The 56,396-nt window shown below is 68.1% G+C and carries 49 protein-coding genes (1 of these 49 running past the window's edge); 17 read left to right on the top strand and 32 right to left on the bottom strand.

All coding sequences use genetic code 11. The features are described from left to right. From gshA to AC3WLF_RS07500, 4 genes are all read right to left on the bottom strand, one after another. Window positions 1–518, bottom strand: the 5' end (the start) of a protein-coding gene (gene gshA / locus AC3WLF_RS07515) for a glutamate--cysteine ligase (protein ID WP_492318922.1). The gene continues 778 nt to the left of window position 1, outside the view; only the first 518 of its 1,296 coding nucleotides appear in the window; the start codon lies at window positions 516–518; the stop codon falls past the left edge of the window. 549 nt (window positions 519–1,067) lie between these two features. Further along, window positions 1,068–2,627, bottom strand: a complete 1,560-nt coding sequence (amt, locus tag AC3WLF_RS07510) for an ammonium transporter (RefSeq protein WP_492318921.1) — start codon at window positions 2,625–2,627, stop codon at window positions 1,068–1,070. A gap of 32 nt (window positions 2,628–2,659) precedes the next feature. Further along, window positions 2,660–2,998, bottom strand: a complete 339-nt coding sequence (locus AC3WLF_RS07505; RefSeq protein ID WP_010814843.1) for a P-II family nitrogen regulator — start codon at window positions 2,996–2,998, stop codon at window positions 2,660–2,662. A gap of 52 nt (window positions 2,999–3,050) precedes the next feature. Then, window positions 3,051–3,848: a TorF family putative porin gene (locus AC3WLF_RS07500; RefSeq protein WP_492318920.1), complete on the bottom strand. Its 798-nt coding sequence runs from the start codon at window positions 3,846–3,848 to the stop codon at window positions 3,051–3,053. 385 nt (window positions 3,849–4,233) lie between these two features. Between AC3WLF_RS07500 and AC3WLF_RS07495 the strand changes: the two genes are divergently transcribed. After that, window positions 4,234–4,512: an accessory factor UbiK family protein gene (locus AC3WLF_RS07495; protein WP_010814845.1), complete on the top strand. Its 279-nt coding sequence runs from the start codon at window positions 4,234–4,236 to the stop codon at window positions 4,510–4,512. An 80-nt stretch (window positions 4,513–4,592) separates the two neighbouring features. Further along, entirely contained in the window at window positions 4,593–6,137 is a 1,545-nt protein-coding gene (locus tag AC3WLF_RS07490) for a YifB family Mg chelatase-like AAA ATPase (RefSeq protein WP_492358010.1), read from the top strand. 4 nt (window positions 6,138–6,141) lie between these two features. Here AC3WLF_RS07490 and AC3WLF_RS07485 read toward each other — a convergent pair whose 3' ends face one another. The 8 genes from AC3WLF_RS07485 to ptsP all read right to left on the bottom strand — a co-directional run bounded on the left by AC3WLF_RS07485 (window position 6,142) and on the right by ptsP (window position 15,916). Continuing rightward, window positions 6,142–6,384 (bottom strand): phosphoglucose isomerase-related protein, encoded by a 243-nt coding sequence (locus tag AC3WLF_RS07485; RefSeq protein WP_492356922.1) that lies wholly within the window; start codon window positions 6,382–6,384, stop codon window positions 6,142–6,144. Continuing rightward, entirely contained in the window at window positions 6,327–6,698 is a 372-nt protein-coding gene (locus AC3WLF_RS07480) for a hypothetical protein (protein WP_492318917.1), read from the bottom strand. Before AC3WLF_RS07480 ends, AC3WLF_RS07485 begins: the two co-directional genes overlap by 58 nt. Beyond that, window positions 6,698–8,185 carry a glucose-6-phosphate dehydrogenase gene (gene zwf / locus AC3WLF_RS07475; RefSeq protein WP_492340227.1) on the bottom strand — a complete coding sequence of 496 codons (1,488 nt, stop codon included), beginning with the start codon at window positions 8,183–8,185 and terminating at the stop codon, window positions 6,698–6,700. Before zwf ends, AC3WLF_RS07480 begins: the two co-directional genes overlap by 1 nt. Window positions 8,186–8,243: 58 nt before the next feature. Next, window positions 8,244–9,275: an SIS domain-containing protein gene (locus tag AC3WLF_RS07470; RefSeq protein WP_492319067.1), complete on the bottom strand. Its 1,032-nt coding sequence runs from the start codon at window positions 9,273–9,275 to the stop codon at window positions 8,244–8,246. After that, the gene (gene nagA / locus AC3WLF_RS07465; RefSeq protein ID WP_492352686.1) at window positions 9,268–10,371 is read right to left on the bottom strand and encodes an N-acetylglucosamine-6-phosphate deacetylase; all 1,104 of its coding nucleotides are present in this window, start codon (window positions 10,369–10,371) and stop codon (window positions 9,268–9,270) included. Before nagA ends, AC3WLF_RS07470 begins: the two co-directional genes overlap by 8 nt. A 42-nt stretch (window positions 10,372–10,413) precedes the next feature. Next, a complete protein-coding gene (locus AC3WLF_RS07460) occupies window positions 10,414–11,478 on the bottom strand; it encodes a porin (RefSeq protein WP_492358009.1) in 1,065 nt (354 codons plus the stop codon). Window positions 11,479–11,596: 118 nt separating this feature from the next. After that, complete coding sequence (gene nagE / locus AC3WLF_RS07455; protein WP_492358095.1) at window positions 11,597–13,300, bottom strand: N-acetylglucosamine-specific PTS transporter subunit IIBC; 1,704 nt, start codon at window positions 13,298–13,300, stop codon at window positions 11,597–11,599. Between the two features lie 63 nt (window positions 13,301–13,363). Beyond that, window positions 13,364–15,916, bottom strand: a complete 2,553-nt coding sequence (gene ptsP, locus AC3WLF_RS07450; RefSeq protein ID WP_492356925.1) for a phosphoenolpyruvate--protein phosphotransferase — start codon at window positions 15,914–15,916, stop codon at window positions 13,364–13,366. A gap of 396 nt (window positions 15,917–16,312) precedes the next feature. Here ptsP and AC3WLF_RS07445 point away from each other — a divergent pair, with 396 nt between their 5' ends. Beyond that, window positions 16,313–17,035, top strand: coding sequence for a GntR family transcriptional regulator (locus AC3WLF_RS07445; RefSeq protein ID WP_492318912.1), 723 nt, complete (start codon window positions 16,313–16,315; stop codon window positions 17,033–17,035). A 239-nt stretch (window positions 17,036–17,274) separates the two neighbouring features. Here AC3WLF_RS07445 and AC3WLF_RS07440 read toward each other — a convergent pair whose 3' ends face one another. Together AC3WLF_RS07440 and AC3WLF_RS07435 are read right to left on the bottom strand one after the other, a co-directional pair. Then, entirely contained in the window at window positions 17,275–17,922 is a 648-nt protein-coding gene (locus tag AC3WLF_RS07440) for a LysE family transporter (protein ID WP_492318911.1), read from the bottom strand. 83 nt (window positions 17,923–18,005) lie between these two features. Then, window positions 18,006–18,608, bottom strand: a complete 603-nt coding sequence (locus AC3WLF_RS07435; protein ID WP_010814855.1) for a hypothetical protein — start codon at window positions 18,606–18,608, stop codon at window positions 18,006–18,008. A 147-nt stretch (window positions 18,609–18,755) separates the two neighbouring features. On the opposite strand from AC3WLF_RS07435, the gene AC3WLF_RS07430 reads away from it, so the two are divergent. The 3 genes from AC3WLF_RS07430 (at window position 18,756) to AC3WLF_RS07420 (ending at window position 22,160) form a co-directional block, all read left to right on the top strand. Next, window positions 18,756–19,262, top strand: a complete 507-nt coding sequence (locus tag AC3WLF_RS07430; RefSeq protein WP_492318910.1) for a SoxW family protein — start codon at window positions 18,756–18,758, stop codon at window positions 19,260–19,262. Between the two features lie 111 nt (window positions 19,263–19,373). Then, window positions 19,374–19,910: a TlpA disulfide reductase family protein gene (locus AC3WLF_RS07425; RefSeq protein ID WP_492358008.1), complete on the top strand. Its 537-nt coding sequence runs from the start codon at window positions 19,374–19,376 to the stop codon at window positions 19,908–19,910. Window positions 19,911–20,060: 150 nt separating this feature from the next. Next, window positions 20,061–22,160, top strand: coding sequence for an ATP-dependent helicase (locus tag AC3WLF_RS07420; RefSeq protein WP_492358007.1), 2,100 nt, complete (start codon window positions 20,061–20,063; stop codon window positions 22,158–22,160). Between the two features lie 97 nt (window positions 22,161–22,257). Here AC3WLF_RS07420 and AC3WLF_RS07415 read toward each other — a convergent pair whose 3' ends face one another. The 5 genes from AC3WLF_RS07415 to AC3WLF_RS07395 all read right to left on the bottom strand — a co-directional run bounded on the left by AC3WLF_RS07415 (window position 22,258) and on the right by AC3WLF_RS07395 (window position 26,398). Next, window positions 22,258–23,454 carry a class I SAM-dependent rRNA methyltransferase gene (locus tag AC3WLF_RS07415; protein WP_492318907.1) on the bottom strand — a complete coding sequence of 399 codons (1,197 nt, stop codon included), beginning with the start codon at window positions 23,452–23,454 and terminating at the stop codon, window positions 22,258–22,260. 204 nt (window positions 23,455–23,658) lie between these two features. Then, window positions 23,659–23,964: an HP0495 family protein gene (locus tag AC3WLF_RS07410; protein ID WP_492358006.1), complete on the bottom strand. Its 306-nt coding sequence runs from the start codon at window positions 23,962–23,964 to the stop codon at window positions 23,659–23,661. A gap of 61 nt (window positions 23,965–24,025) precedes the next feature. Continuing rightward, a complete protein-coding gene (locus AC3WLF_RS07405; RefSeq protein ID WP_010814861.1) occupies window positions 24,026–25,225 on the bottom strand; it encodes a D-alanyl-D-alanine carboxypeptidase family protein in 1,200 nt (399 codons plus the stop codon). A 62-nt stretch (window positions 25,226–25,287) separates the two neighbouring features. Next, on the bottom strand, window positions 25,288–25,929 hold the full coding sequence (locus AC3WLF_RS07400; protein WP_492318904.1) for an alpha/beta hydrolase: 642 nt from the start codon (window positions 25,927–25,929) through the stop codon (window positions 25,288–25,290). A gap of 148 nt (window positions 25,930–26,077) precedes the next feature. Beyond that, window positions 26,078–26,398, bottom strand: coding sequence for a (2Fe-2S) ferredoxin domain-containing protein (locus tag AC3WLF_RS07395; RefSeq protein WP_010814863.1), 321 nt, complete (start codon window positions 26,396–26,398; stop codon window positions 26,078–26,080). A 393-nt stretch (window positions 26,399–26,791) separates the two neighbouring features. Between AC3WLF_RS07395 and AC3WLF_RS07390 the strand changes: the two genes are divergently transcribed. The 8 genes from AC3WLF_RS07390 to AC3WLF_RS07355 all read left to right on the top strand — a co-directional run bounded on the left by AC3WLF_RS07390 (window position 26,792) and on the right by AC3WLF_RS07355 (window position 36,779). Continuing rightward, window positions 26,792–28,090: a dicarboxylate/amino acid:cation symporter gene (locus tag AC3WLF_RS07390; protein WP_492358005.1), complete on the top strand. Its 1,299-nt coding sequence runs from the start codon at window positions 26,792–26,794 to the stop codon at window positions 28,088–28,090. Window positions 28,091–28,172: 82 nt separating this feature from the next. Further along, window positions 28,173–30,170 (top strand): sensor histidine kinase, encoded by a 1,998-nt coding sequence (locus AC3WLF_RS07385; RefSeq protein ID WP_492356928.1) that lies wholly within the window; start codon window positions 28,173–28,175, stop codon window positions 30,168–30,170. 8 nt (window positions 30,171–30,178) lie between these two features. Beyond that, complete coding sequence (locus AC3WLF_RS07380) at window positions 30,179–31,504, top strand: sigma-54-dependent transcriptional regulator (protein ID WP_492318901.1); 1,326 nt, start codon at window positions 30,179–30,181, stop codon at window positions 31,502–31,504. A gap of 239 nt (window positions 31,505–31,743) precedes the next feature. Then, window positions 31,744–32,871: an NAD(P)/FAD-dependent oxidoreductase gene (locus AC3WLF_RS07375; RefSeq protein ID WP_492352502.1), complete on the top strand. Its 1,128-nt coding sequence runs from the start codon at window positions 31,744–31,746 to the stop codon at window positions 32,869–32,871. Between the two features lie 171 nt (window positions 32,872–33,042). Continuing rightward, on the top strand, window positions 33,043–33,741 hold the full coding sequence (gene creB, locus AC3WLF_RS07370) for a two-component system response regulator CreB (RefSeq protein WP_492318899.1): 699 nt from the start codon (window positions 33,043–33,045) through the stop codon (window positions 33,739–33,741). Between the two features lie 9 nt (window positions 33,742–33,750). Further along, complete coding sequence (gene creC / locus AC3WLF_RS07365) at window positions 33,751–35,187, top strand: two-component system sensor histidine kinase CreC (RefSeq protein ID WP_492358004.1); 1,437 nt, start codon at window positions 33,751–33,753, stop codon at window positions 35,185–35,187. Window positions 35,188–35,313: 126 nt separating this feature from the next. After that, window positions 35,314–36,291, top strand: a complete 978-nt coding sequence (locus AC3WLF_RS07360; protein ID WP_010814870.1) for an NAD(P)H-dependent flavin oxidoreductase — start codon at window positions 35,314–35,316, stop codon at window positions 36,289–36,291. A 119-nt stretch (window positions 36,292–36,410) separates the two neighbouring features. Continuing rightward, window positions 36,411–36,779 carry a YbaN family protein gene (locus AC3WLF_RS07355; protein WP_492319065.1) on the top strand — a complete coding sequence of 123 codons (369 nt, stop codon included), beginning with the start codon at window positions 36,411–36,413 and terminating at the stop codon, window positions 36,777–36,779. A gap of 140 nt (window positions 36,780–36,919) precedes the next feature. On the opposite strand, the gene AC3WLF_RS07350 is transcribed toward AC3WLF_RS07355, so the two are convergent. The 7 genes from AC3WLF_RS07350 to AC3WLF_RS07320 form a co-directional block, all read right to left on the bottom strand. Next, window positions 36,920–38,170 (bottom strand): phenylacetate--CoA ligase family protein, encoded by a 1,251-nt coding sequence (locus AC3WLF_RS07350; RefSeq protein ID WP_010814872.1) that lies wholly within the window; start codon window positions 38,168–38,170, stop codon window positions 36,920–36,922. 86 nt (window positions 38,171–38,256) lie between these two features. Then, entirely contained in the window at window positions 38,257–39,075 is an 819-nt protein-coding gene (locus AC3WLF_RS07345) for an ABC transporter ATP-binding protein (protein ID WP_010814873.1), read from the bottom strand. A gap of 100 nt (window positions 39,076–39,175) precedes the next feature. Next, entirely contained in the window at window positions 39,176–40,513 is a 1,338-nt protein-coding gene (locus AC3WLF_RS07340; RefSeq protein WP_492318897.1) for an ABC transporter substrate-binding protein, read from the bottom strand. Between the two features lie 91 nt (window positions 40,514–40,604). Further along, window positions 40,605–41,681: a branched-chain amino acid ABC transporter permease gene (locus AC3WLF_RS07335; protein WP_492318896.1), complete on the bottom strand. Its 1,077-nt coding sequence runs from the start codon at window positions 41,679–41,681 to the stop codon at window positions 40,605–40,607. Between the two features lie 24 nt (window positions 41,682–41,705). Further along, window positions 41,706–42,620 carry a branched-chain amino acid ABC transporter permease gene (locus AC3WLF_RS07330; RefSeq protein WP_010814876.1) on the bottom strand — a complete coding sequence of 305 codons (915 nt, stop codon included), beginning with the start codon at window positions 42,618–42,620 and terminating at the stop codon, window positions 41,706–41,708. Between the two features lie 11 nt (window positions 42,621–42,631). Next, a complete protein-coding gene (locus AC3WLF_RS07325; protein WP_492318895.1) occupies window positions 42,632–43,594 on the bottom strand; it encodes an ABC transporter ATP-binding protein in 963 nt (320 codons plus the stop codon). A gap of 14 nt (window positions 43,595–43,608) precedes the next feature. Next, complete coding sequence (locus tag AC3WLF_RS07320) at window positions 43,609–45,567, bottom strand: AMP-dependent synthetase/ligase (protein ID WP_492358003.1); 1,959 nt, start codon at window positions 45,565–45,567, stop codon at window positions 43,609–43,611. Between the two features lie 278 nt (window positions 45,568–45,845). Here AC3WLF_RS07320 and AC3WLF_RS07315 point away from each other — a divergent pair, with 278 nt between their 5' ends. Next, a complete protein-coding gene (locus tag AC3WLF_RS07315) occupies window positions 45,846–46,514 on the top strand; it encodes a Crp/Fnr family transcriptional regulator (protein WP_010814879.1) in 669 nt (222 codons plus the stop codon). A gap of 1 nt (window position 46,515) precedes the next feature. Continuing rightward, window positions 46,516–46,938: a DUF3293 domain-containing protein gene (locus AC3WLF_RS07310; protein ID WP_492358002.1), complete on the top strand. Its 423-nt coding sequence runs from the start codon at window positions 46,516–46,518 to the stop codon at window positions 46,936–46,938. A 48-nt stretch (window positions 46,939–46,986) separates the two neighbouring features. On the opposite strand, the gene AC3WLF_RS07305 is transcribed toward AC3WLF_RS07310, so the two are convergent. The 5 genes from AC3WLF_RS07305 to AC3WLF_RS07285 all read right to left on the bottom strand — a co-directional run bounded on the left by AC3WLF_RS07305 (window position 46,987) and on the right by AC3WLF_RS07285 (window position 52,909). Beyond that, window positions 46,987–47,328 (bottom strand): hypothetical protein, encoded by a 342-nt coding sequence (locus AC3WLF_RS07305; protein ID WP_010814881.1) that lies wholly within the window; start codon window positions 47,326–47,328, stop codon window positions 46,987–46,989. A 184-nt stretch (window positions 47,329–47,512) separates the two neighbouring features. Next, window positions 47,513–48,367 carry a 3-hydroxybutyryl-CoA dehydrogenase gene (locus AC3WLF_RS07300; protein ID WP_492318892.1) on the bottom strand — a complete coding sequence of 285 codons (855 nt, stop codon included), beginning with the start codon at window positions 48,365–48,367 and terminating at the stop codon, window positions 47,513–47,515. 51 nt (window positions 48,368–48,418) lie between these two features. Further along, window positions 48,419–48,856 (bottom strand): HIT family protein, encoded by a 438-nt coding sequence (locus AC3WLF_RS07295; protein ID WP_013955378.1) that lies wholly within the window; start codon window positions 48,854–48,856, stop codon window positions 48,419–48,421. A 142-nt stretch (window positions 48,857–48,998) separates the two neighbouring features. Beyond that, window positions 48,999–52,289, bottom strand: a complete 3,291-nt coding sequence (gene icmF, locus AC3WLF_RS07290; protein WP_492356933.1) for a fused isobutyryl-CoA mutase/GTPase IcmF — start codon at window positions 52,287–52,289, stop codon at window positions 48,999–49,001. A 281-nt stretch (window positions 52,290–52,570) separates the two neighbouring features. Further along, complete coding sequence (locus AC3WLF_RS07285) at window positions 52,571–52,909, bottom strand: DUF2917 domain-containing protein (RefSeq protein ID WP_492352506.1); 339 nt, start codon at window positions 52,907–52,909, stop codon at window positions 52,571–52,573. 209 nt (window positions 52,910–53,118) lie between these two features. On the opposite strand from AC3WLF_RS07285, the gene AC3WLF_RS07280 reads away from it, so the two are divergent. After that, complete coding sequence (locus tag AC3WLF_RS07280; protein ID WP_492318890.1) at window positions 53,119–54,525, top strand: aminotransferase-like domain-containing protein; 1,407 nt, start codon at window positions 53,119–53,121, stop codon at window positions 54,523–54,525. Between the two features lie 6 nt (window positions 54,526–54,531). Here AC3WLF_RS07280 and bcaP read toward each other — a convergent pair whose 3' ends face one another. Beyond that, the gene (gene bcaP / locus AC3WLF_RS07275) at window positions 54,532–55,929 is read right to left on the bottom strand and encodes a branched-chain amino acid transporter BcaP (RefSeq protein WP_492318889.1); all 1,398 of its coding nucleotides are present in this window, start codon (window positions 55,927–55,929) and stop codon (window positions 54,532–54,534) included. Window positions 55,930–56,396: the final 467 nt, after the last annotated feature.

Below are 56,396 nucleotides of genomic sequence, written 5' to 3'. Positions count from 1 at the left end.
CAGGGGTCGAAGTCCTTCAGCCCGAGCCGGCGGCCCTTGGTGCCCAGGCGCGCGAGCGGCTCGACCACCAGGGTCTGGCCGTCGGGCAGCTCGATCGGGGTCGGTTCGGTGATTTCCTCGGAGAGCGAGCCCAGGCGCACGTTCAAGCCCGCCTGGCGCATGATCAGCGACAGCCGCGCCACGTTCTGCAGGTAGAACATGTTGCGGGTATGCCGCTCGGGGATCAGCAGCAGGTTCTTGGCGTCCGGGCAGATCTTCTCGATCGCCGCCATCGCCGCCTGCACCGCCAGCGGCAGCATTTCCGGGGCCAGGTTGTTGAAGCCGCCTGGGAACAGGTTGGTGTCGACCGGCGCCAGCTTGAAGCCGGCGTTGCGCAGGTCCACCGAGCAATAGAACGGAGGGGTATGCTCCTGCCATTCCAGCCTGAACCAGCGCTCGATGGACGGCGTGGCGTCCAGGATCTTCTTTTCCAGTTCGAGCAGCGGACCGTTCAGCGCGGTGATGAGATGCGGGACCATATCCATCCTATAAATCGTCGTCTTAATCGTTCGCCCCGATTGTAGAGGAACGGCCAACCAGGCGCTGGCACCCCTTTATAAGGATATGCATGGCCGGGCCTAAGGGATAACGATATGGGGATGGGCGGCGCGAAATAAAGAGCCGGCCGCACAGGCAAAAAAAAGCGCGGCGATGCCGCGCTCTTAAATGGCCTGACAGATACGGGGAGCGTTCTGCAGGTGGAGGAAACTGCCTCACTGGCAATGTATGTGCCCCGCACATTAAAGACAATTGAAGCTTTTTAAGATCGGAGTTAAGCACTTTGCGAAAAACCCGCGCGGGGCGCGGGGGGATCGCCTGCCAGCCCTTGCCGGCACTCGGCTGGCGGGTTTTGCGAGGAACCACGGAAGTCCTCCAGGAGCATTCGCGACACGCGTGGTTCGGCGCGGCTGAGCGGCAAATGTCTGCAATCTCAGGCAATGCCGGAAAGAAAAAAGCCCGGCACGCGGCCGGGCGAAAACTCCTGAGAGAAGATTCCCAATCAGCTCTCCAGCACAACACTTTTGCGGTCAGACTTCATACGCGGTCTCGCCGTGCGAGGTGATATCCAGGCCCTCGCGTTCTTCGTCTTCCGGCACCCGCAGGCCGATCAGCATGTCCACCAGCTTGTAGGCCACGAAGGCGACCACGCCGGACCACACCACGGTGGTCAGCACGCCTTCGAACTGGATCCAGAGCTGGCCGGCGATCGAGTAGTCGTCCGCCACCTTGTTGGCCACGTAGTCGTAGATGCCCGTGCCGCCGAGGCTGGGCGCGGCAAACACGCCGGTCAGCAGCGCACCCACGATGCCGCCCACGCCGTGCACGCCGAACACATCCAGCGAGTCGTCCATGCCCAGCATGCGCTTCAGGCCGGTCACGCCCCACAGGCACAGCAGGCCGGCGATCAGGCCCATCACGATCGAGCCCATCGGGCCGACAAAGCCGGCCGCCGGGGTGATCGCCACCAGGCCGGCCACCGCACCCGAGGCACCGCCCAGCATCGACGGCTTGCCCTTGCCGATCCACTCGCCGAAGGTCCACGCCAGTACGGCGGCGCAGGTGGCCAGCAGCGTGTTGACGAAGGCCAGCGCGGCCGAGCCGTTGGCTTCCAGCGCCGAGCCGGCGTTGAAGCCGAACCAGCCGAACCACAGCAGCGAGGCACCCACCATGGTGAAGGTCAGGCTGTGCGGACGGATCGCCTCACGGCCGAAGCCGATGCGCTTGCCGAACATATAGGCGCCGACCAGGCCGGCCACGGCCGCGTTGATGTGCACCACGGTGCCACCAGCGAAGTCGAGCGCGCCCTTCTGGAACAGCCAGCCCGACTTGGCGGTCGCGGCGGCGCCGGCAGCAGCGTCGGTGTAGGCGTCAGGACCCGGCCAGAACCAGACCATGTGGGCCATCGGGATGTAGGAGAAGGTGAACCACAGCACCACGAACACCAGCACGGCCGAGAACTTGGCGCGTTCGGCGAAGGCGCCGATGATCAGGCCGCAGGTGATGCAGGCGAAGGCGCACTGGAAGGCGAAGTAGCCCAGTTCCGGCACCACCACGCCCTTGCTGAAGGTGGCAGCCACGGCCTCGACCGTCAGCCCCTTCATGAAGAGCCGGTCGGTGCCGCCGAAGAAGGCGTTGCCCTCGGTGAAGGCAAAGCTGTAGCCGTAGATCGCCCACAGCAGCGCCACCAGCGAGAAGATCACCAGGCACTGCATCAGCACCGACAGCATGTTCTTGGAGCGCACCAGGCCGCCGTAGAACAGCGCCAGGCCAGGCAGCGTCATCAGGATCACGAAGGCGGTCGAGACCAGCAGCCAGGCGGTGTCGCCCTTGTTGGGCACCGGTGCGGCCGGCGCGGCGGCAGCTTCCGCGGGGGCGGCGGCCGGTGCTGCCGCGGCAGGCGCAGCGGCAGCAGCCGGCGCCGACGCTTCGGCAGCGGCTGCGGCGGGGGCGGCGGAGGCGGCCGGGGCAGATGCCTCGGCGGCCGGCTTGTCCTGTGCGGCGGCCGGCGTGGAGATGCCCACGCCCGCCGTGCCGATGGCCAGCGCCATCGCGCCGGCCGTCAGGAATCGCTTGAACCAGGTTTTCATGTGCTTAACCTCTTGTGATGTGCTGTCTCGGGTCACAGGGCATCGCCGCCGGTCTCGCCGGTGCGGATGCGGATGACCTGCTCGATCGGTGCCACGAAGATCTTGCCGTCGCCGATCTTGCCGGTGCGGGCCGATTTCTCGACCGCCTCGATGGCGCGCTCGACCACGTCGTCGGGCACCGCCACCTCGATCTTCACCTTGGGCAGGAAGTCGACGATGTATTCGGCGCCGCGGTACAGCTCGGTGTGGCCCTTCTGGCGGCCGAAGCCTTTCACTTCGGTCACGGTAATGCCGGACACGCCCACGTCCGACAGCGCTTCGCGCACTTCGTCGAGCTTGAACGGCTTGATGACTGCGATGATGAGTTTCATCCGATTTCTCCTCGGGGCAGGCCGGCGCTGCCCGCCCGGCCTGCGGCAATGATTAGAAAGTCTTGGTGATCGAGGCCCAGGCCGTGGCCTTGCCCAGGTAGCGGCCGCGGTTGGCGCTGGTGTAGGCCACTTCCTTGGCGTTGGTATCGACATAGGCAACCGCCAGCGCGAAGCCCTTGCCCAGGTCCTTGGTCAGGCCGATCTTCCAGTCGGTGTACGAGGCGTCGCTGTTGTGCTTGACGCCCTGGTAGCCGACGTGCGCGTTCAGCGTCAGGTCCCAGAAATTCAGCGGGACATTGGCGCTCAGATCGACGTAGTAGCTGTTCTTGCTGTCGGCCCAGCCAAACAGGTTGGTGACCGAGTGCGAGTACTTGAGCATGACCGGGCCCCAGCCGATGCCGGCGTACAGTTCCGTGGTGTAGGGGCGCGGGTTGTTGTAGCCGCCCGGGTAGTAGTACTCGAGCACGCCCAGGTCATAGTTGAACTCGGTGCCGGCGACCTTGAAGGTGTTCTTGAAGCCGCCGTAGAAATCCATTTCGACCGGGGCCGAGACCGCCGGGTTGGCATCCTCGAGCCAGCTGATGCTGGAGTTCCAGTTGCCCACATAGAAGCCGCTTTCGTGGGCGTAGTCAAAGCCACCCTGGATGGCCGGGCGCAGGTTGGTCTGGCTGATGCCGCGATAGCGGTAGTCCGAGACCAGCGACACGTTGGCCGTGAACGTATGCGGCGATGCCGGCTCGGCAGCGGCGGCGGCCGGTGCCGGGGCCGCCGCTTCCGTGCTTTGCGCGTAGGCGGTGGCGGCGGCACTGGTCAGGACAACCGCGCTGACTGCAAGGGCCAACTTCTTCATGGGTTTCTTCTCCTTATTCCTGAGGCTCGGATTTCGTTTATTGGATTTCGGTGATTCAATGAGGCAGGCGCACCTACTACTGCAACTGCCATGCCAGCTCCCCGGAAATCTGCGGTCCATGGCGGCCGTGATGGCGTGCCGTGACCAAAGCCAGACTTGAATCTGCCCTGCAGCGAAGCCAGATCGGGTTAAAAGGTGTGAACGCCGATGCGCGGGAGCTTTCGCCCACGTGCCTCACGGGCGATAATTGAGTCCTGACGGTGGCTGCGTGCGCGACACCCAGGCTGCGCGCCCGCAATCGGGGCGCCCAATTCCTGTGCGAAAGCGCGCTAAACGCCAGATGCCCACCCGGATTGGCACCAGTTAGGTGCGCAAAGGAGAAACCATGAAACCGACCGATCTCTTCAACGACCTGCAGAACAAGGTCAGCGAGGCGCTGCGCAACTCGCCGGCAAGGGACATCGAAAAGAACGTGCGCAGCATGATGACCCAGGGCTTTGCCAAGCTGGACCTGGTCACGCGCGAGGAATTCGACGTCCAGTCGCAGGTGCTGGCCCGCACCCGCGCCCGCCTGGAGGAACTGGAGGGCCGCGTGGCGGAGCTTGAGCGCCGCGCCGGCATCACGCCCGGCGCTGGCTCGGTGGACTCGACCGGGGGCGCGTGAGCACGCCGGTCCTGCCCGATCCAACCCGCCGCTTGAAGGCCGCCACTCCTGGCGGCCTTTTTCGTTAACAGTTCGATGACATGAGCCTTGCCGTCCTACGCAGCCGGGCACTGACCGGCATCGCCGCGCCGCCGGTGCGGGTCGAGACCCACCTCGCCAACGGCCTGCCGGCATTCACCATCGTCGGCCTGGCCGACACCGGCGTGCGCGAAAGCCGCGAGCGCGTGCGCGCCGCCATCCTCAACAGCGGTTACGAGTTCCCCAACCGCCGCATCACCGTCAACCTGGCCCCGGCCGACCTGCCCAAGGAATCCGGCCGCTTCGACCTGGCCATCGCGCTGGGCATCCTGGCCGCCAGCGGCCAGATTCCGTCCGAGGCACTGGATGCGCATGAGTTCGCCGCCGAGCTGTCCCTGTCCGGCGAACTGCGCCCCGTGCGCGGCGCGCTGGCCATGGCCATGGGCCTGGCGCGCGACAACGCCGCCCGCGCCGCCGCCGGCGAGTCGCCGCGCGCCTTCCTGGTGGCCGCAGGCAATGGCGCCGAAGCCGCGCTGATCGAGGACCTGGCGGTGCATGCCGCGGCCACGCTGCGCCAGGCCTGCGACCACCTCTGCCCCGTGCCGGAGGCACGGCTGCCCCGCGCCATGCCGGCGTTGCTGCCCGCCACCACGGACCGCGGCCCCGACATGCGCGACGTGCGCGGCCAGGCCCAGGCGCGCCGGGCCATGGAAGTGGCCGCCGCCGGCCAGCACTCCGCCCTGCTGGTGGGGCCGCCGGGCACCGGCAAGTCGATGCTGGCGCAGCGCCTGCCCAGGCTGCTGCCGCCGATGACGCTGCACGAAGCACTGGAGTCCGCCGCGGTCATGAGCCTGACGCCGGGCGGCTTCCGCACCGCGCTATGGGGCCAGCGCCCGTTCCGGTCGCCGCACCACACGGCATCCGGGCCGGCCATGGTCGGCGGCGGCGGCAACCCGCGCCCGGGCGAGATCTCGCTGGCGCACCACGGCGTGCTGTTCCTGGACGAGCTGCCCGAATTCGACCGCAGGGTGCTGGAAGTCCTGCGCGAGCCGCTGGAATCCGGCCGCATCACCATCGCCCGCGCCGCCGGCCACGCCGACTTCCCCGCCTGCTTCCAGTTCGTCGCGGCGATGAACCCCTGCCCGTGCGGCTACCTCGGCCATCCCGACCGCCCCTGCCGCTGCACGCCCGACCAGGTGCGGCGCTACCAGTCCCGCATCTCCGGCCCGATGCTCGACCGCATCGACCTGCAGGTGGAAGTCCCCGCGCAGGACCATGGCGAGATGCTCGACGGCCCGCCCGGCGAACCCAGCGCCATGGTGCGCACCCGCGTGCTGGCCGCGCGCGAGCGCCAGCTGGCCCGGCAGGGCAAGCCCAACAATGAACTCGGCGGACGCGAGATCGAACAGCACTGCACGATGGAACCGCAGGCGCAGGCGCTGCTGCGCGGCGCGATGACGCGGCTGGCGTGGTCGGCGCGTTCGTACTACCGCGTGCTGAAGGTGGCCCGCACCATCGCGGACCTGGAAGGTGCCGAGGTGCTGACCGCCGCGCATGTGGGCGAGGCGATCCAGTACCGGCGGGCGTTGCGGATGGCGGGCGGTTGAATGCTTAACCTAAAAGCGATGCCAGCGTCGCAGCCCCCACCGGATCCATCTCCTTGGGCACCTCGCGCCGCGCCAGGCACCCCTGCATGCCCGACGCGATCGCCTTGCCCAGTTCCACACCCCACTGGTCATAGGCATGGATGCCCCAGATCGCGGCCTGCACGAAGACCTTGTGCTCGTACAGCGCGATCAGCGCGCCCAGCGATGCGGCGTCGAGCGTGTCGAGCCAGAGCAGGCTGACCGGCACGTTGCCGGGGAAGGTGCGATGCGGCGCGAGCCGCTCGGCTTCCTGCGGCGGCAGGCCGAATGCCGCCAGCGCGGCCAGCGTTTCATCGTGGGCGCGTCCTCGATGCCCGCGTCTTGCGCCAGGGCCAGGGCCAGCAGCGCTTCATGGACAGCGCGGTTGATGCGTTGCCGTGTGAAGTCCAGTTCGATGCCGGCAGCCGACAAGCGCGCGTAGTCGCCACGGCCCGGCTCGTGCACCAGTTCACGCAGATGCGGCAGCGGCTGCGCGGCCAGCGCGCCAAGAGCCCGCCATGCAGGGCATTCGGTCAGCCGCATCACGCCTCCTCCGACCACTGCACGCCTTCGCGCGCCATGAACGCCGACGATGCCGCCGGGCCCCAGGTGCCGGCGGTATAGGGGCGCGGACCTTGGTCCTGCTGGCGCCACGCTTCCAGGATCGGGTCGACCCAGGTCCAGGCGGCCTGCAGTTCGTCGCGCCGCACGAACAGCGCCAGCCGGCCGCGGATCACGTCGAGCAGCAGGCGCTCGTAGGCTTCGGCGCGCCGGGTGGTGAAGGCCGAGTCCAGGTTCAGCGCCAGGCTCAGCGGTTTCAGCTTCATGCCCTCGCCCGGCTGCTTGACCATCAGCGTCAGCCGCACCGATTCCTCCGGCTGCAGCCGGATCACCATGCGGTTGGGCTGCAGCGTGCTGCCGGCATCGAAGATCGAATGCGGCACCTCGGCGAAGTTGATCACCACCTCGGTCACGCGCTCCTGCATGCGCTTGCCGGTGCGCAGGTAGAACGGCACCTTGTTCCAGCGCCACGTGCCCAGCTCGGCGCGCATCGCGACGAAGGTCTCGGTGCGGCTGTCGGGCGGAATGCCTTGTTCCTGCAGGTAGCCGCGCACCAGCTCGCCGGCGATGGCGCCCGCGGTGTACTGGCCGCGCACGGTATTGCGGCGCACGTCCTCGGGCGACATCGGCCGCAGCGAGCGCAGCACCTTGAGCTTTTCATCGCGCACCGCATCGGAGGTGAGCGATGCCGGCGGCTCCATCGCCAGGATGCTGACCAGCTGCAGCAGGTGGTTCTGCACCATGTCGCGCATGGCGCCGGCCTCGTCGTAGAAGCCGCCGCGCGTGCCCACGCCCACGGTCTCGGCCACGGTGATCTGCACGCTGCGCACGAACGGCGTGCGCCACAGCGGCTCGAAGATCGAATTGCCGAAGCGCAGCGCCATCAGGTTCTGCACCGTTTCCTTGCCCAGGTAGTGGTCGATCCGGTAGGTGCGGTCCTCGCTGAAGTAGCGGCTGACCACCTCGCCGATGCCGATGGCCGAGGCCAGGTCCACGCCCAGCGGTTTTTCCAGCACCAGCCGCGTGTCGTTGGCGATCAGGCCATGGCTGGCAAGGTTGTCGCACGTGGCCGCGAACAAGCCGGGCGGCATCGCCATGTAGTAGATGCGCAGCGCGTCCTGGCGCAGCTGCGCGGCCAGCGCCGGATAGTCCCCGGACTGCGAGGCGTCAACGTGCACGAAATCCAGCCGCTGCAGGAAGGTCTGCCATTTGGCCGGCTCGAGATAGCGCGCTTCGACAAAGGGTTGCGCGCTTTCGTCGGCAAAATTGACAAAGGCCTCGCGGTCCCAGCGGTGCCGGCCCACGCCGATGATGCGGGTGCCGTCGGGCAGGTTGCCGTCGCGGTGGCACATGTATAGCGATGGCAGCAGCTTGCGCGCCGACAGGTCGCCGGCGCCGCCGAAGATGACGAGGTCCAGCGGCCGCGCGTCGGCAGTGCCGGAAGAAGAGGCGGTTCGGGTGGTTTGCATGACGGACTCCTTGCTTGCCGGGGCGGCGTGGGGCGGTATTGGGGCGGTATTGGCCAGCTCAGCGCGTCTCGGTCACCTTGCGCAGGTACTGCGGCTGGTCGGGATTGCGGCCGCGCGCCAGCGCCAGCGCCTGCGCCGCGACATAGAAGCTCTGGATGGCGCAGACCGGATCGAGCAGCGGATGGCCGGCCGGCACCAGCGGCAACTCCAGGGGCAGCTCCGCATCAACCGTGCCAGGAGGCGCCGCCAGCAGCACGCGCGCACCGCGCTTGCGCATCTCGGCGGCCAGCGCCAGCAGCCCGGCCTGTTCCGGTCCGCGCGGCGCGAACACCAGCAGCGGGTAGCCGTCGCCGATGATTTCCATCGGGCCGTGCCGCACTTCGGCGCCGGAGAAAGCCTCGGCCTGGATGCCGGAGGTCTCCTTGAGCTTGAGCGCCGCTTCCTGTGCGATCGCCAGGCCCGCGCCGCGGCCCAGCACGATCATGCGCTCGACGTCGCGCAGCGCGGGCACCAGCGCCGACCAGTCCTGCGCGGCCGCTTGCGCCAGCGCGGCCGGCAAGCCTGCGCAGGCATCGACCAGCTCGCGCTCGCCGCTGCGCGCGGCCTCGAGATGCCCCACCAGCAGCGCCGACATCGACAGCATGGCGATATAGCTCTTGGTCGCGGCCACGCTCTGCTCGGGGCCGGCAAGCAGCGGCAGTTCATGCGCGCACGCCTGCGCCAGCGGCGAATCCGGGGCGTTGACCAGCGCCACGGTGGCGGCGCCGCCGTCGCGCAGCGCCTGCATGGTCTCGACCAGGTCGGGGCTGCGGCCCGACTGCGAGAACGCCACCGCCAGCTGCCCGGCCACGCGCAGCGCGCTGTCGTGCAGCGTCACCGTCGACATCGGCAGCGAAGCCACCGGCACGCCCAGGCGGCGCGTGACCAGCGTGGCGAAGTAGCTGGCGGCATGGTCCGAGCTGCCGCGCGCCACGGTCAGCGCCGCGGGCCAGGCCTGCGCGGCGAGTTGCGCAGCGAGCGCGGCCACGCGCGGCGCCTGCGCCAGCTGCGCAGCCACCACGGCCGGCGCACTCAGCGCCTCTTCAAGCATTCTCGACACAGCATTCTCCTTCGACATAAACGGTGCGCACCGAGAGCGCGCGGTCCAGCACGACCACGTCGGCCCAGCAGCCCTGTGCCAGCAGGCCGCGGTCGGACATGCCCAGGTACTGGGCCGGATACAGCGACACGCGCCGCGACGCATCGGCCAGGTCCAGCCCGATCGAAACGAAGTTGCGCAGCGCCTGGTCCATGGTCAGCACGCTGCCGGCCAGGGTGCCGTCGGCCAGGCGCACGCTGCCGTGGACCTTGTAGACGGTCTGGCTGCCCAGGTGGTACACGCCGTCCGGCATGCCCGCGGCGGCGGTGGCATCAGTCACCGCATACAGCCGCGGGATCGCGCGCAGCGCGGCGCGGATGGCGCCGGGGTGTACGTGCAGCAGGTCGGGGATCAGCTCGGCAAATTCGGCATGGGCCAGCGCTGCCGCCACCATGCCGGGCGCGCGATGCTGCAGCGGGGTCATCGCGTTGAACAGGTGGGTGAAGCCGCTGGCGCCGGCGTCCAGCGCGGCCACCGCGTCTTCATAGGTGCCCAGCGTGTGGCCCAGCTGCACGCGCACGCCGCGCGCGGCCAGCAGGCGGATGATGTCCAGATGTCCCGGCAGTTCGGGCGCCAGCGTCACCACCTTCAGCGGCGCGGCGCCCAGGTACTGCTCCAGTTCTTCGGGCGTGGCAGTGGCCGAGGTATCCGGCTGCGCGCCCAGCTTGCCGGGGTTGATATACGGCCCTTCCAGGTGCACGCCCAGCATGCGCGCCGCGCCGGGCGGGCGCTGCGCGCAGGCCCGGTTCAGCGCCTGCAGTGCGGGCAGCAGCACGTCGCGCGGCGAGGTCATGGTGCTGCCCAGCAGGCTGGTGGTGCCAAAGCGCACATGCGCGCGCAGGATCACCGGCACCGCGGCCTCACCATCCATGAAGTCCTTGCCGCCGCCGCCGTGATTGAGCAGGTCGACAAACCCCGGCAGCACGTACGGGGCATCGTTGTGCTCAGGCGTGGCGGGCACGCCCTCGATGCGCGCGATGCGTCCGTCCGGGCCGGCATGGATCTCTCCGAAGATCCAGCCGGCCGGCGTCAGGATGTTTCCTTTCATGGCAATGCTCTCCAATACATTGGAATCACCGGCCAGCCGCCGTCAGAACAGGTGGATGATGCCGGCATAGGCGCCCTGCTGGTTCGCCCCGGCGCGCGGCATGGTGTCCGGCGACGCCTCCACCGAAAAGGTGGCATTGCGCGAGTTGAACACCGACGCCACCGTGCCATACAGCGAGGTGCGCTTCGACAAGTCATACTTTGCGCCCAGTGTGACAAGCGTGCCATGCCCGCCGCTCTTGTTCAGGGTGGCGTAGTAGACGCCGGACAGCAGCGTCAGCGCCGGCAGCAGGCGGTAGTTGGCGCCGACCCATGCCATCTGGCTGCGCGTGGCGGCGTAGGGGTTCTCCGGCGTGGCCACGGTATCGCCCGAGGACACGGTCAGGTTGTAGCCGGCGAACAGGCGCAGGTCGTTCAGCGCATAGCTGCCGCCGAGCGTGTACTGGCGCGAATTCCCATACAGGTTGTCCATGCGGCCCTGCGCGTCGCGCAGTTCCTCGTAGATGCCGGTCAGGTTCAGGTTACCCTGCGCGTACTTGATGGCCGCGCTCAGCTGCTTGCCGCTGTTGAAGCTGCCCGCCACGCCGTCGCTGCCGGCCTGCGCGCGCACGCTCAGCCCGCCCCACACCGGCGAGTTGTAGGTCACGGCATTGGGGCGCGAGCCCCAGTTGCGGCCATAGACCAGCGTGGCGACCGAACTGGCCTGCAAGCCCATCGGGTCGATCGCGCCGCTCTCGTCGTCGGTCAGGCTCATGGCCCGGCCCAGCAGCAGCGTGCCCCAGTCGTTACTGGCCAGGCCCACCTGCGCGCGGCGGTTGAACAGCGGATCGGAACGCCCGGTGCCGGAGGTGATCATGCCCTCCAGGTTGAAGACCCCGCGCAGGCCGCCGCCAAGATCCTCGGCGCCGCGCATGCCCCAGAAGCTGACGCCGTACTGGTTGCTGCCGAAGCGAAAGGTGTCCACGTCGCCGCCCGGGCGGGCGATGCCGTTGACATAGTCGAGGCCGGCCACGGCGCGGCCGTACAAGGTGATGCCGGTGCCGGCGGACTGGGCGCAGGCGCCCCCGGCCGACGCTGCGAGCAGCGCCGTCAGTGCAATGCGTTTCACGATCAATGACTCCTGGATAGGCAGACGGTATCCACCGGCGCGGCTGTCGTCGCGGCCGTCGTTGTTGTGGCCGATGGGGAAGGTCGACCGCAGCCGCGCACGGCTGCGGCGGCGGGGGTCAGGTGGGCATGGCTTGCAGGGCGCGCTCGAAGGCGGCCGCGTGTCCGTCGGCGGCATGGCCGAAGGCGATGTGGGCGGTGTCATCGCCGATCCACATCAGCTGGCTGCCGGCAAGGTGGTGGGCACGCACCCGGGCGCGCTCGCGCACCACCACGCGCAGCCGCGTCAGTGCCACCACGCCGACCGAGGCGATATTGGCGGCGCCGCCCAGTGCATCGATCCACCAGGCGGGATCGAAGGCGCCGGCAGCCGGCACGGGCGCCTGGGTTGCAGCGGCGGGCGCAGCAGCCACCACGGCCGTGGCCTGCGGCGCCTGCTGCAGCACCGCGCGGATATCACCGGCAACCTGCTCGGCCTGCGGCCCGATCACCACCTGCACCACATTGGGCGGGCGCTTGAGCACGCCGCGCACGCCCAGCGCCTTGAGCCGTGGCTCTGACACCGCGCTGATATCGGCCACATTCAGCCGCAGACGCGTGGTGCAGGCATCGACCACGACCAGGTTGGCGGGGCCGCCCAGCGCTTCGACATACTGTTGCGCCACGCTGCCCGCGGCCGGCTGCGCGCCACCGTCGACGGCCATCACGGGCACCACTTCATCGCGGCCCGGCGTCAGCAAGTTGAAGCGGCGGATGAAGAAGCGGAACAGCCCGTAATAGACCAGCGCATAGGCCAGCCCCAGCGGAATCGCCAGCCAGCCGCGGCTGGACAGCCCGTAGCCCAGCACATAGTCGATCGCGCCCGCCGAGAAGGTGAAGCCCAGCCGGATATCGAGCGCATGGCACAGCGCCATCGACAGCCCGGTCATCAGCGCATGCAGGCCGTACAGCACCGGCGCCAGGAACATGAAGCTGAACTCGATCGGCTCGGTGATGCCGGTCAGGAACGAGGTCAGCGCCATCGAGAACAGCATGCCGCCCACCAGCGCGCGCCGCGCCGGCGGCGTCTCGTGGTACATCGCCAGGCAGGCGGCGGGCAGGCCGAACATCATCACCGGGAAAAAGCCGGTCATGAACAGGCCTGCGCCGGGGTCGCCGGCAAAGTAGCGGTGCAGGTCGCCCGATACCGCCGCCCCCGTGGCCGGATCGGCGTAGCTGCCGAACACGAACCACGCGAGCGTGTTGATCAGGTGGTGCAGCCCGGTCACCAGCAGCAGCCGGTTCAGCAGCCCGAACACAAAGGCGCCGGCCGAACCCGCCGTGGTCAGCCACGCGCCGGCCGCGTTGATGCCGGCCTGCACCGGCGCCCACGCATAGGCCAGCACGATGCCCAGCAGCAGGCAGCACAGGGCGGTGACGATGGGCACGAAGCGCTTGCCGGCGAAGAAGCCCAGATGGGGTGGCAGCGCGACGTTGCGATAGCGGTTGTAGAGCCCGCCCGCCACCGCTCCGGCGACGATGCCGGCCAGCACGCCCATGTCGAGCGACTTGTCGATGGTCTTCATCACCGTGGTTAGCACCAGGTAGCCGATGGTGCCGGCCAGCGCCGCCGCGCCGTTGTTGTCGCGCGCAAAGCCCACCGCCACGCCGATCGCGAACAGCAGGGCCAGGTTGGCAAAGACCGCATTGCCGGCCTCGGCCATCAGCTTGATGTCGAATACGTCGGGCTGGCCCAGGCGCAGCAGCAGGCCGGCCACCGGCAGCACCGCAATCGGCAGCATCAGCGTGGCGCCCAGGCGTTGCACCCTGGGCAGCAGGTCCATCTTCATTGGCGTTCTCCGAATCTGTGCGCGCGTGGCGCGTATTGGGTTGTGGTCGACCGGCGCTTATGCCGGCCAGTAGCGGCGGCACGCGTCGCGCACCGCTGCGGCTGACGGCAGCCGCAGCAGTTCGCCTGCGCGCTGCCGGCAATCGGCATGCGAGAGCGCGCGCACGCGCGCCTTGACGCCCGGCACCAGCCCGGCGTCGACGGAAAGCTCGGTCACGCCCAGCCCGACCAGCACCGGCACGGCCAGCGGGTCGCCCGCCAGCGCGCCGCACACGCCTACCCAGCGCCCGTGGCGCGCGGCGCCCTCGGTGGTGGCGGCGATCATGCGCAGCACCGCGGGATGCAGGCCATCCATGCGCGCCGCCAGTTCCGGCTGGCAGCGGTCCATGGCCAGGGTGTACTGGGTCAGGTCGTTGGTGCCGATCGAGAAGAAATCGGCGTGCTCCGCCAGCTGGTCGGCCAGCAGCGCGGCGGACGGGACTTCGATCATCACGCCGACCTCGATCTCGGGATCGGCGCCGGCTTCGGCCGCCAGCGCACGGATGCGTTCGCGCCAGGCCAGCAGTTCGCCGACCTCGCTGACCATCGGCAGCAGGATGCGCAGCGGCGCGCTCGCGCGCACGGCCAGCAGGCCGCGCAGCTGGTCGTCCAGCAGTTGCGGGCGCACCTGTGCCAGGCGCACGCCGCGCAGGCCCAGGGCGGGGTTGTCTTCGGCAGGCAGGTGCAGCCAGGCGGCGTCCTTGTCGGCGCCGATATCAAGCGTGCGCACGATCGCGCTGCGGCCCTGCAGGGCATCGGCAATCGCCTGGCAACTGGCGGTATGGTCCGCCGCCGCGGGGGCTGCGTCGCCGTGCAGGAACAGCAGTTCGGTGCGCAGCAAGCCGACCGCATCGGCACCATGCGCCACGGCATTGCGGGCGTCGTCGAGGCTGCCGATATTCGCGGCCACCTCGACAGGCACGCCGTCGCGGGTACTGGCGGCGGCGTGCGCGGCGCGCAGGTCGGCCTCGTGCTGCTGCGTGCGCAGCCTGACGGCGCTGGCGGCGGCGGCCAGCAAATGCGCATCGGGGCAGGCGTGCAGGCGGGCGCTGTCGCCGTCGGCGATGACCGGCGTGCCGTCCTGCAGGCGCTCCAGCGCGCTGCCCAGCGCCACCAGGCAAGGGATGCCGAGCTGGCGCGCGATGATGGCCGCGTGCGAGGTCGGGCCGCCGCGCGCCATCACCAGTGCGGCAACCCGGGTGCGGTCCAGTCCGGTCAGGTCGGAGGGCGTGAATTCCCCGGCGGCCAGCACGATGACATCGCCGTCGGCGGCCGGTGCGGGCAGCTGGACCGGGACACTGCCCGCCGGGGCCAGCGCACGCAGCACGCGCTTGCCCAGATCCAGCAGGTCGGCGGCACGTTCGGCCATGCGGCGGTCGGCCATCGCGGAAAGCATGGCGGCTTCGGCCCGGGTGGCCTCGCGCCAGGCAAAGCCCGCGCTCTTGCCGGCGGCGATCATGGTCTCGGCCGCGGCCTGCAGGGCCGGGTCTTCCAGCAGCGCGCGATGCATGGCGAAGATGCCGGCCTCGGCGCCGGCGCGGCGCGCGGCGGCGGCTTCGCTCTCATGGGCCAACTGGGCGTCGATGGCCGCCAGCGCGGCGCGCAGGGTCTCGCGCTCGGCAGCAATGCCCTGGCCGGCCTCGGCCGGCTCCGGCGTGGTCTCGCGCCACCAGTGCAGCGTGCCGATCGCGATGCCGGGGGCGGCGGCCACGCCGGGGATGCCACCCGCCGGCAGGTCGGCGCCCGGGCCGGGCTGCGCCACCGATGCGGCCACCGTGGGTACGGGTTCTTCTTCGCCCACGCCGGCGCGTTGCAGTTCGTACGCGACCGCATCGAGCGCGGCGCCGGCATCGCGCCCGGTCGCGACCAGCTCGACCGTGGCGCCCTCGCCGGCGGCCAGGCCCAGCAGCGCCACCAGGCTGGCCAGGCTCGCCTGCCGGCCGCCGTAGTGCAATGCGACGGTGGCGTCCAGGCCGCGCGCGGCTTCGCGCGCCCGTGCCGCGGGCCGGGCGTGCAGGCCGCCCGGGCAGGCCAGCGTGACCGAGCGCCGCTGTTCGGCCGCGGTCGCGTGGTCTTCCCGCGCAGGCGCCGCAGCATTCGCGGCACGCACCTGCAGCAGCACCGTGCGGCCTGCCTCGGCCTGCGCCGCGTCGGTCCTGGCGGCGACCGTGAAGGCATCGCCATTGGCGATCGCCATCACCGTCACCAGGCTCGGCGCCTGCTGCGCGACGCGGTCGACATCGAAACGGATCAGCGCATCGCCCTGGCGCACGGCAGCGCCCTGCGCCACGCAAGGCGCAAAGCCTTCGCCGCGCAGCGACACCGTATCGATGCCGACATGCAGCAGCACCTGCGCCCCGCACGGGGCCTGCAGCGTCAGGGCGTGGCCGGTAGCAGCCAGGTGGACGATGGTGCCGTCGCAAGGCGCCACGAGCGTGTCGCTCAGGGGGTCGATGGCCAGGCCGTCGCCGAACATGCCGTCGGCAAAAACCGGGTCCGGCACCGCCGCGAGGGGAAGCAGCACTCCGCTCACCGGAGCCCGCAGCAACAGGGTTTCGCTCGTCTCAGCCATCTTGCTTCCAGAAATCGCGGCAGCCGGCGCGGGAATGCGGCGGCGCCAGGGTCAGGGGAAAGATAGACGGCCACCGACAATAAAAATACCAGTGAAAACCACTACAACGTTATTGTATCTAAGTGGCATCTTTATTGAGGTGAGGCAAAGCAGCGCTTGCACGGCCCGCACATTTGGCAGATTCATCACACAATCCTTGAAGACAGCCAGGATTTCCCTCAACCCCGGCAGCGCTTTCCGCCAGCATAATCAGTGAAACCTTTTTAATACCAATTGACGACAAGCGAGGCTGTGGCGCCTTCATCACCCAGGCGGCGCAAGTCCATCCACATCGACTTGACATGTCCTAAAGTGGTATCATCATCCCCCACATTCTGGTACCTACGAGGATTCGCAATGGATCAACGGCTGCAGGCCCTCAAGCCAGACGAAGCGGAGGCGACGCCGATCTACCTGCAAGTGGCGCGCAGGCTGGCTGCGGCCATCCAGGCCGGCCAATGGCGGGTGGGCGACGCGCTGCCGTCCGAGCGCACGCTGGTGGATTCACTGGGGATTTCACGCGTCACGGCCCGGCGCGCGCTGCAGATGCTGGCAGAGGAAGGCGCGATCACGCGCAGCCGCGGCGCGGGCACCTTTATCGCGCCGCGCCCTGAGCAGAAAGCGGCGCGGCTGGACAACTTCAGCGAGCTGGCGCGCCGGCGCGGCATGACGCCGGCCAGCGAGCTGGTGGCGTTCGAACGCCGCCGCGCCACGACGCAGGAGGCCGCGGCGCTGGCACTGCCGGAAGGCGAAGAGATCGTCAGGCTGACCCGGCTGCGCAAGGCCGACGGCCAGACCTTCTGGATGGACGTGACCACGCTGGCGCTGGCGGTTCTGCCGGACGCCAGCGCCATCGGCGAATCACTCTATGCCTACCTGGAGCGGATCGGCCAGCCAGTGCTGCGCGTGACCGAGAAGCTGCGCGCGATCGTCGCCAGCGAGGAACTGGCCACGCGCCTGAATATCGCGCCGGGGGAGCCGCTGCTGCATATCCTGCGCACCGGCTATACCCATGGCGACAAGCCGGTCGAACTGACCGACGCCTACTGCCTGAACGACTTCTACGAGCTCAAGCAGTAGCGGCCGGCCACAGGCGGCTCGACCGGGGATGGGGTCGGGTCTTCCTCTGGCGGCAACGGCAAGTTCGGAGGCACGCCCGGCGGCGCGGGCTCTTCGTCCGGGGGCACGGTATGGCGCGGCTGCAAGCGCGCACCGGCGTAGGGGTTCAGCGAGGCGGGCATGCGGAGTCTCCGTGACCGGGGTACCTCCTCATTGAAGCAAACCCGGCCAGTGCGCGCCAGTGTTGATCGAGGCCCCGTTCAGGCGTGCTGCCGGCGCACGAAGAACAGCGCCGCGCCCACCGCCATCAGCACGCTGCCGAAAAATCGGTTCTGCCAGCGCACCGCGCGCGCATTGCGGAACAGCCCCTGCATACGCGAAGCCAGCAGCGCATAGCCATGCATCACCACCAGGTCCACGCAGCACATGGTGGCCGCCAGGATCGCCAGCTGCAGCGCCAGCGGCCGGTTGGGATCGATGAACTGCGGCAGCACCGCGACCATGAAGATGATGCCCTTGGGGTTGGTCACATTGGTCAGCAGGCCGGCGGCAAAGCGCCGGCGCCGGCTCATCACCGCCACGCGCGCGGGGGCGGCGCTGCCACCCTGGTCCGCCCCGCTCTCCACCTGCGCGCGCCATTGCTGCACGCCGAGGTAGATCAGGTACAGCGCGCCAATCGTCTTGACCACCATGAAGGCCTGCTCCGAGGCCAGCAGCAGCGCGCCCAGGCCGCCGCCCGCCACCAGCAGCACGATCACCAGCCCGGCCTGCAGGCCGAAGATGGTGGTAGTGGTCCTGCGCAGCCCGTACGAGAGCCCATGGCTCATCGACAGCACCGCGCCCGACCCTGGCGACACGGCGATCACCCAGCACGCGGCGAAATAAGCCAACCAGACTTCCCAACGCATTCCAACTCTCCTTTGACGACTACCATGCCGGGGCCACGATCCCGCAGCCACGGCACAAACAATGTTTCCTGCGGCGCGGCGCGTCAGAACGGGTGGAAGCCGCCCAGGAACTGCTCCACCTGCTCGGCCTGGCGCGCGTCGCGCGCGGCATCGCCCGATTCCAGCACCACCGCCTGGTACGCGCGCGTACCCACGGCCACCAGGCGCGCCGTCAGCCGGCGCGGCGACTGGTCCTGCGGCGACACCCCGCTCGCCTGCACTTCCACGCCGGCAAGCGGGCGGCCCGGACGGTCTGCACTCATCACGGTGACGGGCCGCGCGCGCGGCTCGCCCGAGGGCGTGCCAAGGTTGGCCAGCAGGCCGGCCTGCATCGCCGCGAGCGCCTCGCGCCGCAGCGCTTCGTCATCGGCGGGCAGCGTCACCACGCCCACGGCGAACAGCGTGTCGTCGACGCGCGCGGCTTCCATCGTCATCGGCAGCTTGCGCCCGGCAATGGTCACATCGCGCGCGGCGCTGGTGGGCTTGCCCGGATAGAGCGCGGCATAGGCGCCCTCGCCGGACTGGATGGTGCGCCAGTCATAGCGCGGAGAACAGGCGCACAGGGCAAATGCCAGCACAGCGGCACAGCACAGCAGCGGCCGGCGGACAGCGGCAGGAAAGCTCGGCGGGGGCGGCACAAGACGCATCGGGAATCCATGGGGGGACGGCGCGGACAGGCTGCGGGCGGCGCTGGCGGGCGCCATCGCCTGCGGGCGGAAACCGGTATTATCCCGAAAGCGGCGCGCCAGTGCTTGCCGCGCCGCTCCCGCTGCCCCACTGCCCCGGTTTCCACCATGCCTGCCGCCCGCATCGCCCGCCACGCCTTTGCCATCACCAGCTTGCGTTGGGTGGCCGCGAGCGCGTTGCTGGCAGCCGCGACCGGCATGCCCGCCGCCGCCAGCCCCGCCCACCTGCCGCCGGCCACCGACCTGGGCGCCCACGGCACCGAGGCCGCGCGCCGCGGCGAGCCGCTGGTGGTGCTGGTGTCGATGCCGGGCTGCAGCTATTGCGATGCCGTGCGCCGCAACTACCTGGGCCCGCAGGCCGCCGCCGGCGAAATTGCCGTGCGCGAGCTCGACATGACCGCCGACACCCCGCTGCGCGATGCCGACGGCAGCCTGACCACCGCGCGCGCGTGGGCCCGCGCGCACCAGGTGCGGGTGGCGCCCACGGTGCTGTTCCTGGACCGCCAGGGCCGCGCCGCCGCCGGCCCGCTGCGCGGCATGCAGCCGGATTTCTACGGCGCCTACCTGGAACAGGCGCTGGACCAGGCACGCGCCGCCATCGCCACCCGGCGCTGAACCGGTTGGGGCGCTTGCGGCAGATTGCCGCAGCCCGGCCCCGCGCAGCGCGCGAACGCCCGCGGCATTAGAATGTCCCATTGCTGACCGAACCTGCCTGACCCGGATTCCATGACCACTGCTGCTCCTGCCACCAAAACCTCCCGCAAGCCCTGGCCCATCGTCGTGGCCGTGGTCGTGCTCGCGCTGCTGGGCTGGTTCGGCTACCGCGCGCTGTCGCCGGCCAATACGGCCCCGGCGGCCACCTTCACGCTGCTGTCGGGCGAGAAGGTCAGCACCGCCGACCTCAAGGGCAAGGTCTACATGATCAATTTCTGGGCCACCAGCTGCGCCACCTGCGTCAAGGAAATGCCGGACATGGTCCGCACCTATGAGCAGTTCAAGGGCAAGGGGCTGGAATTCGTCGCCGTGGCGATGAACTACGACCCGCCCATGTATGTGATGAACTACGCCAAGACGCGCGGCCTGCCGTTCAAGGTGGCGATGGATTCCGACGGCACCGCGGCCAAGGCCTTCGGCAATGTGCAGCTGACGCCGACCACCTTCGTGGTCGACAAGGACGGCCGCATCCTGAAGCGCTATGTGGGCGAGCCCGAGTGGGATGCGCTGCACAAGCTGCTGGATGGCGCGCTGGCAAAGTCCGCGTAACGTTCCCGGCGGCAACCGCAGCAAAAAGGTGCTCATCGAGCACCTTTTTTTGTTTTTACGCATGATCGCCAGGGCAGCAGGTTGCGCGACATCCCTGTATGGATATACAGTTGGCGCCAGCCTTTTCTGAGCCATCCCCGAGCCCCGCCTGTGACTTTGGACCTAGCCCCCGCCACCGACCTCGCGGCCCCTGAAGCCGATGACGTCCCCGCCTACCTGTCCCGGCTCAACCCGGAGCAGCGCGCCGCGGTGGAACACGGCAGCGACGCGCCGCTGCTGATCATCGCCGGCGCCGGCTCGGGCAAGACCAATACGCTGGCGCACCGGGTCGCGCACCTGGTGCTGGCCGGCGCCGATCCGCGCCGCATCCTGCTGCTGACGTTCTCGCGCCGCGCCGCGGCCGAGATGGGACGGCGCGTCGAGCGCATCGTCGACCAGGCACTCGGCACCCAGACCGGCGCGGGGCGCGCGGCGCTGCAGTGGTCCGGCACCTTCCACGCCATCGGCGCGCGCCTGCTGCGCGAATACGCCGAGACCCTGGGCCTGTCGCCTGCCTTCACCATCAGCGACCGCGGCGATGCCGCCGACCTGATGCACGTGGTGCGCCACGACCTGGGCCTGTCCGAGACCGCCAGCCGCTTCCCGAAGAAGGAAACCTGCCTGGCGATCTACTCGCGCGTGGTCAATACCCAGGCGCCGCTGGAAGACGTGCTCAAGCAGCAGTTCCCGCGCTACGCGATGTGGGCCGATGCGCTGCGCACCCTGTTCGCCGGCTATGTCGAGGCCAAGCAGAGGCAGCATGTGCTGGACTATGACGACCTGCTGCTGTACTGGGCGCAGGCCATGGCCGAGCCCACCATCGCGCAGGACATGGGCGCGCGCTTCGACCACGTGCTGGTCGACGAATACCAGGACACCAATGCGCTGCAGGCGTCGATCCTGCTGGCCATGCGGCCGGACGGCCGCGGCCTGACCGTGGTGGGCGACGACGCGCAGTCGATCTACGCTTTCCGCGGCGCCACCGTGCGCAATATCCTGGACTTCCCGGCTCGGTTCACGCCGGCCGCGCAGCAGGTCACGCTGTCGCAGAACTACCGCTCGACGCAGCCGATCCTGCAGGCCGCCAACGCCGTGATCGGGCTGGCGGCCGAGCGCTATACCAAGGACCTGTGGTCCGAGCGCGCCTCGGCCGAAAAGCCCGGCGTGATCGTGGTCAACGATGAGGCCGACCAGGCCCGCTACGTGGTCGAGCAGGTGCTGGCGCGGCGCGAGGCGGGCCTGACGCTGATGGCACAGGCGGTGCTGTTCCGCGCCGCCGACCACAGCGCGCAGGTAGAGATCGAGCTGGCCCGGCGCAATATCCCGTTCGTGAAGTTCGGCGGGCTGAAATTCCTGGAATCGACCCACGTCAAGGACGTGCTGGCGGTGGTGCGCTGGCTGGAAAACCCGCGCGACCGCATGGCGGGCTTCCGCACGCTGCAGCTGCTGCCCGGCATCGGCCCCAAGACCGCGGCGCGCGTGCTCGATGCGATGGCGCTGGCCACCGAGCCCTTGTTCTCGCTGGAGGAATTCGAGCCGCCGCCGGCCGCCGCACCCGCCTGGGCCGACCTGCTGGCACTGGCGCGCGCGCTGATGGCGCCCACCTCGCCGTGGCCGTCGGAATTCGAGCAGGTGCTGGCCTGGTACGCGCCGCACCTGGAGCGCCTGCACGACGACGCCGCCGCGCGCCAGGCCGACCTGCAGCAGCTGGAGCGCATCGCCGCCACCTACGGCGCGCGCGAGCGCTTCCTGACCGAGCTGACGCTGGACCCGCCCAGCGCCTCCAGCGATGAATCCGGCGTGCCCTCGCGCGACGAGGACTACCTGATCCTGTCGACCATCCATTCGGCCAAGGGGCAGGAGTGGAAGGCAGTGTATGTGTTGAACGCCGTGGACGGGTGCATGCCGAGCGATCTGGCGACGGGCACGACCGAGGAGATCGAGGAAGAGCGGCGCCTGCTGTATGTGGCGATGACGCGGGCCAAGGACCATCTGGACGTCATCGTGCCGCAGCGGTTCTACGTGCACCAGCAGGTGGGATTTGGCGACCGGCATGTGTATGCGTCGCGTACGCGATTCATCCCGAATCGCGTGATGCCGAATTTCCACAGCCGGTCATGGCCGCCGCCGCCGATGCCTGGCGAAGGGTCAGTGAAACCGGCGTTGGCGCCGGTGGACCTGGCCAGCCGGATGCGGAATATGTGGCGGTGAGGGTCAGATTTCTCTCGCCGTGCTCCCCTCTCCCGCGCGCGGGAGAGGGGAGAAAACAAGCGGCCGGCCAACGCCACAGCCGCTCGTTGATCCGGCCTTACCCCACCCGCTCCAACAACAACCCCTTCAGATACTCCCCTTCCGGGAAGGCTGCCAGCATCGGGTGATCGGTGCCAGCCGACAGCCTGCGCAGGATGCGCGCATCCGCCCGCGCATCGGTCACCGCGCCTGCCACGATCTTCTGGAAGAGTTCCATGCTGATCGCGCCCGAGCACGAATACGTGAACAGCAGACCACCCGGCCGCAGCAGCTGCGTGCCGACCAGGTTGATCTCCTTGTACGCACGCGCGGCACGGTCGATATGCTGCGCCGACGGCGCGAACTTGGGCGGGTCCAGCACGATCAGGTCGAACTGACGCCCTTCGGCGCGGAATTCGCGCAGCGTCTTGAACACGTCGGCGTCTAGCCACGCCGCGCGCTCCGGGTCGAAGCCGTTCAGCGTCACGTTGCCCGCCGCGATCTTTAGCGCCTCGCCCGACGAATCGATCGACGTCACCGCTTTCGCGCCGCCGCGCAGCGCGGCCAGCGAGAAGCCGCCGGTATAGCAGAAGCAGTTCAGCACCTCGCGCCCGGCGGCCAGGTCGCCCACCAGCTTGCGGTTGTCGCGCTGGTCGACATAGAAGCCGGTCTTGTGGCCATTGCGCACGTCGACGTAGTAGCGCACGCCGTGTTCTGTGACCGACAGCGCCGGATCCGGCTCGGCGCCGGCCAGCACGCCCGTCACCAGCTCCAGGCCTTCGCGCTGGCGCACGGCGGCGTCGGAACGCTCATAGACGTTGGGGCAGCCGGTTTCCTTGACCAGTGCCTGCACGATCGCGGTCTTCCAGTGTTCCACCCCGGCCGAATTGAACTGGCACACCAGCTGGCCCTTATCACCGTTGCCGTAGTAATCGACGATCAGGCCGGGCAGCCGGTCGGATTCGCCGAAGATCAGCCGCACTGCGTCGCTGTCCTTCACCCACTGGCGCCGGTAGGCAATGGCCGCGGCCACGCGGCGCTTGAACAGGGCGTGGTCGACCGGCTCGTTTTCATCGAAGGTCCACGCGCGCGCGCGGATCTGTGACTCGGGGCTGTAGGCGGCCTTGGCCAGGAAGCGGCCGTCGGCGGCGCGCACGATCACGGTCGCGCCCGGCTCGCAGCGCCCTTCGGTCGTGGCAATGCCGGTGGCGTAGATCCACGGGTGGCGGCGCAGCAGGGATTTTTCCTTGCCGGGTTTCAGGGTGATGGTGTTCATGTCGATCAGGGAGAATGCATGCCGCTGCGGAAACACTTCCCACGCAGCGGTCGGGCTCCCCTCTCCCGCACGGCGGGAGAGGGGTTGGGGGAGAGGGCGGGAGCGTCAACGTAGTGGCGCGTGTCGGTATGCCAGCGCCTGCCCTCACCCCCGGCCCCTCTCCCGCGCGCGGGAGAGGGGAGAAAACAATGCGGGAAAGCCGCCTTAGAGGACGACCTTCACCATCGGATGCGAAGTCAGCGCCCGATACAAATCATCGAGCTGCTCGCGGCTGGTGACCCACACCGTCACGGTCAGGCCCAGGTAGTTGCCACCGCTGGAGGGACGCATTTCCATCTTGCCGGCGTGGAAGTCGGGATCGAACTCCTGCACCAGCGTGACGATGGCCTCGGCAAAGCCGTCCTGCATCGCACCAATCACCTTGATGGGAAAGTGGCTGGGGTATTCGATCAGCGACTGCTCCGGCGGGATGTCGCCCGGCTTGTAGCTGCCTTGGTTGTCGGTTGTCATGTCGGATTCTCCGGCACGAAACCGGCGCGCCGCATGGCGCGCCGGCTTACGCGCATTCAGGTCACTTGCGCTTGAACCACAGGCGGATGGTGTCCCACAGGCGGCCGAAGAAGCCGGCCTCGGGCACTTCTTCCAGCGCCACCACCGGGAACTCCGCCACCTTGTTGGTGCCGTCCATCAGCTTGACCATGCCCACCTGCTGGCCTGCCGAGATCGGCGCGATCAGCAGTTCCTGGCGCTCCAGCACCGGCTTGAGGCGTCCGCCGGTGCCCTTGGGCACGGTGACGAAGGTCTCGTTCTGCACGCCGATCTTGACCGTGCCGCTCTTGCCCTTGTAGATGTCCGGCGTGGCCAGCACCTGGCCCTTGTCGTACAGGCGCAGCGTGTCGAAGAACTGGAAGCCGTAGTTGAGGATCTTCAGGCTTTCCTGGGTGCGCACCTGTTCGGTGGTGGTGCCGATCACGATCGAGATCAGGCGGCGCGAGCCGTCCGGGACGTTGGCCAGCGGCCGCTTGGCCGACGAGATCAGGCAGTAGCCGGCAGACTTGGTGTGGCCGGTCTTGACGCCGTCCACGGTCGGGTCGATGTACAGCAGGCGGTTGCGGTTGGGCTGCCTGATCTTGTTATAGGTGAACTCCTTCTGCGAGTACATGGCGTAGTACTCGGGGAAGTCCTTGATCAGGCGCGTGGTCAGCGTGGCCAGGTCGACCGCGGTGGTGTAGTGGTTCGGGTCGGGAATGCCGTCGGTGTTGGTGAAGTGGGTGTTCTTCATGCCCATGCGCTGGGCCTCGCGGTTCATCATCGCGACGAAGCCCTCTTCCGAGCCACCCACGGCTTCGGCCAGCGCCAGCGCGGCGTCGTTGCCCGACTGCACGATCAGGCCCAGCAGCAGGTCCTGCACGGTGACCGGCTTGTTGGGCTCGATGAACATGCGCGACTCGTCGCTTTTGACCTTGAGCACCACGCTGGTCGGCACCACCGCCTGGTCCAGCGTCAGGCGCTTTTCCTTGAGTGCCTCGAACGCCAGGTAGGCGGTCATCAGCTTGGTCAGCGAGGCCGGCTCGATGCGCGCGTCGGCATTCTGCGACGCCAGGGCCTGGCCGCTGGTCACGTCATACAGCATCCACGACTTGGCTGCGACTTGCGGCATCGGCACACCCTGCGCCAGGACGGCGGCAGGCGCGGCCGCCAGCACGATGGCGGCGGCAATGGCAGCGGGAGCAAAAGCGGACGAAAGGCGTGTCGTGGCTCTATTCAGCATGTTTCTGTTTTCCGACAATAAGAAGGTGGCGCGGGGATGGTCCGGGTGGCGGCGTGCCGGCCTCACCGGTCCCACGCATTGACGACGAGCTGCTTGATCAGATGCAGCTTGCGGTGAAAGAAATGGTCGGCGCCGGGGATCACGATCACCGGCAGCTCCTGCGGGCGGGCCCAGTCGAACACGCTGGCCAGCGGCACGGTGTCGTCCTGTTCGCCATGGATCACGATGGTGTCGGCCGGCACCTCGGCCACCTGCCAGCGGCTGGCGGCGGTGCCCACCAGCACCAGGCGCTGCGCGGGCGTGCCGGCCTCGGCCAGGCGGCGCGCCACGTGGGTGGTGACGAAGCTGCCGAACGAGAACCCGCCCATGGCCAGCGGCAGCGTTGCGGCCTGTGCCGACCACGCGCTCTGCTGGCGCATCCAGGCCACCACGGCCAGCAGGTCGTCCTGCTCGGCGATGCCGTTGTCATGCTCGCCGGCGCTGCCGCCGACGCCGCGGAAGTTGGGGCGCACCGTGGCATAGCCCAGTTGCACGAAGCTGCGCGCCAGCGTCTGCGCGACCTTGTTGTCCTTGGTGCCGCCGAACAGCGGATGCGGATGCGCTACCAGCGCCAGGCCGCGCGGCTCACCTTGCGGCAGGTCTACCGAGAGATCGATCGCACCGGCGGGACCGGCGATGGAAAGTACCTGGGTATGCGCGTTCATGATGGCGGTCAGGATGGCGGTGAAGCCAGCGCCCGGCGGGAAGCCCGGGCAAAAATGAAAAAACCGTCCGGCTGGCGGGCGGCGGGGCAATACAGCAAAGCGGCAAAACAGGGAAGCAACAAGCCGGCATGCGCCGGCTTCGGTTGGTTCAGCGGTCCACCATCAGCCGTTCGACAGGCTTGCCCTTCATCAGGTGGCTGTCGATGATTTCATCGATGTCGTGCTCGTCGACAAAGGTGTACCAGATGGCCTCGGGGTAGACCACCAGCACCGGGCCGAGTTCACAACGGTTCAGGCAGCCTGCCTTGTTGATGCGCACCCGGCCTTCGCCGCCGGCGATGCCCAGTTCCTTGCAACGCTTCTTGGCGTACTCCTGCATCGCCTGGGCGTTGTGGTTGGCGCAGCAGTTCTCGCCGGCCTCGCGCTGGTTCAGGCAGAAGAAGACGTGGTGCTGGTAGTAGCTGCTCATGCGTACGGTGTGAGAAGGCGGCCCCGGACGGCGGCACGGCCCGGACGGCATTGAACGGAAGCTCGGAATTATACGGTGTCGCGGCGGCATGGCCGCGATGGCGGCGCCCTGGCACGGCGGCCGAAGTTGCCGCCGGCCCCCATCGGGTGGCGCTTCGCGCACCTGCGATACATCCGGCATTCCGAAACCCCGGAGTCGCGCCGTCCGGATTTCCGGAATCCCGGAAGTCGCGCGCCCCTGCCTGGCCGGCGTTTCCTTGTGAATCAACCAGTTAGCAATGCCGGTTTGACTGGCACGGCGGTTGCGAATTCCCGTCCCTGAACGCGCCGCAACCGTGACGGCGCGCGGCCCGCGCGATAGCGCCCGGGTACGGTCAACACCGAGGACGACATCATGAGAAAACCCTTCTACAAGATCCTGTACGTGCAGGTCCTGTTCGCCATCTGCGTCGGCATCCTGCTCGGCCACTACTGGCCCGACACCGGCGTGGCCATGAAGCCGCTCGGCGATGGCTTTATCAAGCTGATCAAGATGATCATCGGCCCGATCATCTTCTGCACCGTGGTGACCGGCATCGCCGGCATGAGCGACATGAAGAAGGTCGGCCGCGTCGGCGGCAAGGCGCTGCTGTACTTCGAGGTGGTGTCGACCTTCGCATTGCTGATCGGGCTGGGCGCCGCGCACCTGCTCAAGCCGGGCGTGGGCTTCAACATCGACCCGGCCACGCTGGACACCAAGGCGATCGCCCAGTACGTGTCCAAGGCGCACGGCCAGAGCACGATCGAGTTCCTGATGCACATCATCCCGGACACGGTCTTCAGCGCCTTCGCCAACGGCGACATCCTGCAGATCCTGCTGGTGTCGCTGTTCTTCGGCGCCGCGCTGGCCGTGCTCGGCGAGCGCGCGCGCATCGTGGTGCAGCTGATCGAGCAGGTCTCCAAGGTGTTCTTCCACATCGTCCACGTGATCACCAAGGTGGCCCCGATCGGCGCCTTCGGCGCGATGGCGTTCACCATCGGCAAGTACGGCCTGGGCTCGCTGGTGCCGCTGCTCAAGCTGATCGGCACCTTCTACTTCACCGCCATCATCTTCGTGCTGGTGGTGCTGGGCACGATCGCACGCATGACCGGCTTCAGCATCGTGCGCTTTATCTCGTACATCAAGGAAGAGCTGCTGATCGTGCTGGGCACCAGCTCGTCGGAAGCGGCGCTGCCGCACATGATGGAGAAGCTGGAAAAGCTCGGCTGCTCGCGCTCGGTGGTGGGACTGGTGGTGCCCACCGGCTATTCGTTCAACCTGGATGGCACCAACATCTACATGACGATGGCGGTGATCTTCATCGCGCAGGCCACCGGCATCGAACTGACGCTGATGCAGCAGCTGACCATCCTGGCGGTGGCGATGATCACCTCCAAGGGCGCCAGCGGCGTGACCGGCTCGGGCTTCATCACGCTGGCCGCGACGCTGGCGGTGGTGCCGACCATCCCGGTGGCGGGCATGGTGCTGATCCTCGGCATCGACCGCTTCATGAGCGAGTGCCGCGCGCTGACCAACATCATCGGCAACGGCGTGGCCACGGTGGTGGTCTCTGCGTGGGAGCGCGAGCTTGACCGCAAGCGCCTGGCCAGCGTGCTGAACGGCGGCAGCGGCGATGTGGCGGATCTTGCCGACGTGGGCCAGGGCGTCCGCTGAGGGCGCCACCACCGCTGCGCGGACGGCTGCCCCGGCCGCCCGCCAGCGGGTATCATCGGCGCGACAGCCCCCGCGCGCGCCGATGACCCACTCAGACGATTTTCTCGCCGTGCATGACCCCGCCGCCACCCGTCCGGCCCACGCGCCGGACGCCGGCAGCGGGCGGTGGTGGGGCTTTGCCGTGGCGCTGGCCGCCGGTCTCCTGCTGCTGTGCGTGCTGACCTGGCTGGTCTCGGTCCAGCGCGGCCTGGCCAGCCTGCAGCAAAGCACGGCCACGCGCGCCGACCGCTACGCCGCCACGCTGGAAAGCACCCTCGACCGCTACGAATTCCTGCCCGCGCTGGTCTCGCTGCACCCCTTCGTGCGCGGGCTGCTGGACTCCCCCAACGACCCGCAACGCGTGGCCGCCGCCAACCAGTACCTGGCGGAGGTCAACCGCCGCGCGCATGCCTCGGCCACTTATGTGATCGCCGCCAACGGCATTGCGCTGGCGGCCAGCAACCACGGCCAGCCCGGCAGCTTTGTCGGCACCGACTACCGCTTCCGCCCCTACTTCCAGACCGCCGCGGGCGGCAAGATGGGGCGCTTCTATGCCATCGGCATCACCAGCGACGAGCCCGGCTACTACCTCGCGCAGCCGGTCGAGTCCGGCGGCAAGGTCATCGGCGTGACCGTCGTCAAGCTCAACCTGGAGTGGTTCCAGCGCGCCGGCAGCGGCGCCGAGCCGCTGATGGTCAGCGACGACCATGGCGTGATCTTCCTGTCGTCGGTATCGGCCTGGCAGTACCGCACCCTGCGCCCGCTGCCGCCGGCGCTGCAGGCCGACATGGAAAAGACCCGCCAGTACCACGGCCGCGCGGTGACGCCGCTGCCGCTGGAGCCGCTGACCTCGCCGGTCACGCGCTGGCTGGCGGGCACCACGCTGGCCGACGGCGCGCGGCTGGTGCGCGTGCGCGACGAATCGCCCGCCAGCAAGACCACCTTTGCCCCGGACGGCGCCGAACGCGCCGTCCGCTACCTGGAACTGGACCGCACGGTCGGCCCGGCTGGCTGGACCATGCAGGTGATGGCGCCGCTGGAGCCGGTGCTGGCCAATGCGCGCAACGCCACCGTGGCGGCGGCGCTTGCCTATGCCTGCATCTGCCTGCTGCTGGTCAACTGGCGCCAGCGCCGCCAGCGCGCGCGCGACATGCAGTACAGCCGCCGCCTGCTGGAGGCCGCCTACGACCAGCTGGAGCGCCGCGTCGAGGCCCGCACCGCCGACCTGATGGCGATCAATGAAAAGCTGGAAGACGAAGTGGCCGAGCGTACCCGTGCTGAAAGCGAGCTGCGCGCGGCCCAGGACGAACTGGTGCAGGCCAGCAAGCTGGCCGCGCTGGGGCAGATGGCGGCCGGCATCACGCATGAGCTGAACCAGCCGCTGGCGGCGCTGCGCACGTTCTCGGACAACACTCGCGTGCTGCTGGAGCGCGGCCAGCTGGCCGCGGCCGAAGGCAACCTGACCGCCATTGCCGACCTGACCGAGCGCATGGGCAAGATCACCGGCCAACTCAAGCTGTTCGCCGGCAAGGCGCGCCCGGTGCACCGGCCGGTCGCGCTGCGCGCCGCGGTCGATCACGTGCTGGCGCTGCTGGCACCGCGCCTTGGCGCGGTCACCGTCAACGTCACCGGCCTGGACGCCCTGCCCGGGCTGGCCGTGCGCGCCGACGAGCTGAAGCTGGAGCAAGTGCTGCTGAACCTGCTCGGCAATGCGCTCGATGCGATTGCTGCGGCCGCGCCGACGCAGGGACAGATCGATCTCGACATGCAGGCAGAGGATCACGCCGTCACCATCGTCGTGCGCGACAACGGCACCGGCATCGCGCCGCAAGCGCTGCCGCGCCTGTTCGAACCCTTCTTCACCACCAAGGAAACCGGGCAGGGCCTGGGGCTGGGGCTGGCAATCTCGTCGTCGATCGTGCGCGAGTTCGGCGGCCAGCTGAGCGTGGCCAACCTGCCCGGCGGCGGCGCGCAGTTCACGCTGGTGCTGGCGCGCGCGCCCGCCATCGATCCGGCGCCATCGGTTTCCGCCTCTCAATGAATATTGCCATGCAAGACGGTCTGCGTGTCCTGTTTGTCGAAGACGAGCCGCTGGTGCGCCAGGCCACCGCGCAGAGCCTGGAGCTGGCCGGCTTCGCGGTGCTGGCGCTGGCCTCAGCCGAGGCCGCGATCCCGCACCTGCACGGCGCCTTTGCCGGCGTGGTGGTGACCGACGTGCGCCTGCCCGGCGCCAGCGGGCTGGACCTGCTGCAGCACTGCCGCAACGCCGCGCCGGGCGTGCCGGTGATCCTGGTGACCGGCCACGGCGACATCACCATGGCCGTGCAGGCCATGCGCGAAGGCGCCTACGACTTCATCGAAAAACCCTTCGGCGCCGACCGCCTCACCGACACCGTGCGCCGCGCGCTGGAACGCCGCGCGCTGGAACTGGAAAACCAGGCGCTGCGCCGCGAACTGGCCGGCCCCGCGGCGGGCACGCGCATCATCGGCCGCTCGCCCGCGATCGGGCAGGTGCGCGCGCTGGTGGCCAATGTCGCGCCCACCGACGTGCCGGTGATGATCAACGGCGAGACCGGCACCGGCAAGGAACTGGTGGCGCGCAGCCTGCATGCGCTGTCCGGCCGCGCCGAAGGCCCGTTCATCGCGCTGAACTGCGGCGCGGTGCCCGAGGCCATCTTCGAGAGCGAGATGTTCGGCCACGAGGCCGGCGCCTTCACCGGTGCCGGCAAGCGCCGCATCGGCAAGCTCGAACATGCCTCGGGCGGCACGCTCTTCCTCGACGAGATCGAGAGCATGCCGCTGGCGCTGCAGGTCAAGCTGCTGCGGGTACTGCAGGAAGGCTCGCTGGAGCGGCTGGGTTCGAATGCCTCGGTGAAGATCGATGTGCGCATCGTCGCCGCGGCCAAGGGCGACATGGATGCGCTGGTGGCACAGGGCAGCTTCCGCGAGGACCTGTATTACCGGCTCAACGTGGTCACCATCGCGCTGCCGCCGCTGCGCGAGCGGCGCGAGGACATCGTGCCGCTGTTCGAGCATTTCTCGCTGGTGTCCGCGGTGCGCTACCAGCGGCCGGCGCCGCTCCTGTCCGAGGCGCAACGCCAGGCACTGGCCCAGCGTCCGTGGCCGGGCAATGTGCGCGAGCTGCGCAATGCGGCGGATCGGATGGTGCTGGGCGTGCCGGAGGGCGGGCAGGCAGGTGCGCAGGCCGCGGGCCCCGATGAAACCGCGCCGCTGCGAGAGCGGATGGAGCACTTCGAGCGCGCGGTGATTGCGGATGCACTGGCACGCACCGGCGGCGCGGTCAGCCAGGCGGCGGACTTGCTGCAAGTCGGCAAGGCCACGCTCTATGACAAGATCAAGCGCTACGGGCTGTGATGTCATGCTGCCTTCATTGCGCTGCCACGGGGCCGTCACATTGGCGGACTATCCTTCGGTGGCGGTTGTGGCATTGGCAGGTGCCCGCCGTGTGTATCAATCTTCGTGGTAATTGACGGCCCCGCGTATGCGGGGCGTTTTTTTGGGGTTGTTCACCCCGCCCCGCCACTTCACACTCGCCACACATTCCCCTCACCCCCGCTGGCCAGACTGGAGCCCTGCCATCTCCGGGAACTGCCATGCCCTCTTTCGACTACGACATCGTCATCGCCGGCGCCAGCTTTGCCGGCGCCGCCTGCGCCCTGGCCGCGGCGCGCGCCGGCCTGCGCGTGCTGGTGCTGGAACGCAAGACCGATCCGGGCGACAAGCTCCACACCACCGGCATCCTGGTCAAGGAAGCCATCGAACAGACCTGGCTGGGCCGCGCACCGGCCGATTGCGTGCACCGCGTGGAGCAGGTGCGGCTGTACTCGCCCAGGCTGCGCAGCATCGACCTGAGCGCGCCCGGCTATTACTTCCACACCACGGATACGCCGCGGCTGATGCGCTGGCTGGCCGCCGAACTGGTGCGCCACCGGGTCGAACTGCGCCTGGGCCAGGCGTTCGTGGGCGCGGTGCCGCGCAACGGCGGCTGGCATGTGACCGGCGTGGGCAATACGCGCTATCTGGTCGGCGCGGATGGCGCCAAGTCGCGCGTGGCCCAGTGTGCCGGGCTGGGGCGCGTGCACAGCTTCCTGTATGGCGTGGAGTACGAGTTCCCGGGACTGGCGCTGCCCGAGCCGGGCGCGTTGCACTGCTTCATCACCCGGCGCTTCGCGCCCGGCTATATCGGCTGGATCGCGCAGAACCCCACCGGCGTGCAGGCCGGCCTGGCGCTGCGCTACCTGCCGCGGCACGGCCGCGCGCCAGACCTGGACGGGCTGCTGGCGCATGTGCGCGAGCGCGCCGGGCTGCCGCAGCTGGCGCAGCCTGCGGCGACGCGCGCGGGGCTGATCCCTTGCGGCGGCCCGGCCTTCCCGCTGGCGCGCGACGGCGTGATCCTGACCGGGGATGCCGCCGGCATCGTGTCGCCGGTCACCGCAGGCGGCATCCACTATGCCTTTGCCCATGGCGAGTCGGTCGGCCAGGCCGTGGCCGCGCACCTGCTGCGCGGCGGCCCGGCCCCGGAGGCCGTCGCCACCGCCAGTGCGCCGTGCTTTCGCGCCAAGCGTGCGCTGCGCTGGATGTTCGACCGCTTCCAGTGCGACTGGCCCTTCGACCTGATGCTGTATTCGCCGCCGCTGCGCTGGGCGGCGGAGCAGATCTATTTCCACAAGCGCCGAGGCGAGGATCCCGCGCCGCCGCCGCGCGCAGCCACCAGCGCCTGACCGGCTGGTCCACTGAATCACTGAAATGGGAGGCGAAGGACATGTCATGCGGGATGCAGCGCTAGGCGCAAAGCGCAGCAATAGCACGGCTATTGCGAGCATTTGCAACGACGCGATGCGCCCGCATGACATGGCAGGCGCCGAGCGATTTCAGTGATTCAGTGGACTAAAATGCCGGGCATGGAACAACCGCGGATCCTGGTGGTGGAAGACGAGCAGGCCATCGCCGACACCATCCTCTATGCCTTGCGCACCGACGGCATGCTGGCCGAGCACTGCACGCTCGGCGGCGCCGCGCTCGAGCGCATGCGCGCCGACCCGGCCGACCTGGTGATCCTGGACGTGGGCCTGCCGGATCTGAGCGGCTTCGAGGTCTGCCGCACGCTGCGCACCTTCTGCGATGTGCCGGTGGTCTTCCTGACCGCGCGCCATGAAGAGATCGACCGCATCGTCGGGCTGGAGATCGGCGCCGACGACTACGTGGTCAAGCCCTTCTCGCCGCGCGAGCTGGCCGCGCGCGTGCGCGCCATCCTGCGCCGGGCGCGCGGCGGCGGTGCAGCGGCGGCGAAGGGCGACGAGGTCGCCGGTTTCACGCACGACAAGGACGGCGCGCGCCTGGCCTACCGCGGCCGCTGGCTGGAACTGACCCGCTACGAGTACCTGCTGCTGGCCTGGCTGGTGACACATCCGGGCCGCATCTACTCGCGCGCGCAGCTGATGGAGTGCGTCTGGGAAGATGCACTCGACACCAGCGACCGCACCGTCGACACCCATATCAAGACCCTGCGCGCCAAGCTGCGGGAAGCTTCCGCCGACGGCGCCGAGCGCATCCGCACCCATCGCGGCATGGGCTATTCGCTGGAACCCTGAGCGCACGCCATGCATATCGGCCTGCGCATCTTCTTCGGCTTCTTCCTGATCGTGGGACTGGCCACGGTGCTGACGCTGCGCGTGTTCGTGCAGGAGGTCAAGCCCGGCGTGCGCCAGGCCATGGAAGACACGCTGATCGACACCGCACACGTGCTCGCGGCGCTTGCCGGCGACGACATGAAGGCCGGCCGCATCGCCGACGGCGAATTCGCGCGGCACATGGCGGCGCTGCGCGATGTGCCGGTGAATGCCGATGTGTCGGGCCTGCACAAGGACAGCATCGGCTACCGCGTCTACGTGACCGATGCCAACGGCATCGTGCGCTTTGACTCCACCGGTACTGACGTGGGCCGCGACTATTCGCGCTGGAACGATGTCTACCTGACGCTGCGCGGCAAGTACGGCGCACGCAGCACGCGCACCGACCCCGACGACGAGGCCAGCACCGTGATGCACGTGGCCGCGCCAATACGCGACGCGGACGGCGAGCGCATCATCGGCGTGCTGACCGTGGCCAAGCCCAATGCGGCGATGGCGCCGTTTATCGAGCGCAGCCAGCGCAAGATCCTGCTCTACGGCGGCCTGCTGATCGGCGCTGCCTGCGTGATCGGGCTGGCCTGCACGCTGTGGCTGGCGCATGGACTGAGCCGGCTGCGCGGGTATGCGCGCGCGGTGGCGGCCGGCGAGCGCGCCGAGATGCCGCTGCGCGGCGGCAGCGAGCTGGCCGAGTTGGGCCGCGCGGTGCAGGGCATGCGCGAGCGGCTGGAAGACAAGCAGTATGTCGAGCACTACATCCACACGCTGACCCATGAGATGAAGAGCCCGCTGGCCGCGATCGGCGGCGCCGCCGAGCTGCTGCAGGAAGAGATGCCGGCGGCGGACCGCCAGCGCTTCATCGCCAATATCCGGGCCCAGTCGGGCCGGCTTGAAACCATGATCCGCAAGCTGCTGGCACTGGCCGATGTGGAGCAGCGCGAGCGCCTGGAAGTGCGCGAGCCGGTGCGGCTGGCCCCGCTGCTGGCGCAACTGGGCAGCGAACTGGAACCGCGCGCGCGCCAGCGCGGCGTGACGCTGCGGCTGGCCGCCGACGCCAGCCCGGACCTGGTTGCCGGCGATCCGTTCCTGCTGCGCCAGGCCATCGCCAACCTGCTGGAGAACGCCATCGACTTCGCCCCGCCGGACAGCGAAGTCACGGTGCGGCTGGAGCGCCGCGGCGGCGCGCTGGCCATCGCCGTCGCCGACCAGGGCCCGGGCATCCCCGACTACGCCCTGCCGCGCGTGTTCGAGCGCTTCTACTCGCTGCCGCGCCCGCACGGTGCGGACAAGAGCACCGGCCTGGGCCTGTGCTTTGCACGCGAGGTGGCAACGTTGCATGATGGCGATGTCACGCTGGCCAACCGCCCCGGCGGCGGCGCGCTGGCGGAACTGACCCTTCCGGCCGGGTAGTTCGACGAGGTGACCGGACCGGCATAGACTGGGGCTTCTAACGTGACCGCACTGAAACTCCCTATAATCGAACGACCGTTCATTTAGGGCACCTGCAACGTGCCCGTCAGTAGTTCAGGAGACACCATGCCCGCCGCCAAGCAACTGCCCCAGGCCCTGCAGAACCTGGCCCTGCCCGTCATCGCCTCGCCCATGTTCATCGTCAGCTACCCGGAGCTGGTGCTGGCGCAGTGCAAGGCCGGCATCGTCGGCTCGTTCCCGGCGCTCAATGCGCGCCCGGCGGAGCTGCTCGACGAGTGGCTCACCCAGATCGAAGGCGAGCTGGCCACCTTCAAGGCCGCCAACCCGGGCGCGCAGGTGGGCCCGGTCGCGGTCAACCAGATCGTGCATACCTCGAACGCGCGGCTGGAACATGACGTAAAGGTGTGCGTGGACCACAAGGTGCCGATCTTCATCACCTCTCTGCGCGCACCGGTCAAGGAAATGATCGACGCGGTGCACAGCTATGGCGGCATCGTGCTGCACGACGTGATCAGCATGCGCCATGCCGAAAAGGCGATCGAGGCCGGCGTCGACGGCCTGATCCTGGTGGCGGCCGGCGCCGGCGGCCATGCCGGCATGCTGTCGCCGTTCGCGCTGGTGGGCGAGGTGCGCAAGATCTTCGACGGCCCGATCGCGCTGTCGGGCTCGATCGCCACCGGCGAGGCGGTGCTGGCCGCGCAGGCCATGGGCGCGGACTTTGCCTACGTCGGCACGCGCTTTATCGCCTCGCAGGAGGCCCACGCTGCCGAATCGTACAAGCAGTCGATCACCAGCTCGGCCGCCGCCGATATCATCTACACCAACCTGTTCACCGGCGTGCACGGCAATTACATCCGCGAAAGCATCAGCAACGTGGGGCTGGATCCGGACAACCTGCCGGTGGCCGACAAGAGCAAGATGGACTTCTCCAGCGGCGCCTCCAAGGCCAAGGCGTGGAAGGACGTCTGGGGCGCCGGCCAGGGCGTGGGCCAGATCCACGACATCCCCACCGCCGGCGAAATCGTCGCGCGCATGAAAGCGGAGTACGATGCCGCCAAGGCGCGCCTGGGTATCGCGCGCTAACCGAAGTTTTCACCGGGCCGCTATTGCGGCCCTTCATTCAACCATTGCCTGGTCCAAGCTCCACCACCCCGCCCGATTCCGACGCCACGCTGAGCCGCCGGCAGCAGGCGCTGCGCGCCATGTGGGTGGTGCTGGGCGCGGTCTTCCTGCTGCTGGGGGTGATCGGCATCTTCCTGCCGGTGCTGCCGACCACGCCATTCGTGCTGCTGGCCGCGGCATGCTTCGCGCGGGGGTCCCGGCGCTTCCATGAATGGCTGCTGGGACATCCGCGCTTCGGGCCGCTGGTCAGCGACTGGCAGCGCCATCGCAGCATTCCCTTCCGGGCCAAGTGCCTGGCGTTGTCGATGATGTGGGCGTCGATGGGGACGACCGCGTGGATGCTGCGCGCGCGGCCGATTGCCTCCGCGGCGTTGCTGGCTTGCGCGGTGGGGGTGAGTGTCTGGATGGTCAGGCTGCCGACGCGGCCGGTGGAGGAGGGAAAGTCTTGAGGATGCGGGCGTATTGAAGCGCGTCACTCCGTCGACGCACCGGCCCTCTCCCCGGCCGGCCCTTCTCCCGCCTGCGGGAGAGGGGCCGGGGGAGAGGGCCAGCGTATCAACGAAATCGATCCTGCCAGCCGCCACCCAACTCAATCGTAGCTGCGCGCATCCTCGATCAGCTTCCCATCCTGCGGCAACGACCCCGCCGCAACGAAAGCCACTTCACCGCGCAGCCGCATCACTTCGCGCAGCGATTCCGCCACCGCACGCTGCAAGTCACCATCCTCGCGCGTGGCCTCGCAGCGCAGCGTCATCACGTCCGCGCCTGGGTCGCCAGTCACCACCAGCCGCGCCGCGCGGATCTCCGGATGCCGCCGCAGCACGTCTGCCACCTGCCCGGGATGCACGAACATGCCCTTGACCTTGGTGGCCTGGTCGGCACGGCCCAGCCAGCCCTTGAGCCGGATATTGGTGCGCCCGCACGGGCTGGGCCGCTGCGACGACTCCGCCACGATGGCCGACAGGTCGCCGGTGCCGAAGCGGATCAGCGGGTAGTCGCCGTTGCCCAGCACCGTCACCACCACCTCGCCGGTCTCGCCCTCGGGCATCGGCCGGGAACCGCCAGGCTCGACGATCTCCACCAGCACGCCCTCGTCCACCACCCAGCCATCGCCGCCCTCGGTCTCATAGGCAATCAGGCCGACATCCGCGGTGCCATACATCTGCTGCACGCGCACGCCGCGCGCCTGGAACCAGGCCCGCAGCGACGGCGGCAGCGCCTCGCCCGAGACCAGCGCCTTGGCCAGGCTGGTGCAGGGCGTGCCCAGCTCGTCGCCGCGCTCCAGCAGCAGCTTCAGGAACGACGGCGTGCCGGCGTAGGCCGTCGGCTGCAGGCTGGCCAGCGCCTGCACCTGCGAATCGGTCTGGCCGACGCCGGCCGGGAACACGCAGCAGCCCAGCCGGTGCGCGCCGGTCTCCATCATCATGCCGGCCGGGGTGAAGTGGTAGGAGAAGGTGTTGTAGACCAGCTCGCCGGCGCGGAAGCCCGCCGCATGCATGGCGCGGGCCACGCGCCACCAGTCGGCGTCATGGCCGTCGGGTTCATGGATCGGGCCGGGCGACTGGAACACATGGCGCAGCTTGCCCAGCGGCGTGGCGTTGAGCCCGCCCAGCGGCGGCAGCGCGCGCTGGCGCGCGGTCAGGTCCGACTTGCGCGTGACCGGCAGCGCCGCCAGTGCCGCGCGCGAGCTCAGCAGCCGCGGGTCGACGCCGCCCAGCATCTCGGCAAAGTAAGGCGCGTTGTCGCGCGCATGGGCCACCTGGCGTGCCAGGGCGGCAAGGAGCGCCTGCTCGCGGACTTCCGGCGCGCGGGTTTCGAGCGAATCGAAGTGTTCTGGCATGGTGCTATGCGTCAGGGAATGGGATGCGGCATGCCGCCGCGCCGCTGGGCGCGTGGTGGCAATGCCGGATGAAATCGGTCGGGTGCCTACGCCAGCCAGCGCTTGCGGCGCCGGTAGCTCTTCACATCGCGGAACGACTTGCGCCCGGCACCGTCGTCCGCATCGTTGGCGGCCACGCCCAGGTAGAACTCCTTGACGTCCTCGTTGGTGCGCAGCGACTCGGCGTCGCCGTCCATCACCACGCGGCCGTTTTCCAGGATGTAGCCGTAGTCGGCATAGCGCAGCGCCACCATGGTGTTCTGCTCGGCCAGCAGGAAGCTGACGTTCTCGCGCGAATTCAGGCCGCGCACGATCTCGAAGATCTCCTCGACGATCTGCGGCGCCAGCCCCATCGAAGGCTCGTCCAGCAGGATCATCGCGGGCTTGGCCATCATGGCCCGGCCGATCGCGCACATCTGCTGCTCGCCGCCGGAGGTATAGCCGGCCTGCGACTTGCGGCGCGTCTTCAGCCGCGGGAAGTACTCGTAGATCTTTTCCAGCTCGTCGCGCGTCTGGCCGCGCGACAGGCCGCGCGTGTAGGCGCCGGTGAGCAGGTTCTCCTCGATGGTCAGGTGCGCGAAGCAGTGGCGCCCTTCCATCACCTGGATCACGCCGCGGCGCACCAGGTCGTTGGGCGTGAGCTGGTCGACGCGGTCGCCGCGATATTCGATCGAGCCCTTGGTGACATCGCCGCGCTCGGCCTGCAGCAGGTTGGAGATGGCCTTGAGCGTGGTGGTCTTGCCCGCGCCGTTGGCGCCGAGCAGCGCCACGATCTTGCCCTCCGGCACTTCGAGCGAGACGCCCTTGAGCACCAGGATCACGTGATCGTAGATGACTTCGATATTGTTGACGGACAGAAGGCTCATGGTGCGGCTCGTGTTGGTGTTGCGGTTTCCAGCTTGCCTGTTGGGTTCTCCCACTCCCGCAAGCGGGAGTGGGGAGAACCCAGTCGCGATTGGGGCGGCCTCAGGACTTCGAACAAGCCGGCGTAATCCCCTTCTCCTTCGCGTACTGCGCCGCCGTGGCCTTGAACAGCGGGTGGATCAGGCTCTTGTTGCCCTCGATCCAGTCCGACACCACCACCCACTTGGTGCCATCCCACTGCTGGATCTTCACCTTGCCGGAGCCCTCGTGGTTGTCGCAGCTGGTCTTGATTTCCGGCAGCAGGCCGGTCGCGCCCAGTTGCTGCAGGCGCGCGTTGGTCAGGTTCAGGTTCTCGAAGGCCCAGCGCATCTGCTCGCCGGTCATGGGCTTGCCCTTGCCGAACTTGGCCTGCGCCACGCGCACCGCTTCCACCGTCACCACCGCCGCCGACACGCCGCGGTTGTACAGCACCGAACCCACCTTGTTCTTGTCCTGCATATTGCCCTTGCCGCCACCGTAGACCACCTTCTCGATATCGGCGATCAGCGGCACGTTGCGGCCGGCCACGTTCCAGGTGGCGCTCATATAGCCCTTGGAGGCATCACCCGCCGGCACCGTGTCTTCTTCCGAGCCGGCCCACCACGAGCCGATCATCTTGTCGCGCGCAAAGCCGACCTTCTGCGCGGCCTTCAGCGCGGTCTGGTTCATGACGCCCCAGCCCCAGAAGATCACGTAGTCGGGGTTCTCCTGGCGGATCTTCAGCCACTGCGCGCCCTGCTCGTTGCCGGGGTGCGCCACCGGGATCTCCACCAGGTTGAACTTGCCCAGCTTGGCCTCGGCCTGCAGCGCCACGATCGGCTCCTTGCCATAGGCCGAGTCGTGGTACAGGTAGACGATCTTCTTGCCGGCCAGCGAGCCGCCGTTCTTCGACGCCAGGTACTTGACGATGGCCGAGACCTGCATCTGGTACGTGGTCACCAGCGGGAACGCGTACGGGAACACCGAGCCATCCACCGCGTCGGTGCGGCCGTAGCCCATCATTACCAGCGGCACCTTGTCGGCGGCGGTCTTGTCGACCAGCGCGTACGAGATGCCGGTGGACATGGCGTGGTAGGCCGTGCCCTTGGTGGTGGCGTTCTTGGACTTCAGGCGTTCATAGCACTCCACGCCCTTGGCGTTGTTGTACTCGGTCTCGCACTCTTCCCACGACAGCTTGACGCCATTGACCCCGCCTTCCTTCAGGTTGACGTAGTTGAGGTAGTCGATGAAGCCGCCATACCAGGACTGGCCGTTGGCGCCATACGGCCCCACGCGGTAGCTTGGCAGCGCCACGAACTGCTCGTTGGTCTGCGCCATGGCCGGCGCCGCCGGCGCCAGCAGTGCCGCCGCGGCGCTGACCACCAGGGCGGCGCGTTGCACATTGCGAATCAGGTTGGTCATGACAGTCTCCATCGCCCTCAAGGGAGCGTTTCGTTATGCGTAAGCTTCAGAACTTCACACAGGAACTGCGGTAATACAGGCACCCCTCCCGTCAATGAGGGAACGGCCACAGCCTCAGCTTCTCCTTGGCGATCTGCCACAGCCGGGCCAGCCCGTGCGGCTCCACGATCAGGAAGAAGATGATCAGCCCGCCGAACACCATCAGCTGGATGTGCGACACGGTGGCATTGGTGAATGGCAGGTGCAGCAGCGCGGCCAGCGGCGGCAGCACGTTGTCCAGGAAGATCGGCAGCAGCAGGATGAAGGCCGCGCCCAGGAACGAGCCCAGGATGCTGCCCACGCCGCCGATGATGATCATGAACAGCACGCGGAACGACAGGTCCAGCGAGAAGCCGTCCGGCTCGACCGAGCCCAGGTAGCAGAACGCATAGAGCGCGCCGGCCACGCCGCAGTAGAACGAGCTGACCGCGAACGCCAGCAGCTTGGTGCGCATCAGCGGGATGCCGATCACCTCGGCCGCCACGTCCATGTCGCGCACCGACATCCATGCGCGCCCGGTGGCCGAGCGCACCAGGTTCTTGGCCGCCAGCGCCAGCACCGTGACGATGGCCAGCACGAACAGGTACTTCTTCACCGGGGTGTCGATGGCGAAGCCGAACAGGTCCAGCCGCTGCGCCGTGATCACGCCCGACGAGCTGTTGTTGGAGAACCAGGGGAACTTGGTCAGCGCCCACACCACGAAGAACTGCGCCGCCAGCGTCGCCACCGCGAGGTAGAAGCCCTTGATGCGCAGCGACGGCAGGCCGAAGGCCACCCCCACCAATGCCGCGGAAAGGCCCGCCATCACGAATGTCAGCAGCACCGGCATGCCTTCCACGCGCAGCTGGAAGTTGTAGGCCGCGTAGGCACCCACCGCCATGAAGGCCGCGGTACCGAGCGACAGCTGGCCGGCATAGCCGGTCAGGATATTCAGCCCCAGCGCCGCCAGCGAGAAAATCAGGAACGGGATCAGGATGGCCGAGAACCAGTATTCCGACCCGACGAACGGGATCGCCACGAAGGCCACCGCCATCAGCACGGCAAAGCCGATGCGGTCCTGGCGGATGGGGAAGATCTGGCTGTCGGCGACGTAGCTGGTCTTGAACTGGCCGGCTTCACGATAAAACATGGCAAGTCTCCTGTGCGAAGTCGGTCAGACGCGATCGATGTGTTTCTCGCCGAACAGCCCTTCGGGCCGCACCAGCAGAAACAGCAAGGCAAACACATACGGGAACCAGCCTTCGATGCCGCCGAAGTTGCCCCCGAACATCGACTGGAACACCGGCGGGATATAGATCTCGGCCAGCTTCTCCGAGGCGCCGATGATCAGTCCGCCGACGATGGCGCCGGGCACCGAGGTGAAGCCGCCCAGGATCAGCACCGGCAGCGCCTTGAGCGCGGTCAGCGTGAGCGCGAACTGCACGCCATTGCGCGAGCCCCACAGCATGCCGGCCACCAGCGCGACGAAGCCCGCCACGCCCCACACGATCGCCCAGATGTTCTGCAGCGGGATGCCCAGCGACAGCGCTGCCTGGTGGTCGTCAGCGACCGCGCGCAGCGCGCGCCCGACCTTGGTGTACTGGAAGAACAGCGCCAGCGATCCGACCAGCAGGCCGGCAATGGCCGCCGCCGCAATATCGAACTTGGACAGCACGATGTTGAAGTTGGTCATGATCGACTCGATCGGCTCGTCGACGATGCCCAGGTTGATCGGGCGCACCTCATTGCCGAACAGCAGCGGCCCCAGGCCCTCGAGGAAGAACGACAGCCCGATGGTCGCCATGAACAGCGTGATCGGCGGCTGGTTGACCAGCTTGCGCAGCACGAAGCGCTCGGTGCTCATGCCGACCAGGATCATCACCACGAAGGCGCCGATCACCGCGGCCCACATCGGCAGGCCCTTGTCCATCAGCCCCACCACCGCCAGCGCGGCGAAGTACACCATCGCACCCTGCGCGAAGTTGAACACGCCCGAGGCCTTGTAGATCAGCACGAAGCCCAGCGCCACCAGCGAGTACATCAGGCCAGAGAGCAAGCCGCCGATCAGGATTTCAAAGAAGAACGTCATGGTTCAGAGCCTCAGTGCGAAGTGCCCAGGTACGCCTTGATCACGTCAGGGTTGCCCTTGACCTCTTCCGGCGTGCCGTCGCCGATCTTCTTGCCGTAGTCGAGCACCACCACGCGGTCGGAGATATCCATCACCACGCCCATGTCGTGCTCGATCAGCACAATGGTGGTGCCGAACTGCCGGTTCACGTCCAGGATGAAGCGGCACATGTCCTGCTTCTCTTCGACGTTCATGCCGGCCATGGGCTCGTCCAGCAGCAGCATCGAGGGCTCGGCCGCGAGTGCGCGCGCCAGCTCGACGCGCTTCTGCAGGCCATACGGCAGGCGCCCCACCGGGGTCTTGCGGATCGACTGGATCTCGAGGAAGTCGATCACTTCCTCGACCTTCTGGCGATGGCGCATCTCCTCGTTGCGCGCCGGGCCCCACCACAGCGCGTGGGCGAAGAGCCCGGTGCGGAACTGCGTGTTGCGCCCGGTCATGATGTTGTCCAGCACCGTCATGCCCTTGAACAGCGCGATGTTCTGGAAGGTGCGCGCAATGCCCTGGCGCGCCGCGGCGGTCGGGTGCATCTGCTTGCGCTCCTCGCCGCGGAACACGATGCGTCCCTGCTGCGGGTGGTAGACGCCGTTGATCACGTTGAGCATGGAACTCTTGCCGGCGCCGTTGGGGCCGATGATGGCGCGCACCTCGTGCTCGCACACATCGAACGAGATATCGGTCAGCGCCTTGACCCCACCGAACGACAGCGAGATATGCTGCAGATCCAGGATCACCTCGCCGCCGGTGCGCGCCTGCTCGCCGGTGCGCTGCGCGCGCTGCGCGCCGGGATGCGCACCGCTGTCATCCGCCAGACCCGCGGGAGACATCGGGCCTGCCGGGGCGATCGCGCCGCCGCTGCCCGTGCCGCTGGCATCCGTGCGTGCCGTCCCCGCCCATTCGCGCTGCCCCGCGCCTTGCCAGGCTACTTGTGTCATCTTGCTGCCCTCGCTCATGCCGCGCGCGCCGCCACAGGCAGGCGCTTCGCATTGACCAGCTTCAGCGTGGCCGACACGCTGCCCTCGCGTCCGTCTTCAAACTTGACGCGCGTCTCGATGAACTGCTCGGACTTGCCCGCATAGAGCGCGTCCACCAGCACGCCGTATTTGTCGGCGATAAAGCCGCGGCGCACCTTACGCGTGCGCGTGAGCTCGTCGTCGTCCGGATCCAGTTCCTTGTGCAGGACCAGGAAGCGTGCCACCTGCGAACCGGCCAGCATCGGGTCGTTGGCCAGGTCGGCATTCACCTGGTTCACGCACTCGCCGATCATTTCCAGCACCTCGGGCTGCGCGGCCAGGTCGACATAGCCGGCATACGGCAGGTGGCGGCGCTCGGCCCAGTTGCCCACGGCCTCGAAGTCGATATTGATAAACGCGCAGACCTGGTCGCGGTCATTGCCGAAGGCCACCGCTTCCTTGATGTACGGGAAGAACTTGAGCTTGTTCTCGATGTACTTGGGCGCGAACATCGAGCCATCGGCCAGCTTGCCCACGTCCTTGGCGCGGTCGATGATCTTCAGGTGGCCGTCGGCGTCGATCACGCCGGCGTCGCCGGTCATGAAGTAGCCCTCGTCGTTGATGGCCTCGCGCGTGGCGTCGTCGCGCTTGTAGTAGGACTTGAGCAGGCCCACGCCGCGCACCAGCACCTCGCCGTTGTCGGCGATGCGGATTTCCATGCCGGGCGCGGCCGGGCCGACTGAATCGAACTTGACCTTGCCGTCCGGCTGCAGGCACACATAGGCGCAGGTCTCGGTCTGACCGTAGAACTGCTTCAGGTTCACGCCGATCGAGCGGTAGAAGCGGAACAGGTCCGGGCCGATCGCCTCGCCCGCGGTATAGCCCACACGGATGCGGCTCATGCCCAGCACATTGCGCAACGGGCCGTAGACCAGCGTTTCGCCCAGGGCGTAGCGCGCGCGGTCCGCGAGCGATACCGGCTTGCCGTCGAGGATATCGGTGCCGCAGCGCTTCGCCACGTCCATGGCCCAGTGGAACAGCTTGCGCTTGATCCAGCCGGCATCCTCCATGCGGATCATCACCTGCGTCAGCAGCCCTTCATAGATGCGCGGCGGCGCAAAGTAGTAGGTGGGGCCGATCTCGCGCAGGTCGGTCATCACCGTTTCGCGCGATTCCGGGCAGTTCACCGTGAAGCCCGCCACCATCGCCTGCGCGTACGAGAACAGGTTGTCGCCCACCCATGCCATCGGCAGGTAGGACAGCACGTCGTCGTCCGCGCTGAGCTTGTCAAAGGCGCAGCCGTTGCGCGCCGCGCCGATCAGGCCGTAGTGCGAATGGCATACGCCCTTGGGCTTGCCGGTGGTGCCGGAGGTATAGAGGATGATCGCGGTGTCGTCGGGCTGGCCGGCGGCAATGGCCTCGTCATAGAAGCCCGGGTGCGCCTGGTCGAACTCGCGGCCAAGTTCCTGTAGCTGTTCATAAGACATCAGCGACGGATGGTCGTAGTCCATCAGGCCGCGCGGGTCTTCAAAGATGACGTGGCGCACGGCGCGGCCGGACTCGGCCAGCTGCGCTTCCACTTCCAGCAGCTTGTCGACCTGCTCCTGGTCCTCGACGATGGCGAACTCGATCTCCGCATCGTTGAGCACGTAGACCATCTCGTTGGCGATGGCGTCCTGGTACAGCGGCACCGGCACGCCGCCCAGCGCCTGCGCCGCGGTCATGGCCCAGTACAGCCGCGGGCGGTTGTCGCCCACCACCGCCAGGTTCATGCCGCGCCTGAAACCGAGTGCGGCCAGCCCGCAAGCCAGTGCCCTCACCTGCTGCGCCGCCTGGGCCCAGCTGTATGTCTGCCAGATGCCGAGATCCTTCTCGCGGTGAGCCGGATGATCCGGCCGCTGCTGGGCGTGCGCCAGCAGCCATCGCGGGAAGGTCGTCGCCGACGATTCCTGCATCGCTGTCTCCTGTCCCTCCGGCGTGGGGATCCACGCCCGGTGTCAAGCGCCGGTCCGATCGTTATACTTGGCTTGCTTTGCCCGGCAGCAATTGCCGCCTGGCATCAAGCCCGGTGTGCCTTGCGTCAGGCCGCCGGGAAAGCGTTTTCGCCTTGCCCCGGCGTGCCGCTGGTGGCACCCGCGGTTCCGTTGTGATCGTACGATAGCCCATGCCAACAACCCCGGTTGTCACGCCGGTGACAATTCCGGGTTAATCCCTACGGGAGCTTCTGCAGGCCATGCTGAACGATTTTGTCGACCGCTGCGTGTGGGCAGCAGACCTGAGTCCCGAGCAGCGCGAGCGCGTGCGCCGCGCCATGTTCGTGCACGAGTACACCCAGGGCGACTACGTCTGTCACAAGGGTGACATGGCCGAGCACTGGATGGGCGTGCTCGAAGGCATCGTCAAGATCACCACGGTTTCGCCCTCGGGCAAGTCGGTCACCTTCACCGGCGTGCCCACCGGCGGCTGGTTCGGCGAAGGCGCGGTGCTCAAGTCGGAAATCCGCAAGTACGACGTGATGGCGCTGCGCCGCTCGACCATCGCCTTCCTGCCGCGCGACACTTTTCTGTGGTTGCTGGATACCAGCCTGCCGTTCACGCGCTTCCTGCTGACCCAGTTCAACGAACGCCTGGGACAGTTCATCGCCGCCGTGGAATACGAGCGGCTGCTCGACATCGATTCGCGCGTGGCGCGCGCGGTGTCGTCGCTGTTCAATGAGCACCTGTATCCGGGGATCGGCAAGACGCTGGAGATCTCGCAGGAAGAGATCGGCCTGCTCGCTGGCATCTCGCGCCAGCGCGCCAACCAGGCGCTCAAGGTGCTGGAACAGCAGGGCCTGGTGCGGGTCGACTACGGCGTGATCGAGGTGCTGGACCTGGAGGGGTTGCGTCAGTACGGCGAATAACATGGCCAGCACCATCGACGACGCCACGCTGCAGGCCTATCGCGAGACCCATTACCGCGTGCTGGGCGACCCGCCGATGATATTGCGGGTAGACCAACCCAGCGCCCCGCTGGCGGCGCTGCACCGCGCGCTGGGCGTGGCAGCGAGCGCCTTCATTACCGCCGCCAACCCGTTCAGCCTGCGCTGCGACGACGACGCCAACGCAAAGCGCCAGCAGGCGCTGGCGCAGGACGTGGCAAGGATGGGGTTGCGCGCAATCGAAGCCGCCGGCGAGCATCCGCGCAACGGCTGGCCGACCGAGCCGAGCTTCCTGGTGCCGGGGCTGTCGCTGGCGGATGCACGGGCACTCGGCGAGAAATACGAACAGAACGCGGTGGTCTGGAGCGGCGCGGACGCGGTGCCGCGGCTGGTGCTGCTGCGCTGAACGCCGGCCGGGCGGTGGTGCCGGGCGGCGCCTCAGCCGGTGCGGCGATCAGTGGCCGTGATGACCGCGATGGCCGTGATGCCCGTGATGACCGCGATGCCCATGGCCGTGGTGGCGATAGTGATGATGCCGATGATAGTGGTGATGGCGGCCGCGCCACTCATGGCGGCCATACCAGCGACGGCCATCCCAATAACGGTCGCCATGCCAGCCGTGATGGCGCGGCGCATACACCACGTGCGGCGGGGGTGCCACATAGACCGGGGCCGGCGCCGCATAAACCGGCGCGCCGATCTGCACGCCCACGTCCACATGGGCCATCGCCGAACGGGCCGCCAGCAGGGACATTGCGCCCGCGAGCAGCGCAGCAAAGAGAATCGGGTGAGCCATGGAGCTTGTCTTGTCGTAAAGGGAATGGGTGCACTCTACCGCGCATTCCTGTTACCGGATGCGGCGGAGTGTTTCGGCATATAACGCCGTGTAAGCGGGATTTGGCGGCAACCGGAACCGGCACCGGAAAAAGCAGCGGCCGCCCGCAGGCGGCCGCTGTACCACGCGGCAAGTGCCGGGCAGCTTACTTGCTATAGACGTACACGCCGCGGCCCGTCTTGCGGCCCAGGTAGCCGGCAGCGACCATCTCGCGCATCAGCATCGCCGGGCGGTACTTCGGATCGGCAAACTCCGTGTACAGCACTTCCATCACGGCCAGCATGGTGTCCAGGCCGATCATGTCAGCCAGCGCCAGCGGCCCGATCGGGTGGTTGCAGCCCAGCTTCATGCCTTCGTCGATCTCTTCCGGCGAGGCCAGGCCTTCGCCCAGCACGCAGAAGGCCTCGTTGATCATCGGGCACAGGATGCGGTTGACGACGAAGCCCGGGCTGTTCCTGACCGTGATCGGGTACTTGCCGAGCTGCTTCGACAGGGCCTCGACGGCGGCGTGGGTGGGGTCGCTGGTCTGCAGGCCGCGGATCAGTTCCACCAGCGCCATCACCGGCACCGGGTTGAAGAAGTGCATGCCGATAAAGCGGTCGGCGCGCGAGGTCACGGCAGCCAGCTTGGTGATCGAGATCGACGAGGTGTTGGACGCGATGATCACGTTCTCGCCGACGATGCCGTCGATCTGCTTGAGGATCTTGACCTTCAGGTCGTAGTTCTCGGTGGCGGCCTCGATCACGATATCGGTGGCCTTGAGATCGTCATACGAGGTGCTGCCCTTGATGCGCGCCAGCGCGCTGGCCTTGTCGGCCTCGGTCAGCTTTTCCTTCTTGATCAGCCGGTCCAGGCTGCCCGCCACGGTGGCAACACCCTTCTGCACGGCGGCATCGCTGATGTCGACCATCACCACGTTGAGACCTACCACTGCGCAGGCCTGGGCGATGCCATTGCCCATGGTGCCGGCACCGACGATGCCCACTGTCCTGATGCTCATCTTGTCTTCCTCTGCTTGGTTGGATTGCTGATTGATCGGTTCAGGCGCGGCTCAGGCGCCCTGCTCGCGCAGCGCTGCGATGATGCGCTCGGCATGGCCCTTGAGCTGTTCCGGATCCTGCATCTCGCGCGCATGGCCGCGCAGCGCGCTGTCGGCATAGCGCGGCACGATATGGAAATGCACGTGCGGCACGGTCTGGCCCGCGGCCGCGCCGTTGAACTGGCCGATGGAGATGCCGTCGGGCGCAAACGCCGCGCGCACCGCGCGCGCCACGCGCTGCGTGGCGACGATGGCGGCCTGCGCGCCCTGCTCGGACAGGTCGAACAGGTTGACCGCGGCTTCCTTGGGCACCACCAGCGTATGGCCGTCGGCCTGCGGCATGATGTCCATGAAGGCGATGGTGTCGTCGTCCTCGTAGACCTTGATGCACGGCAGCTCGCCGCGCAGGATCTTCGCGAAGATATTGGTCGGGTTGTACTGGGTGTCCATGATCGTTGGCTTGCGGTTGTCTCGAATACGTTTGCCGTGGCGCGGCCGCCGGCACAGCCTTCGAGTGTAACGCAGGGCGGCCCTTCACTGCGGCCGCCCTGCGCGGTAATCGGGCACTGCTTGCTGCGCGGTGCCGCCGGCTCTACATATTGCGCCGGTACTGTCCGCCCACCTCGAACAGCGCATGCGTGATCTGCCCCAGCGAGCAAACCCGCACCGCGTCCATCAGCACCGCGAATACGTTCTGGTTGTCAATCACCGCCTGGCGCAACTGCGCCAGCATGGCCGGGGCCTCGGCCGCGTGGGCCTGCTGGAACGCATGCAGGCGGTCGAGCTGGCTCTGCTTCTCGGCCTCGCTGGAGCGCGCCAGCTCCAGCTTCTGCGGGATCGGGTCGCCGTCCGGGTTGCGGAACGTGTTCACGCCGATGATGGGCAGCGTGCCGTCGTGCTTGAGCTGCTCGTAGTAGAGCGACTCTTCCTGGATCTTGCCGCGCTGGTAGCCGGTCTCCATCGCACCGAGCACGCCGCCGCGCTCGGCAATGCGCTCGAACTCCTGCAGCACCGCCTCTTCCACCAGGTCGGTCAGCTCCTCGATCAGGAAGCTGCCCTGGTTGGGGTTCTCGCATTTGGCCACGCCCCACTCGCGGTTGATGATCAGCTGGATCGCCAGCGCGCGGCGCACCGATTCGCCGGTGGGCGTGGTGATGGCCTCGTCGTAGGCATTGGTGTGCAACGAGTTGCAGTTGTCATAGATCGCGATCAGTGCCTGCAGCGTGGTGCGGATATCGTTGAAATCGATCTCCTGCGCATGCAGCGAGCGGCCCGAGGTCTGGATGTGGTACTTCAGCTTCTGGCTGCGCTCGTTGGCGCCATACTTGTCGCGCATGGTCACGGCCCAGATGCGGCGCGCCACGCGGCCCAGCACGCTGTACTCGGGGTCCATGCCGTTGGAGAAGAAGAACGACAGGTTGGGCGCGAAATCGTCGATATGCATGCCGCGCGCCAGGTACGCCTCCACATAGGTGAAGCCGTTGGACAGCGTGAACGCCAGCTGCGAGATCGGGTTCGCGCCGGCCTCGGCGATGTGGTAGCCGGAGATCGACACCGAGTAGAAGTTGCGCACCTGGTGGTGGACAAAGTACTCCTGGATATCGCCCATCACCTTGAGCGAGAACTCGGTGGAGAAGATGCAGGTGTTCTGGCCCTGGTCTTCCTTGAGGATGTCGGCCTGCACCGTGCCGCGCACGTTCTGCAGCACCCAGGCGCGGATCTTGGCTTCCTCGTCTGCGGTGGGCTCGCGCTGGTTGTCGGCGCGGAACTTGTCGAGCTGCTGGTCGATGGCGGTGTTCATGAACATCGCCAGGATGGTCGGGGCCGGGCCGTTGATGGTCATCGACACCGAGGTGCTCGGGCTGGTCAGGTCGAAGCCGTCGTACAGCACCTTCATGTCGTCGAGCGTGGCGATCGACACGCCGGAGTTGCCGACCTTGCCGTAGATGTCGGGGCGCACGTGCGGGTCTTCGCCGTACAGCGTGACCGAGTCGAACGCGGTCGACAGGCGCTTGGCATCCATGCCTTCGGACACCAGCTTGAAGCGCCGGTTGGTGCGGAAAGCATCGCCCTCGCCGGCGAACATGCGGGTGGGGTCCTCGTTCTCGCGCTTGAAGGCGAACACGCCGGCGGTGTACGGGAAGCTGCCGGGCACGTTCTCGCGCATCAGCCACTTCAGCACCTCGCCGTCATCCTCGAAGCGCGGCAGCACCACCTTGCGCACCTTGGTGCCGGACAGCGTGGTCGTAACCAGCCCGGTGCGGATCTCCCGGTCGCGGATCTTCACTACGTACTCGTCGCCGCTGTAGGCTTCGCGCATCTGCGGCCACATCGCCAGCAGCTTGCGCTCGATCTGGCCGATGGCGGTGTCGCGGTCCGCCGCCAGCGCATCCAGCGCGGCGCCATCGCCTTGCGCGGCCTGCAGCATGCGGCTCGATTCACGCAGTTGCTGGCGCTCGCGTGCAATGCGGCTCTGCTCCATCACGCGGCGGTGGTAGCCGCGCACCGTGTCTGCCAGTTCCGCCAGGTAGCGGCTGCGCGCCGGCGGCACGATCACATTCTGGCCGGTGGAGATGCGCCCCGCCTGCGCCGGCAGCACGCCCGGCTGCAGCTTCAGGCCGCGTTCGGCCAGCGCCGCGCGCAGCCCCTGGTACAGCATGGTCACGCCATCGTCATTGAAGCGCGACGCCTGCGTGCCGTAGACCGGCATGTCCTCGGCCTTGCCGTGCCATTGCTCGCGGTTGCGCTGCACCTGCTTGGCCACGTCGCGCCACGCGTCCTGCGCGCCCTTGCGGTCGAACTTGTTGATGGCGACGAAGTCGGCAAAGTCCAGCATGTCGATCTTCTCGAGCTGGCTGGCCGCGCCGAACTCGGGCGTCATCACATAGAGCGACAGGTCCACGTGCGGCACGATGGCCGCATCGCCCTGCCCGATGCCGGAGGTCTCGACAATCACCAGGTCGAAGCCCGCCACCTTGCACGCGGCGATCACGTCCGGCAGCGCCTGCGAGATCTCCGAGCCCGCCTCGCGCGTCGCCATCGAGCGCATGAAGATGTTCGGGTGGTTGATCGCATTCATGCGGATGCGGTCGCCCAGCAGCGCGCCGCCCGACTTGCGCCGCGACGGGTCGATCGAGATCACGGCGATCGACAGCGCATCCTGCTGGTCGAGGCGGAAGCGGCGGATCAGTTCGTCGGTCAGTGACGACTTGCCGGCGCCACCGGTGCCGGTGATGCCGAGTACCGGCATCGATGCCGCTGCCGCTTGCGCATGCATCGCCTGCACCAGCGCCGCATCGGCCTTGCCGTTTTCCAGCGCGGTAATCAGCTGGGCCAGCGTGCGGCGGTCGCCACCGGCAACGGGTTCCAACGTGGCCGGCGCATAGCGCGACAGGTCGATGTCGCAGCGCTGCACCATGTCTGCAATCATGCCGGCCAGGCCCATGCGCTGGCCGTCCTCGGGGCTGAAGATGCGCGCCACGCCATAGGCCTGCAGCTCGCGGATCTCGTCCGGCACGATCACGCCGCCGCCGCCGCCAAAGACCTGCACGTGCTCGCCGCCCTTCTCGCGCAGCAGGTCAACCATGTACTTGAAGTATTCGACATGGCCGCCCTGGTAGCTGGAAATCGCGATGCCCTGCGCGTCTTCCTGCAGCGCCGCCGTCACCACTTCCTCGACCGAGCGGTTGTGGCCGAGGTGGACCACCTCGCAGCCATGCGACTGCAGGATGCGGCGCATGATGTTGATCGAGGCGTCATGGCCATCGAACAGCGACGCCGCCGTGACAAAGCGCACCTTGTTGACCGGACCGCGGCCTTGCGCGGTGGGCTTGGGCTGGGGCGCACCGCGGCGCACATCATGCACATCGGAAAGGTCGGTCATTGTCTCCACCGTTTCTGGTGTTGGCTGCCACCGCGGCGTGCGCCGGAAGTGCCGTTCTGTGCCGGCTTGGCTGCAAACGCGCGGGCTGCGCCCCCGGGTCGGGGCCGATCGATTATATGACGTTGACGTTAACGTAAAGCAATGAGGCGGACCCCCGAGACCGGCGTGCGTGGGACGGGCTATCCCTATAGAGTAGGCGCCCGCGGCACGCGCCGCGCAAGCGCCCGGGCAAACAAAAGGCCACCCGCAGGTGGCCGTTCCGGCAAAGCGTGAGTGGCCGCTCAGGCCCAGATCCTGGGGCACTCCCCGAACGCATCCGTGCTGTGCTCCTCCACCCGGTGCCGCATCACCCGCAGCCACGCCACCAGCCGCCGCAGCGACCACGGTGCCGGCACCTGTGCCAGCGTGAAGCGCGCGCCCGCGCCATCGCCCGACAGCCACACCCGGTAGCCTTCCGGCAACGGCAGTTCGGCGCCCGGCTCCAGCCAGATGTCGTTGGGATTGCCTTCCACCGTCACCCACAGCTTGCCCGCCGCCGCGCAGACGGTCTGCCCGTAACCGGCGCGCCAGCTCACTGGCTGTCCGGGCTCGTCCAGTTCGAAAGTCCGTAGTTCGCGCATGTCGCACTCCTCATCAGCCCGGCGGTCTGGTCCGGTGCCGACTCCTGGATGCCGAATGACCACAGGAGCCGGCGCCTGTCTCCGCCACGCTTCCATTATTCGCATCCCTCACTACAATCCCATGTACAGTTGTGAACAGTTTTCGATGAACTGTTCAGTAGTTTTCCCTGACAGTTGCGCCCTCCGGTTTCCCCCGGCTGCCCTGCCTTATGAAACTAATCTTAGATGCTTCTACCGGAATTCCACTGACCGATCAGATCGTCAACGGCGTGAAGTCGTGGATCGGCAACCGCGAGGCTCGGCCTGGCGCAAAGCTGCCGTCGATCCGGCAGCTGGCGGCGGAGAACGGCATCAGCCGCTTCCCGGTGATCGAAGCCTATGACCGGCTGGTATCGCAGGGGCTGCTGGATTCGCGCCAGGGTTCGGGCTTCTATGTGGCGGACAGTCCGCTGGCGGGGCGCTCAGCGTGCGGCTGGTCGGATCCGAGCCTGGCCGAGGATCTTTCCGACCACATCCTCGAGCAGTTCAACCACCCCAGCGGCACGCTCAAGCTGGCCGGCGGCTTCGTGCCCGAGACCTGGCGCGACGTTGAGGGGCTGACGCAGGCGATCCGCGCGATCTCGCGCAACGAGATCGACAGCGTGATCCACTACGCCACGCCGATGGGGCATCCGGAACTGCGCCGCCAGGTGTTGCTGCGCGTGCGCCAGCTGGGCATCGCCGCCGAACTGCCGCAAGTGCTGATCACCACCGGTGCCAGCCAGGCGCTGGACCTGGTGGTGCGCCACCTGCTCAAGCCCGGCGATACGGTGTTCGTGGAAGATCCCGGCTACTACAACCTGTTCGGCCTGCTGCGGCTGCACGGGGTGCAGCTGGTGGGCGTGCCGCACACGCCCAACGGCCCCGACCCGGACGCCACCGAGGCGCTGCTGCGCCAGCACAAGCCCAAGCTGTTCTTCACCAATAGCGTGCTGCAGAACCCGACCGGGTCGACACTGGCGCCGCCGGTGGCATTCCGGCTGCTGGAGCTGGCGCGCCGGCATGGCTTCCGCTTTGTCGAGGACGATATCTTCTCGGACTTCCAGACCCACTTCACCGACCGGCTGGCCACGCTGGACCAGCTTGAGCACGTGATCTACATCGGCGGCTTTTCCAAGACGGTGTCGGCCTCGCTGCGGGTCGGCTACCTGGTGGCCGACAAGGCGCTGGTCAAGGACCTGGTCGATGTGAAGGTGCTGACCAGCGTGGCCGGCTCGCACTTCGCGGAAGCAGTCACGGCGGCGCTGCTGGAGCGCGGCGGCTACCGCAAGTATGTGGAGCGGCTGCGCCTGCGCGTGCGCGAGGCCTGCGCCAATGCCGTGCGGCAGCTGACCGGCAACGGCTGGGAGGTGTTCTGCCAGCCGTCCGGCGGCAACTTCCTGTGGGCGCGCCCACCCGGCATCGAGGATTCACGCGACCTGGTGACGCTGGGCGAGGAATACGGCGTGACGCTGGCGCCGGGCAACTACTTCCGCCCGGGCGGCGAGACCTCGGCATGGATCCGGATCAACGCCGCCTACGCCAACGAGCCGCGCGCGGTGGCCTTCATGAAGGCCGCGGCCGGGCGCGGCAGCTGAAGGCGCTCAGCCGCCGTGGTTATGCAGCACGGCATTGCGCCGCGCGTAGCCGAAGTAGATCACCAGCCCCACCGCCAGCCACACCAGGAAGGCAATCCAGGTCAGCGCCTGCAGGTGCGCCATCAGGAACAGGCAGAAGCCGATCGACAGCAGCGGCACCACCGGCACGCCCGGGCAACGGAATGCGCGCGGCAGTTCCGGGCGCGTCTTGCGCAGCACCAGCACCGCCACCGAGATCAGAGTGAAAGCCGCCAGCGTGCCGATATTGATCAGCTCGGCCAGCACGTTCAGCGGCACGAAGGCGGCAATCGCGGCAAACACGATGCCCACGGTCCAGGTGGCGAAATACGGCGTGGCATGCACCGGGTGCACTGAGGACAGCCGCTCGGGCAGCAGGCCGTCGCGCGACATCGCAAAGATCACGCGGGTCTGGCCGTAGGTCATCACCAGGATCACCGTGGTCATGCCCAGGATCGCGCCAAGGTCGACAAAGCCCGCCACCCAGTTCTGGCCCGCGAACTGCAGCGCCAGCGAGACCGGGTGGTCCACGCCGGCAAACTTCGCGAACGGCACGATGCCGGTCATGATCGCCGCCACCACCACATACAGCACCGTGCACACCGCCAGCGAACCGATAATGCCGATCGGCAGGTCGCGGCGCGGGTTGCGCACCTCTTCCGCGGCCGAGGTCACCGCGTCGAAGCCGATAAAGGCAAAGAACACCAGCGCCGCCGCATTGAAGATGCCGGCAAAGCCGAATGGCGCAAATGGCTGCCAGTTGGCCGGCTGCACATGCCACACGCCCACCGCGATAAACAGCAGCACCACGCCGATCTTGACCGCAACCATCAGGTTGTTGATGCGCGTGGATTCGCGCACGCCGTAGGACACCACCCAGGTGATGGCCAGCATGATCAGGCACGCCGGCAGGTTCAGCATGGTCTTCACCCCCGGCACCGAGCCTGGCGCCGCGGTCAGCGCCGCCGGCAGCTTCAGCCCGAAGCCTGCCATCAGCGACTGGAAGTAGCCCGACCATCCCACCGACACGGCGGACGTGGCCAGCCCGTATTCCAGCAGCAGGTCCCAGCCGATCATCCACGCGACGATCTCGCCCAGCGTGGCATAGCTGTAGGTATAGATCGATCCCGACACCGGGATCGCCGAGGCAAACTCCGCGTAGCACAGCGCGGCAAAGCCGCACGCCAGTGCCGCGATCACGAACGACACCGTCAGCGCCGGCCCCGCGGTCAGCGCGCCGGTGCCGGTCAGCACGAAAATGCCGGTGCCGATGATGGCGCCGATGCCCATCATCACCAGGTCGGTCGGACCCAGCACCTTCTTCAGGCCGTCATCGCGCGCGACGGCCAGCATCGCGTCGATGTCCTTGGTGCGGAACAAGCTCATTCAGACTCCCTGCAACTGTGGCCGGGCACGCGGCGGCAAGGCGCGCGGGCCCGGAAAAAGGGCGGTAGTTTACGCCCGCCGCGGCGCGAAGGCGTCACATTGCGCGCCCGCGCGCGGCAGGCACGTCATCGAATGATAGGAAAGGCCAGGCTGGCCGGCACTGACTGCAAGCAAAGCTGCGGAAGGAGAATGTCAGCCGCCGCAGCCGGGCGCCGACAGGATCCCGCCTATCGGCAAGCCAGCACGTGCAGCGCCGGGTAACCTCGCTCAGGCATGCATGAGGATATTCACCAGCCGCCCGAACGGATCACGCACATAGAAGCGGCCGCTGGCGCCTGAACGGAGCGGGGACCGTCAAGCGATCCCCGCCCGATAGGCACAATAATCTACTTCGCCACCGGCATGGTGAACTCAGCGCCCTTGGCGATCGAATCCGGCCAGCGCTGCATCACGCTCTTGTAGCGCGT

It is taken from the genome of Cupriavidus sp. FW306-01-F10A, from assembly GCF_058782785.1.
This window is presented reverse-complemented; position numbering and strand designations above follow the sequence as displayed.

What these genes read in the sequence shown, in the direction of transcription:
- AC3WLF_RS07340 (WP_492318897.1), bottom strand. Translation starts at nt 40,513, where the DNA reads ATGACCAACCTGATTCGCAATGTGCAACGCGCCGCCCTGGTGGTCAGC.
- AC3WLF_RS07400 (WP_492318904.1), bottom strand. Translation starts at nt 25,929, where the DNA reads ATGAACGCGCATACCCAGGTACTTTCCATCGCCGGTCCCGCCGGTGCG.
- AC3WLF_RS07385 (WP_492356928.1), top strand. Translation starts at nt 28,173, where the DNA reads ATGACCCACTCAGACGATTTTCTCGCCGTGCATGACCCCGCCGCCACC.
- AC3WLF_RS07425 (WP_492358008.1), top strand. Translation starts at nt 19,374, where the DNA reads ATGACCACTGCTGCTCCTGCCACCAAAACCTCCCGCAAGCCCTGGCCC.
- AC3WLF_RS07415 (WP_492318907.1), bottom strand. Translation starts at nt 23,454, where the DNA reads ATGAACACCATCACCCTGAAACCCGGCAAGGAAAAATCCCTGCTGCGC.
- AC3WLF_RS07490 (WP_492358010.1), top strand. Translation starts at nt 4,593, where the DNA reads ATGAGCCTTGCCGTCCTACGCAGCCGGGCACTGACCGGCATCGCCGCG.
- nagE (WP_492358095.1), bottom strand. Translation starts at nt 13,300, where the DNA reads ATGGACCTGCTGCCCAGGGTGCAACGCCTGGGCGCCACGCTGATGCTG.
- AC3WLF_RS07390 (WP_492358005.1), top strand. Translation starts at nt 26,792, where the DNA reads ATGAGAAAACCCTTCTACAAGATCCTGTACGTGCAGGTCCTGTTCGCC.
- ptsP (WP_492356925.1), bottom strand. Translation starts at nt 15,916, where the DNA reads ATGGCTGAGACGAGCGAAACCCTGTTGCTGCGGGCTCCGGTGAGCGGA.
- AC3WLF_RS07440 (WP_492318911.1), bottom strand. Translation starts at nt 17,922, where the DNA reads ATGCGTTGGGAAGTCTGGTTGGCTTATTTCGCCGCGTGCTGGGTGATC.
- AC3WLF_RS07500 (WP_492318920.1), bottom strand. Translation starts at nt 3,848, where the DNA reads ATGAAGAAGTTGGCCCTTGCAGTCAGCGCGGTTGTCCTGACCAGTGCC.
- AC3WLF_RS07315 (WP_010814879.1), top strand. Translation starts at nt 45,846, where the DNA reads ATGCTGAACGATTTTGTCGACCGCTGCGTGTGGGCAGCAGACCTGAGT.
- AC3WLF_RS07345 (WP_010814873.1), bottom strand. Translation starts at nt 39,075, where the DNA reads ATGAGCCTTCTGTCCGTCAACAATATCGAAGTCATCTACGATCACGTG.
- nagA (WP_492352686.1), bottom strand. Translation starts at nt 10,371, where the DNA reads ATGAAAGGAAACATCCTGACGCCGGCCGGCTGGATCTTCGGAGAGATC.
- AC3WLF_RS07430 (WP_492318910.1), top strand. Translation starts at nt 18,756, where the DNA reads ATGCCTGCCGCCCGCATCGCCCGCCACGCCTTTGCCATCACCAGCTTG.
- AC3WLF_RS07435 (WP_010814855.1), bottom strand. Translation starts at nt 18,608, where the DNA reads ATGCGTCTTGTGCCGCCCCCGCCGAGCTTTCCTGCCGCTGTCCGCCGG.
- AC3WLF_RS07445 (WP_492318912.1), top strand. Translation starts at nt 16,313, where the DNA reads ATGGATCAACGGCTGCAGGCCCTCAAGCCAGACGAAGCGGAGGCGACG.
- AC3WLF_RS07320 (WP_492358003.1), bottom strand. Translation starts at nt 45,567, where the DNA reads ATGCAGGAATCGTCGGCGACGACCTTCCCGCGATGGCTGCTGGCGCAC.
- AC3WLF_RS07495 (WP_010814845.1), top strand. Translation starts at nt 4,234, where the DNA reads ATGAAACCGACCGATCTCTTCAACGACCTGCAGAACAAGGTCAGCGAG.
- bcaP (WP_492318889.1), bottom strand. Translation starts at nt 55,929, where the DNA reads ATGAGCTTGTTCCGCACCAAGGACATCGACGCGATGCTGGCCGTCGCG.
- creC (WP_492358004.1), top strand. Translation starts at nt 33,751, where the DNA reads ATGCATATCGGCCTGCGCATCTTCTTCGGCTTCTTCCTGATCGTGGGA.
- AC3WLF_RS07280 (WP_492318890.1), top strand. Translation starts at nt 53,119, where the DNA reads ATGAAACTAATCTTAGATGCTTCTACCGGAATTCCACTGACCGATCAG.
- AC3WLF_RS07470 (WP_492319067.1), bottom strand. Translation starts at nt 9,275, where the DNA reads ATGCTTGAAGAGGCGCTGAGTGCGCCGGCCGTGGTGGCTGCGCAGCTG.
- AC3WLF_RS07285 (WP_492352506.1), bottom strand. Translation starts at nt 52,909, where the DNA reads ATGCGCGAACTACGGACTTTCGAACTGGACGAGCCCGGACAGCCAGTG.
- AC3WLF_RS07355 (WP_492319065.1), top strand. Translation starts at nt 36,411, where the DNA reads ATGTGGGTGGTGCTGGGCGCGGTCTTCCTGCTGCTGGGGGTGATCGGC.
- AC3WLF_RS07330 (WP_010814876.1), bottom strand. Translation starts at nt 42,620, where the DNA reads ATGACGTTCTTCTTTGAAATCCTGATCGGCGGCTTGCTCTCTGGCCTG.
- AC3WLF_RS07360 (WP_010814870.1), top strand. Translation starts at nt 35,314, where the DNA reads ATGCCCGCCGCCAAGCAACTGCCCCAGGCCCTGCAGAACCTGGCCCTG.
- AC3WLF_RS07300 (WP_492318892.1), bottom strand. Translation starts at nt 48,367, where the DNA reads ATGAGCATCAGGACAGTGGGCATCGTCGGTGCCGGCACCATGGGCAAT.
- AC3WLF_RS07405 (WP_010814861.1), bottom strand. Translation starts at nt 25,225, where the DNA reads ATGCTGAATAGAGCCACGACACGCCTTTCGTCCGCTTTTGCTCCCGCT.
- AC3WLF_RS07375 (WP_492352502.1), top strand. Translation starts at nt 31,744, where the DNA reads ATGCCCTCTTTCGACTACGACATCGTCATCGCCGGCGCCAGCTTTGCC.
- AC3WLF_RS07305 (WP_010814881.1), bottom strand. Translation starts at nt 47,328, where the DNA reads ATGGCTCACCCGATTCTCTTTGCTGCGCTGCTCGCGGGCGCAATGTCC.
- AC3WLF_RS07310 (WP_492358002.1), top strand. Translation starts at nt 46,516, where the DNA reads ATGGCCAGCACCATCGACGACGCCACGCTGCAGGCCTATCGCGAGACC.
- AC3WLF_RS07480 (WP_492318917.1), bottom strand. Translation starts at nt 6,698, where the DNA reads ATGCGGCTGACCGAATGCCCTGCATGGCGGGCTCTTGGCGCGCTGGCC.
- amt (WP_492318921.1), bottom strand. Translation starts at nt 2,627, where the DNA reads ATGAAAACCTGGTTCAAGCGATTCCTGACGGCCGGCGCGATGGCGCTG.
- AC3WLF_RS07350 (WP_010814872.1), bottom strand. Translation starts at nt 38,170, where the DNA reads ATGCCAGAACACTTCGATTCGCTCGAAACCCGCGCGCCGGAAGTCCGC.
- AC3WLF_RS07325 (WP_492318895.1), bottom strand. Translation starts at nt 43,594, where the DNA reads ATGACACAAGTAGCCTGGCAAGGCGCGGGGCAGCGCGAATGGGCGGGG.
- AC3WLF_RS07335 (WP_492318896.1), bottom strand. Translation starts at nt 41,681, where the DNA reads ATGTTTTATCGTGAAGCCGGCCAGTTCAAGACCAGCTACGTCGCCGAC.
- creB (WP_492318899.1), top strand. Translation starts at nt 33,043, where the DNA reads ATGCCGGGCATGGAACAACCGCGGATCCTGGTGGTGGAAGACGAGCAG.
- icmF (WP_492356933.1), bottom strand. Translation starts at nt 52,289, where the DNA reads ATGACCGACCTTTCCGATGTGCATGATGTGCGCCGCGGTGCGCCCCAG.
- AC3WLF_RS07380 (WP_492318901.1), top strand. Translation starts at nt 30,179, where the DNA reads ATGCAAGACGGTCTGCGTGTCCTGTTTGTCGAAGACGAGCCGCTGGTG.
- AC3WLF_RS07295 (WP_013955378.1), bottom strand. Translation starts at nt 48,856, where the DNA reads ATGGACACCCAGTACAACCCGACCAATATCTTCGCGAAGATCCTGCGC.
- AC3WLF_RS07395 (WP_010814863.1), bottom strand. Translation starts at nt 26,398, where the DNA reads ATGAGCAGCTACTACCAGCACCACGTCTTCTTCTGCCTGAACCAGCGC.
- zwf (WP_492340227.1), bottom strand. Translation starts at nt 8,185, where the DNA reads ATGCAAACCACCCGAACCGCCTCTTCTTCCGGCACTGCCGACGCGCGG.
- AC3WLF_RS07505 (WP_010814843.1), bottom strand. Translation starts at nt 2,998, where the DNA reads ATGAAACTCATCATCGCAGTCATCAAGCCGTTCAAGCTCGACGAAGTG.
- AC3WLF_RS07410 (WP_492358006.1), bottom strand. Translation starts at nt 23,964, where the DNA reads ATGACAACCGACAACCAAGGCAGCTACAAGCCGGGCGACATCCCGCCG.